Source organism: Aeromonas sp. ASNIH2 (assembly GCF_002934795.1).
GTDB lineage: Bacteria > Pseudomonadota > Gammaproteobacteria > Enterobacterales > Aeromonadaceae > Aeromonas > Aeromonas caviae.
On sequence record NZ_CP026406.1, the window covers coordinates 2,925,001 to 2,982,671 of the forward strand.

General features: G+C 63.5%; 42 protein-coding genes, 1 tRNA gene, 2 rRNA genes, 1 pseudogene and 1 riboswitch (2 of these 47 only partly in view). Of the genes and pseudogenes, 32 read left to right on the forward strand and 14 right to left on the reverse strand.

The window, feature by feature from the left end; translation table 11 throughout:
• The 9 genes from C3F36_RS13950 to cbl all read left to right on the forward strand — a co-directional run.
• A 23S ribosomal RNA gene (locus C3F36_RS13950) occupies window positions 1-1,941 on the forward strand; it begins 948 nt to the left of the window's first position.
• A gap of 121 nt (window positions 1,942-2,062) precedes the next feature.
• Window positions 2,063-2,177, forward strand: a 5S ribosomal RNA gene (gene rrf, locus C3F36_RS13955).
• A 96-nt stretch (window positions 2,178-2,273) separates the two neighbouring features.
• Window positions 2,274-2,350, forward strand: a tRNA-Asp gene (locus C3F36_RS13960).
• A gap of 405 nt (window positions 2,351-2,755) precedes the next feature.
• Window positions 2,756-3,757 (forward strand): sulfate ABC transporter substrate-binding protein, encoded by a 1,002-nt coding sequence (locus tag C3F36_RS13965; protein WP_104455255.1) that lies wholly within the window; start codon window positions 2,756-2,758, stop codon window positions 3,755-3,757.
• A 39-nt stretch (window positions 3,758-3,796) separates the two neighbouring features.
• On the forward strand, window positions 3,797-4,372 hold the full coding sequence (locus C3F36_RS13970) for an RBBP9/YdeN family alpha/beta hydrolase (protein WP_104455256.1): 576 nt from the start codon (window positions 3,797-3,799) through the stop codon (window positions 4,370-4,372).
• A 268-nt stretch (window positions 4,373-4,640) separates the two neighbouring features.
• A complete protein-coding gene (gene cysT, locus C3F36_RS13975; RefSeq protein ID WP_039039454.1) occupies window positions 4,641-5,480 on the forward strand; it encodes a sulfate ABC transporter permease subunit CysT in 840 nt (279 codons plus the stop codon).
• The gene (gene cysW, locus C3F36_RS13980) at window positions 5,477-6,370 is read left to right on the forward strand and encodes a sulfate ABC transporter permease subunit CysW (protein WP_010672826.1); all 894 of its coding nucleotides are present in this window, start codon (window positions 5,477-5,479) and stop codon (window positions 6,368-6,370) included. Before cysT ends, cysW begins: the two co-directional genes overlap by 4 nt.
• Before the next feature lie 31 nt (window positions 6,371-6,401).
• A complete protein-coding gene (locus C3F36_RS13985) occupies window positions 6,402-7,469 on the forward strand; it encodes a sulfate/molybdate ABC transporter ATP-binding protein (RefSeq protein ID WP_010672827.1) in 1,068 nt (355 codons plus the stop codon).
• A 116-nt stretch (window positions 7,470-7,585) separates the two neighbouring features.
• Entirely contained in the window at window positions 7,586-8,533 is a 948-nt protein-coding gene (gene cbl, locus C3F36_RS13990; RefSeq protein WP_104455257.1) for an HTH-type transcriptional regulator Cbl, read from the forward strand.
• 111 nt (window positions 8,534-8,644) lie between these two features.
• Here cbl and gbpA read toward each other — a convergent pair whose 3' ends face one another.
• On the reverse strand, window positions 8,645-10,066 hold the full coding sequence (gbpA, locus tag C3F36_RS13995; protein ID WP_104455258.1) for an N-acetylglucosamine-binding protein GbpA: 1,422 nt from the start codon (window positions 10,064-10,066) through the stop codon (window positions 8,645-8,647).
• Window positions 10,067-10,126: 60 nt separating this feature from the next.
• A riboswitch (cyclic di-GMP riboswitch) is annotated at window positions 10,127-10,212 on the reverse strand.
• Window positions 10,213-10,441: 229 nt separating this feature from the next.
• Entirely contained in the window at window positions 10,442-12,121 is a 1,680-nt protein-coding gene (locus C3F36_RS14000; protein WP_069652429.1) for a methyl-accepting chemotaxis protein, read from the reverse strand.
• Between the two features lie 295 nt (window positions 12,122-12,416).
• Here C3F36_RS14000 and C3F36_RS14005 point away from each other — a divergent pair, with 295 nt between their 5' ends.
• The 7 genes from C3F36_RS14005 to C3F36_RS14035 all read left to right on the forward strand — a co-directional run bounded on the left by C3F36_RS14005 (window position 12,417) and on the right by C3F36_RS14035 (window position 19,291).
• Complete coding sequence (locus tag C3F36_RS14005; protein ID WP_104455259.1) at window positions 12,417-14,267, forward strand: M3 family metallopeptidase; 1,851 nt, start codon at window positions 12,417-12,419, stop codon at window positions 14,265-14,267.
• A 398-nt stretch (window positions 14,268-14,665) separates the two neighbouring features.
• Window positions 14,666-15,142 (forward strand): L,D-transpeptidase family protein, encoded by a 477-nt coding sequence (locus C3F36_RS14010; RefSeq protein ID WP_029313677.1) that lies wholly within the window; start codon window positions 14,666-14,668, stop codon window positions 15,140-15,142.
• A 121-nt stretch (window positions 15,143-15,263) separates the two neighbouring features.
• Window positions 15,264-15,977, forward strand: coding sequence for an AzlC family ABC transporter permease (locus tag C3F36_RS14015; protein WP_043156141.1), 714 nt, complete (start codon window positions 15,264-15,266; stop codon window positions 15,975-15,977).
• A 2-nt stretch (window positions 15,978-15,979) separates the two neighbouring features.
• Window positions 15,980-16,315, forward strand: coding sequence for an AzlD domain-containing protein (locus tag C3F36_RS14020; protein ID WP_049635961.1), 336 nt, complete (start codon window positions 15,980-15,982; stop codon window positions 16,313-16,315).
• Window positions 16,316-16,437: 122 nt separating this feature from the next.
• The gene (locus C3F36_RS14025) at window positions 16,438-17,964 is read left to right on the forward strand and encodes a YjjI family glycine radical enzyme (RefSeq protein ID WP_104455260.1); all 1,527 of its coding nucleotides are present in this window, start codon (window positions 16,438-16,440) and stop codon (window positions 17,962-17,964) included.
• 37 nt (window positions 17,965-18,001) lie between these two features.
• Entirely contained in the window at window positions 18,002-18,850 is an 849-nt protein-coding gene (locus C3F36_RS14030) for a YjjW family glycine radical enzyme activase (protein ID WP_104456056.1), read from the forward strand.
• A gap of 117 nt (window positions 18,851-18,967) precedes the next feature.
• The gene (locus tag C3F36_RS14035; RefSeq protein ID WP_039039461.1) at window positions 18,968-19,291 is read left to right on the forward strand and encodes a DUF1820 family protein; all 324 of its coding nucleotides are present in this window, start codon (window positions 18,968-18,970) and stop codon (window positions 19,289-19,291) included.
• A 16-nt stretch (window positions 19,292-19,307) separates the two neighbouring features.
• Here C3F36_RS14035 and C3F36_RS14040 read toward each other — a convergent pair whose 3' ends face one another.
• Both C3F36_RS14040 and C3F36_RS14045 read right to left on the reverse strand, forming a co-directional pair.
• On the reverse strand, window positions 19,308-20,243 hold the full coding sequence (locus tag C3F36_RS14040; protein ID WP_104455261.1) for a LysR family transcriptional regulator: 936 nt from the start codon (window positions 20,241-20,243) through the stop codon (window positions 19,308-19,310).
• 55 nt (window positions 20,244-20,298) lie between these two features.
• On the reverse strand, window positions 20,299-21,495 hold the full coding sequence (locus C3F36_RS14045; protein ID WP_104455262.1) for an amino acid aminotransferase: 1,197 nt from the start codon (window positions 21,493-21,495) through the stop codon (window positions 20,299-20,301).
• A 443-nt stretch (window positions 21,496-21,938) separates the two neighbouring features.
• Between C3F36_RS14045 and bcsG the strand changes: the two genes are divergently transcribed.
• Genes bcsG through bcsC form a run of 6 tightly spaced genes read left to right on the forward strand, consistent with a single transcriptional unit; the run spans window position 21,939 to window position 33,754 of the window.
• Window positions 21,939-23,534, forward strand: coding sequence for a cellulose biosynthesis protein BcsG (bcsG, locus tag C3F36_RS14050; protein WP_412674209.1), 1,596 nt, complete (start codon window positions 21,939-21,941; stop codon window positions 23,532-23,534).
• A gap of 14 nt (window positions 23,535-23,548) precedes the next feature.
• Window positions 23,549-23,773, forward strand: a complete 225-nt coding sequence (gene bcsR / locus C3F36_RS14055; protein WP_104456057.1) for a cellulose biosynthesis protein BcsR — start codon at window positions 23,549-23,551, stop codon at window positions 23,771-23,773.
• The gene (gene bcsQ / locus C3F36_RS14060; RefSeq protein ID WP_104455264.1) at window positions 23,770-24,432 is read left to right on the forward strand and encodes a cellulose biosynthesis protein BcsQ; all 663 of its coding nucleotides are present in this window, start codon (window positions 23,770-23,772) and stop codon (window positions 24,430-24,432) included. The genes bcsR and bcsQ overlap by 4 nt, the downstream gene beginning before the upstream one ends.
• The gene (gene bcsA / locus C3F36_RS23850; RefSeq protein ID WP_233759656.1) at window positions 24,429-29,216 is read left to right on the forward strand and encodes a UDP-forming cellulose synthase catalytic subunit; all 4,788 of its coding nucleotides are present in this window, start codon (window positions 24,429-24,431) and stop codon (window positions 29,214-29,216) included. The genes bcsQ and bcsA overlap by 4 nt, the downstream gene beginning before the upstream one ends.
• A 3-nt stretch (window positions 29,217-29,219) precedes the next feature.
• Window positions 29,220-30,329 carry a cellulose synthase complex periplasmic endoglucanase BcsZ gene (gene bcsZ / locus C3F36_RS14075; RefSeq protein ID WP_233759657.1) on the forward strand — a complete coding sequence of 370 codons (1,110 nt, stop codon included), beginning with the start codon at window positions 29,220-29,222 and terminating at the stop codon, window positions 30,327-30,329.
• Window positions 30,314-33,754 carry a cellulose synthase complex outer membrane protein BcsC gene (gene bcsC, locus C3F36_RS14080; protein WP_104455266.1) on the forward strand — a complete coding sequence of 1,147 codons (3,441 nt, stop codon included), beginning with the start codon at window positions 30,314-30,316 and terminating at the stop codon, window positions 33,752-33,754. Before bcsZ ends, bcsC begins: the two co-directional genes overlap by 16 nt.
• A gap of 28 nt (window positions 33,755-33,782) precedes the next feature.
• On the opposite strand, the gene C3F36_RS14085 is transcribed toward bcsC, so the two are convergent.
• Window positions 33,783-34,058 carry a metal/formaldehyde-sensitive transcriptional repressor gene (locus tag C3F36_RS14085; RefSeq protein WP_041214512.1) on the reverse strand — a complete coding sequence of 92 codons (276 nt, stop codon included), beginning with the start codon at window positions 34,056-34,058 and terminating at the stop codon, window positions 33,783-33,785.
• A 71-nt stretch (window positions 34,059-34,129) separates the two neighbouring features.
• Here C3F36_RS14085 and dmeF point away from each other — a divergent pair, with 71 nt between their 5' ends.
• On the forward strand, window positions 34,130-35,071 hold the full coding sequence (dmeF, locus tag C3F36_RS14090) for a CDF family Co(II)/Ni(II) efflux transporter DmeF (RefSeq protein WP_104455267.1): 942 nt from the start codon (window positions 34,130-34,132) through the stop codon (window positions 35,069-35,071).
• 15 nt (window positions 35,072-35,086) lie between these two features.
• On the opposite strand, the gene C3F36_RS14095 is transcribed toward dmeF, so the two are convergent.
• A complete protein-coding gene (locus C3F36_RS14095; protein ID WP_041211001.1) occupies window positions 35,087-35,488 on the reverse strand; it encodes a hypothetical protein in 402 nt (133 codons plus the stop codon).
• Window positions 35,489-35,749: 261 nt separating this feature from the next.
• Here C3F36_RS14095 and pulA point away from each other — a divergent pair, with 261 nt between their 5' ends.
• Window positions 35,750-39,802, forward strand: coding sequence for a pullulanase-type alpha-1,6-glucosidase (pulA, locus tag C3F36_RS14100; protein WP_104455268.1), 4,053 nt, complete (start codon window positions 35,750-35,752; stop codon window positions 39,800-39,802).
• A gap of 195 nt (window positions 39,803-39,997) precedes the next feature.
• On the opposite strand, the gene C3F36_RS14105 is transcribed toward pulA, so the two are convergent.
• Window positions 39,998-42,415: a zinc/cadmium/mercury/lead-transporting ATPase gene (locus tag C3F36_RS14105; RefSeq protein WP_104455269.1), complete on the reverse strand. Its 2,418-nt coding sequence runs from the start codon at window positions 42,413-42,415 to the stop codon at window positions 39,998-40,000.
• 254 nt (window positions 42,416-42,669) lie between these two features.
• Here C3F36_RS14105 and tpx point away from each other — a divergent pair, with 254 nt between their 5' ends.
• Window positions 42,670-43,170, forward strand: a complete 501-nt coding sequence (gene tpx, locus C3F36_RS14110) for a thiol peroxidase (RefSeq protein WP_010672853.1) — start codon at window positions 42,670-42,672, stop codon at window positions 43,168-43,170.
• A gap of 146 nt (window positions 43,171-43,316) precedes the next feature.
• Complete coding sequence (locus C3F36_RS14115; RefSeq protein ID WP_104456059.1) at window positions 43,317-44,537, forward strand: DEAD/DEAH box helicase; 1,221 nt, start codon at window positions 43,317-43,319, stop codon at window positions 44,535-44,537.
• 105 nt (window positions 44,538-44,642) lie between these two features.
• Here the strand turns inward: C3F36_RS14115 and C3F36_RS14120 are convergent.
• The 3 genes and pseudogenes from C3F36_RS14120 to C3F36_RS14130 form a co-directional block, all read right to left on the reverse strand.
• Window positions 44,643-46,193: pseudogene (locus tag C3F36_RS14120) on the reverse strand (methyl-accepting chemotaxis protein); the annotation flags it as partial.
• 152 nt (window positions 46,194-46,345) lie between these two features.
• Window positions 46,346-46,645 (reverse strand): hypothetical protein, encoded by a 300-nt coding sequence (locus tag C3F36_RS14125; protein ID WP_010672856.1) that lies wholly within the window; start codon window positions 46,643-46,645, stop codon window positions 46,346-46,348.
• 110 nt (window positions 46,646-46,755) lie between these two features.
• Window positions 46,756-48,360: a peptide ABC transporter substrate-binding protein gene (locus C3F36_RS14130; RefSeq protein WP_104455270.1), complete on the reverse strand. Its 1,605-nt coding sequence runs from the start codon at window positions 48,358-48,360 to the stop codon at window positions 46,756-46,758.
• Between the two features lie 174 nt (window positions 48,361-48,534).
• On the opposite strand from C3F36_RS14130, the gene C3F36_RS14135 reads away from it, so the two are divergent.
• Together C3F36_RS14135 and C3F36_RS14140 are read left to right on the forward strand one after the other, a co-directional pair.
• Complete coding sequence (locus C3F36_RS14135) at window positions 48,535-49,242, forward strand: ParB-like protein (RefSeq protein WP_052814963.1); 708 nt, start codon at window positions 48,535-48,537, stop codon at window positions 49,240-49,242.
• 85 nt (window positions 49,243-49,327) lie between these two features.
• Window positions 49,328-49,756, forward strand: a complete 429-nt coding sequence (locus tag C3F36_RS14140) for a DUF2753 family protein (protein WP_010672859.1) — start codon at window positions 49,328-49,330, stop codon at window positions 49,754-49,756.
• 2 nt (window positions 49,757-49,758) lie between these two features.
• On the opposite strand, the gene C3F36_RS14145 is transcribed toward C3F36_RS14140, so the two are convergent.
• Window positions 49,759-50,508, reverse strand: coding sequence for an enoyl-CoA hydratase-related protein (locus C3F36_RS14145; RefSeq protein ID WP_199769599.1), 750 nt, complete (start codon window positions 50,506-50,508; stop codon window positions 49,759-49,761).
• Between the two features lie 89 nt (window positions 50,509-50,597).
• On the opposite strand from C3F36_RS14145, the gene C3F36_RS14150 reads away from it, so the two are divergent.
• The 3 genes from C3F36_RS14150 to C3F36_RS14160 all read left to right on the forward strand — a co-directional run bounded on the left by C3F36_RS14150 (window position 50,598) and on the right by C3F36_RS14160 (window position 52,459).
• A complete protein-coding gene (locus tag C3F36_RS14150; RefSeq protein ID WP_039039478.1) occupies window positions 50,598-51,038 on the forward strand; it encodes a copper chaperone PCu(A)C in 441 nt (146 codons plus the stop codon).
• Window positions 51,039-51,130: 92 nt separating this feature from the next.
• Window positions 51,131-51,760, forward strand: a complete 630-nt coding sequence (locus C3F36_RS14155) for a TIGR04219 family outer membrane beta-barrel protein (RefSeq protein WP_043155850.1) — start codon at window positions 51,131-51,133, stop codon at window positions 51,758-51,760.
• 18 nt (window positions 51,761-51,778) lie between these two features.
• Window positions 51,779-52,459: an SDR family oxidoreductase gene (locus C3F36_RS14160; protein WP_104455272.1), complete on the forward strand. Its 681-nt coding sequence runs from the start codon at window positions 51,779-51,781 to the stop codon at window positions 52,457-52,459.
• Between the two features lie 195 nt (window positions 52,460-52,654).
• On the opposite strand, the gene C3F36_RS14165 is transcribed toward C3F36_RS14160, so the two are convergent.
• From C3F36_RS14165 to C3F36_RS14175, 3 genes are all read right to left on the reverse strand, one after another.
• Complete coding sequence (locus C3F36_RS14165) at window positions 52,655-53,284, reverse strand: 3'-5' exonuclease (protein WP_039039479.1); 630 nt, start codon at window positions 53,282-53,284, stop codon at window positions 52,655-52,657.
• 195 nt (window positions 53,285-53,479) lie between these two features.
• Window positions 53,480-55,204 carry a proline--tRNA ligase gene (locus C3F36_RS14170; protein ID WP_039039480.1) on the reverse strand — a complete coding sequence of 575 codons (1,725 nt, stop codon included), beginning with the start codon at window positions 55,202-55,204 and terminating at the stop codon, window positions 53,480-53,482.
• Window positions 55,205-55,341: 137 nt separating this feature from the next.
• Window positions 55,342-57,351: a methyl-accepting chemotaxis protein gene (locus tag C3F36_RS14175; protein ID WP_104455273.1), complete on the reverse strand. Its 2,010-nt coding sequence runs from the start codon at window positions 57,349-57,351 to the stop codon at window positions 55,342-55,344.
• 232 nt (window positions 57,352-57,583) lie between these two features.
• On the opposite strand from C3F36_RS14175, the gene ruvA reads away from it, so the two are divergent.
• Window positions 57,584-57,671, forward strand: partial view of a Holliday junction branch migration protein RuvA gene (gene ruvA, locus C3F36_RS14180; protein ID WP_010672867.1) — the beginning only. 527 nt of this gene lie beyond the right edge of the window; the window shows 88 of its 615 coding nt (coding positions 1-88); the start codon lies at window positions 57,584-57,586; the stop codon falls past the right edge of the window.

Sequence of the window (57,671 nt, forward strand, 5' to 3'; positions counted from 1 at the left end):
CGTCCGTCGTGAAGAGGGAAACAACCCAGACCGCCGGCTAAGGTCCCAAAGTTCTGGTTAAGTGGGAAACGATGTGGGAAGGCTCAGACAGCTAGGATGTTGGCTTAGAAGCAGCCATCATTTAAAGAAAGCGTAATAGCTCACTAGTCGAGTCGGCCTGCGCGGAAGATGTAACGGGGCTCAAACCAGGCACCGAAGCCGCGGATTCACGCTAAGCGTGAGTGGTAGGGGAGCGTTCTGTAAGTCTGCGAAGGTGTATCGAGAGGTATGCTGGAGATATCAGAAGTGCGAATGCTGACGTAAGTAACGATAAAGGGGGTGAAAAGCCTCCTCGCCGGAAGACCAAGGGTTCCTGTCCAACGTTAATCGGGGCAGGGTGAGTCGACCCCTAAGGTGAGGCCGAAAGGCGTAATCGATGGGAAGCAGGTTAATATTCCTGCACGACTTGTAATTGCGATGGGGGGACGGAGAAGGCTAGGTGGGCCAGGCGACGGTTGTCCTGGTGAAAGTGCGTAGGTGGTGTTTCTAGGCAAATCCGGAGACACAACACTGAGACACGAGACGAACGCACCACGGTGCGGAAGCCATTGATGCCCTGCTTCCAGGAAAAGCCTCTAAGCTTCAGATTACAAGTCATCGTACCCCAAACCGACACAGGTGGTCGGGTAGAGAATACCAAGGCGCTTGAGAGAACTCGGGTGAAGGAACTAGGCAAAATAGAACCGTAACTTCGGGAGAAGGTTCGCTCTTGATGGTGAAGTCCCTTGCGGATGGAGCTGTCGGGAGTCGCAGTGACCAGATGGCTGGGACTGTTTATCAAAAACACAGCACTCTGCAAACACGAAAGTGGACGTATAGGGTGTGACACCTGCCCGGTGCCGGAAGGTTAATTGATGGGGTTAGCGCAAGCGAAGCTCTTGATCGAAGCCCCGGTAAACGGCGGCCGTAACTATAACGGTCCTAAGGTAGCGAAATTCCTTGTCGGGTAAGTTCCGACCTGCACGAATGGTGTAACCATGGCCATGCTGTCTCCACCCGAGACTCAGTGAAATCGAATTCGCCGTGAAGATGCGGTGTACCCGCGGCTAGACGGAAAGACCCCGTGAACCTTTACTACAGCTTGGCACTGAACATTGAACCTACATGTGTAGGATAGGTGGGAGGCTTTGAAGGCGTGACGCCAGTTGCGCTGGAGCCGTCCTTGAAATACCACCCTTGTATGTTTGATGTTCTAACGCAGGGCCCTGAATCGGGCTCGCGGACAGTGCCTGGTGGGTAGTTTGACTGGGGCGGTCTCCTCCCAAAGAGTAACGGAGGAGCACGAAGGTTGGCTAATCCTGGTCGGACATCAGGAGGTTAGTGCAATGGCATAAGCCAGCTTAACTGCGAGACGGACAGGTCGAGCAGGTACGAAAGTAGGTCATAGTGATCCGGTGGTTCTGAATGGAAGGGCCATCGCTCAACGGATAAAAGGTACTCCGGGGATAACAGGCTGATACCGCCCAAGAGTTCATATCGACGGCGGTGTTTGGCACCTCGATGTCGGCTCATCACATCCTGGGGCTGAAGTCGGTCCCAAGGGTATGGCTGTTCGCCATTTAAAGTGGTACGCGAGCTGGGTTCAGAACGTCGTGAGACAGTTCGGTCCCTATCTGCCGTGGGCGTTGGATGATTGAAGGGAGTTGCTCCTAGTACGAGAGGACCGGAGTGAACGAACCTCTGGTGTTCGGGTTGTCACGCCAGTGGCACTGCCCGGTAGCTAAGTTCGGAATCGATAACCGCTGAAAGCATCTAAGCGGGAAGCGAGCCCTGAGATGAGTCATCCCTGACCCCTTGAGGGTCCTAAAGGGCCGTTGGAGACCACAACGTTGATAGGTGGGGTGTGTAAGCGTAGCGATACGTTGAGCTAACCCATACTAATTACCCGTGAGGCTTAACCATACAACACCCAAGAAGTGTTTCTGGCCTTGTAGCGAATGAGTGAACTACTTACAAATTCAGTGATAATGACAAGCAACTAGCAAAGTCGTTATTCACGTCAGCTTTCTGGATTAAGATTTTGCCTGGCGGCAATAGCGCAGTGGAACCACCTGACCCCATGCCGAACTCAGAAGTGAAACGCTGTAGCGCCGATGGTAGTGTGGCATTCGCCATGCGAGAGTAGGACACTGCCAGGCACCCAATTAAACGGTGATGTGAAGAATCACATGGCTGGCTGCGAGGATGACACCTCATAGAAGCGGCAAATGATTTAGCGAAAGCTAACCGAATGCGGAGCGGTAGTTCAGTCGGTTAGAATACCGGCCTGTCACGCCGGGGGTCGCGGGTTCGAGTCCCGTCCGCTCCGCCACTAAATTGAAAGGCCTTCCCTATCGGGAAGGCCTTTTTGCTTTCTGGCGTCTGGATAAGAGCTCAGGGAACAAGAGGCAACCGACGGGTCTGCCGCCTGTTACTGACAACCCGCCTCTTCCCCCCTGTGGTGCTTGCGTGTCTGGCATTGTCCCTTTACCCAGGGCTTACCCTTCGCTCTGGTTTGCCTTCGTTCCCCCATCTTTTCCCAACCCGGCCAATCGACCGGGCTTTGTCGAGTCTGGAGATGAGCATCGCAAGCACGCGAATACGCTCTGGCCGAGAGTGCCAGAGGACCATCGGGAGCTCATATGCGGATAAGAGATAAGCAAAGCGCTTTTTCTTTCTTCATGGAATATGCATAAGCGGGCATGCTGTACTCAACCCAACGATATGGAGTATCACCATGAAACTGCGAATGACCGCTCTCACCGTTCTCTCCCTGCTGGCTCTCGGTCAGGTCCAGGCCGCCGAGGTGCGGCTGCTGAATGTCTCCTATGACCCGACGCGGGAGCTGTTCCAGGAGTACAACAGTGCCTTTGCCAAGGAGTGGAAGGCCAAAACCGGCGACGATGTGGTGGTGAGCCAGTCACACGGTGGCTCAGGCAAACAGGCTCGTGCCGTGGTGGACGGACTGGAGGCTGACGTGGTCTCCCTGGCGCTGGCCTATGACGTCGATGCGGTGGTCAAGGCAGGTCTCACCGCCAGCGACTGGGAAGGGCGTTTGGCCAACAATGCCTCTCCCTATACCTCCACCATCGTCTTCCTGGTGCGCAAGGGGAATCCCAAGCAGATCAAGGATTGGGGCGACCTGGTGCGCAAGGATGTCGCCATCATCACCCCCAACCCCAAGACCTCCGGCGGTGCGCGCTGGAATTATCTGGCTGCCTGGGGCTATGCCCTGAAGAAAAGCGGCACTGAAGAGGGCGCCAAACAGTTTGTCAGCGATCTGTTCAAGAATGTGAGGGTGCTGGACTCCGGGGCTCGTGGCGCCACCACCAGCTTCATCGAACGCGGGCTCGGGGATGTGTTGCTGGCCTGGGAAAATGAAGCGTTGCTGGTGCTCAATCAGCCGGGCACCAGCGACAAATTCGAACTGGTGGTGCCCTCGGTCTCCATCCTGGCCGAGCCGCCGGTAGCCGTGGTGGACAAGGTAGCCAAGAAGCATGGTACCGAGGCCGTCTCCAAGGCTTACCTCGAGTATCTCTACTCTGACGAAGGGCAGCGCATTATCGCCAAATACCACTATCGTCCGAGCAATCCGGCGATCCTGAAGGAGACTGCGGCCCAGTTCCCCAACCTGACGCTCTTTACTGTCAAGGATCTGGAAGGAGATTGGGACAAGGCACAGAAGAAGCACTTCGCCCAGGGCGGATCGTTTGACCAGATTTACCAGCCGGGCCGCTAAGAGACGCAGGCCCCTGTGACAACAGATAGGAGTACCACGATGAACAAGATCCTTCTGGTTCCCGGTCTGCACAACAGTGGGCCGGATCACTGGCAGAGCCGCTGGCACCAGCAATTTCCCCAGTGGCAAAGAATGATGGGTCTGCCCTGGGACAAGCCGGATCTCACGGTCTGGAGCGCCAAGCTGGCGAGCAAGCTCAGGAGCCGGCGCAGCCGGGTCCACCTGGTCGCTCACTCCTTCGGCGCTCTGACGGCCATCGCTGCCGCCAGACTGCAACCGGACAAGGTCTCCTCCATCTTCATCGTTGCCCCTGCCGATCCTGCCCGTTTCGGTATCCCGGATGAGGTGTTGGCGGGGGCCATCAAGGTCTCTGCCCAGTTGATCGCCAGCCGCAATGACCCCTGGATGAGTTTCGAGCGGGCAGAGTTCTGGAGCCGGCAGTGGCAGGTGCCCTTGTTCGATGCGGGGGAGGTGGGCCATATCAATGCCCAGTCCGGCCATGGGGAGTGGCACCAGGGCCTCGCTTTGCTCGGCACCCTATACCGCCGTGCCGAAATGGTGGTGGAGCCTGCTCCTGCCGAGTGGGGCAAGCAGGCTGCACTCAGTTTTCGATGAGGGACCCTCGGATTGTCTCGGCACGATTTCCAGACAGGCTGGCAACTTGGCCAGCGTGACTGACTTTGCATGTTCCCGGTTTTACCGCTCCGTCATTTAGGTCTTTTATTTATATAAAAGACCTTTTTTATGCTTATCGCTCTAAAAGCCTTGTTCCACCATTGTTAGATAAAAAAGTGCTTAGCAAAGGCATTATTGGTGTTTGTTGTCCCTGGCCGCCGTGAGCAAAATCGTCACATCCAAAGTATTTATAACAAACGGATGTGTTATGCGATTAAGTTCTTATTCCGTCCTGCCAGGCTTGGGGCCAACGCTGGGCTTCAGTCTGCTCTATCTGGGCATACTGGTGCTGCTGCCGCTCTCGGCACTGGTGCTGTTTGCGGTGAACAACCTGAGCGCCGCCGAGTTCTGGCAGGTGATCGGCTCCCCCCGGGTGCTCGCCTCCTTTCGCCTGAGCTTTGGCGCCGCCTTCATTGCCGCCCTGCTCAACAGTCTGTTCGGTCTGATACTGGCCTGGGTACTGGTGCGCTATACCTTTCCCGGCCGCAGACTGGTGGATGCGCTGATCGACCTGCCCTTTGCCATGCCGACTGCCGTCTCCGGCATCGCCCTGTGCGCCATCTTTGCCCCCAACGGCTGGATTGGCCAATGGGTCGCTCCGCTGGGCATCGAGCTTGCCTACAACCCCATAGGGGTGGTCATTGCCCTGACCTTTATCGGGCTGCCCTTTGTGGTGCGTACCCTGCAGCCGGTGCTGCGGGAAGCGGAGAGCGAGCAAGAGGAGGCGGCCGCGAGCCTGGGTGCCAACCGCTGGCAGACCTTCATCCGGGTACTGTGGCCGACCCTGGTACCTGCGCTGCTCACCGGTTTTGCCCTGGCGTTTGCTCGCGGCGTGGGGGAGTACGGCTCTGTCATCTTCATTGCCGGCAACCTCCCCATGGTGTCCGAGATTGCCCCCCTGATGATCATGAGTCACCTGGAGGAGTATGACTACGCCGGTGCATCGGCCATTGCGTCCGTCATGCTGCTCATTTCCTTTGTGCTGCTGTTGCTCATCAACAAGTTGCAAGCCTGGAGCTGGGCTCGCATCGGAGGAAGCCGTATATGAACGCCTCTACTGCACATCTCGATCAGGCCCAGGAGTCCGCTCCGGCCACCCCGGCGCGTCATCCCCCGGTGACCCATGAACCGGTCTGGGTCAAATGGCTGCTGGTCACCGTCGGTCTGGGCTGGTTTGCCGCCTTGCTGCTGTTGCCGCTGGCCACCGTCTTCATCCAGGCGCTGAGCCCGGGTCTGGCCTTCTTCTGGCACGCCATCAGCGAGCCGGATGCCCTGAGCGCCCTGGGGCTGACCGCCCTAGTGACGCTCTGCTCGGTGCCCCTGAACCTGCTGTTCGGGCTGGCCGCCGCCTGGGCCATCGCCCGGTTCCGCTTTCCTGGCCGGCAACTGCTTATCACCCTCATCGATCTGCCGTTCTCGGTCTCGCCGGTCATCGCGGGCTTGATGTTCGTGCTGCTGTTCGGCAGTCGCGGCTGGTTCGGCGAGTGGCTCAGCGAGCACGACATCAAGATCATTTTCGCTACCCCGGGGATCATCCTGGCGACCACCTTCATCACTGTGCCCTTCGTGGTACGCGAGCTGCTGCCCCAGATGGAGGCGCGAGGCCCGGAGGAAGAGGAGGCCGCCATCATGCTGGGGGCGAGCGGGTTGCAGATGTTCTGGCGGGTGACCCTGCCCGGCATCCGCTGGAGTCTGATGTATGGCCTGCTGCTCTGTACCGCCCGGGCGGTGGGGGAGTTTGGCGCTGTCTCCGTGGTTTCCGGCCACATTCGCGGCCAGACCAACACGCTGCCGCTGCACATCGAGATCCTTTACAACGAGTACCAGACCGGTGCCGCCTTCGCGGTGGCAAGCCTGCTGGCGCTGTTCGGGATCTTCACCCTGCTGGGTGAGACCCTGCTGGCCAGGCTGCGCGGCCAACCGACCCAGTCCCATTGATCCCGAATTAACGGTTATAGGAGAGGCATTCATGAGCATTCAGGTTCAAGGGCTCAACAAGCATTTCAATCAGTACGCGGCGCTGGCCGACATCAACCTCGATTTTCACGACGGTGAGCTGGTCGCCCTGCTCGGCCCCTCCGGCTGCGGCAAGACCACCTTGCTGCGGATCATCGCCGGGCTGGAGCAGGCGGACAGTGGCAGCGTCATCATCCGCGGCGAGGATGCCTCGGATCTCCATGTGCGCGAGCGCAACGTTGGCTTCGTGTTCCAGCACTACGCCCTGTTTCGCCACATGACGGTGTTCGAGAACGTGGCCTTTGGCCTGAGGGTCAAGCCGCGCAGCGAACGCCCGGACGAGGCGGCCATCCGCACCCGGGTCAAGGAGCTGCTGGATCTGGTGCAGCTCAGCCATGTCGCGGCACGCTACCCGACCCAGCTCTCCGGTGGTCAGCGCCAGCGGGTCGCCCTGGCCCGGGCCCTGGCGGTGCAGCCCAAGGTGCTGCTGCTGGACGAGCCTTTCGGCGCCCTCGATGCCCAGGTGCGCAAGGAGCTGCGCCGTTGGCTGCGTGAGCTTCACGACGAGCTGCATGTCACCAGTCTGTTCGTGACCCACGATCAGGAAGAGGCCCTGGAGGTGGCGGATCGGGTGGTGCTGATGAACGCCGGCAAGGTAGAGCAGATTGGCACCCCTGCCGAAGTGTATGATCAGCCCGCCAGTGCCTTCGTGCACAGCTTCCTTGGCAGCGTGAACCTGTTTCGTGGCAGGGTGGCCGGGCAGGGGCTTGGCATCGGTGAGCAGCAACTGGGTGGCCCCATCCCCTCCCATCTGGCAGAAGGGAGTGCGGCCATCGCCTATGTGCGCCCCCACGAGCTGGAGATCCTGCCCTCGGATGCCCCCGGTGGCATTCGCGCCACCATTACCCGCCTGCTGCCCATGGGGCCGCGCATCCGGGTGGAACTGCGTGGCGATGGGGAGACGGGAGGTGCCCACTACGAGGCCGAACTGAGCAAGGAGGCCGCCCGGGCCTTTGCCCCCGGCCAGGGGGTGCGTCTGGTGGCCAGGCAGGCACAGCTCTATCCCGACTACCAGATCTGAGGTCAAGCCGCGAGGTGCGGCCCTCTTTCAGGCTTGCTGCCGGGCCATGATCCCGGCAATCCATAACAAGAGGACGGTGGCACGAGCCACCGCCACTCAGCGCAGGAGGCGATGAGGTGAACTTTCAGCAATTGCGAATCATTCGGGAGGCGGCACGGCGGGATTACAACCTGACCGACGTGGCCAATGCCCTCTTTACGTCCCAGTCCGGGGTCAGCCGCCACATTCGCGAGTTGGAGGAGGAGCTGGGGCTCGCCCTCTTCATTCGCTATGGCAAGCGTCTGCTCGGCATGACCGAGCCGGGCAAGGAGTTGCTGGTGATCGCCGAGCGTATCCTGGGGGATGCCGAAAACATCCGCAAACTGGCGAGCACCTTTGCCAATCGCGACTCGGGCCGGCTGCTCATCGCGACCACTCATACCCAGGCCCGTTATGCCCTGCCGAGGGTAGTGAAGGCGTTTCGGGAGCAATTTCCTCTGGTACAGCTGGAGCTGCGTCAGGGGAGCCCGGAGGAGATAGTGCGGCTGGTGCAGACCGGCGAGGTGGACATCGGCATCAGCAGCGAGCAGCTCGACAAGAGCGAAGGGGTGGTGGCCTTTCCCTACTACCGCTGGCACCACAATATCGTCGTGCCGGAGCAGCACCCCCTCACCGCCGAGCGGGAGCTGACCCTGGCCGCTCTGGCCCACTGGCCCATCGTCACCTATCAGGCCGGCCTCACCGGTCGGGCACGGGTGGATGATGCCTTTGCCGAGGCGGGCATAGTGCCGCAGATCCTGCTGACCGCCCAGGACTCAGACGTCATCAAGACCTATGTCGAGCTGGAGATGGGGGTGGGCATACTGGCGGACATGGCGTTCGATTCCCAGCGGGACAAGGGGCTGGTGCAACTGGACGGCAGTCGGTTGTTTGCGCCGCACACCGCCTGGATCGGCCTCAAGCAGGGGCAGTTCCAGCACAACTTTGCCTGGCAGTTCATCCAGCTCTGCAACCCCGAGCTGGCGCTGGCGGAGATCCAGGCCCGCGCCATGAGCAACGAGCCCCTGCTCGACTATCAGATCTGAACCGAGGGGTGGATGAAAAACGGGGAGCCATGGGCTCCCCGTTTGTTTGATGTTGACCTGATCTGGCACCGGAAGCGCCGAGCGGGTTTCCGTCAGATCGGAGACGTCCCATCATTGCGCTGTCCAGGCCTCCTGCCAGTGGGAGCCTACGCCCGGTTCATACTGGGTGGCCGTGCTCGCCCACTGGCTGCACCAGCCGCTGTAGGGGAAGGGTTTGCACTGATAGACCTTACCGTTTTTCGGCTGCAGCACCCGGGTTCCGGTGGTGTAGGACTTGAGGCCGTCCGGGAAGGTGAACTGGTAATCGCCCCCGCTTGCCGGATCCTTGAACATGAGGTCCAGGGTCTGCTGCACCGCGTCACCACCGGCCTTGGGTTTGCCCTCGATCACCAGCTGATGGTGGCCTGCACTCAAGCCGGTCAGTGCCATGGAGAAACTCTGGCTGCCGTCCTTGATGTCGGCACTGCTCTGTCCCCTGGCGACACCGCCGTGGTCATAGAGGGTGTTGGTGATGGCGAGATCCCCCTGGGCCGTGACGGTGAAAGTCAGGGTGAGCTTGCCGTTGTCGAGCGTGTAGTCGCTCGCCAGACCGCTCACGCTGATCCCGTTCTCAACCGGGGGCTGCTGTTGCTCAAGCTGGATCTCGACCCGTTGCAGGTTGCTGCCAGCCTTGAGGTAGACCGGGTTCTGGCCGTAGACGGGGTTGAACTGGCCGTCCGTACCTTGCTGGCCAGCACGGATCTGGCTCTGCTCGGCGTTGATCTTGCTCGCCAGGGCGTGGGCCCAGTTGTTCTTCTGGCCCTGTCCGGAGCTGGCGATGGTCAGCTCGGTCTGGAGATCGGTGCGCTCGCCATTGGCATCGAACACCCGGGTTCTGGCTTTGTCACCCGCCACCAGGTCGATGGAGGGGTAGATAGTCCCTCCCTGGCTCCAGGTCAGCGGTGGCTGGGTGCCATCCTTGAACCGGGCGTCGATCAGGTTGTAGAAGCTGTTGGCGGTATCTCCTACCTCCCACACCCCGAGAATGACCTGATAACCGGTACGCGGGGGCAGGGTGCACTGATGGGTCACCTGTTTGGGGGGCTGCACCATGTTGCCCTCGATGACGCAGAAGGGATTGAGATCGAACGCATCCCGGGTGAGGGGCTGGTTCGGGTTCCAGTCCTGCTTGGTGAGGTAGTAGCGCCAGTTGCGGGTCACGTGGTTGGCGGTGAAGGTCCAGCTGATGGCGAAGGGGCCGGCCTGCACTTCACGCTTGGTCCAGCGATCGAGGGTCTGGGTGTTGAGCTCGCCGAATTGGGGGTGACCGGCCGAGGCTATCTGGCCGTCGGCGGGGCCGCCATCGGGGAAGCCGGAGGGGGCTTCCAGGCTCTGGGGTTCCCACTGGATGGCGCCACACTGGCTGTTGCCCCCTGTCTTGCACAGGTAGTTGCGCCCTTCGGGCTGGCTGATGTAGCCGTGAGCGAGTACGCCGCCACTGGCCAGCAGCGCCAGCGCTGCCGCGAGATGGGTGAGTCGGATATTTGCTGCCATACATTCCTCTGTTCGGTGATGTGGGCAGTCACGTTGGCAGGGGAGTTCCCCGAAACACGGTGCTGCAACCCCGCTATCCTGGACAGCTTGTCTTTAGACCGGAGGCTTTGCGTCCTGGCCTTTCAACCAGTTTGCCAAATGACTACAGAAAGGATCATGGTGCCGCCTGTGGCGACCACTCATCATGACTATATTTTGTTAAAAAATTAAGTGTAAAAATTGACAGTGCCATCTCATCGGAGCAGCGCATCAGCGGCAGATCACTCCATCGGGATCTGCGCGCTGGTTCAGTGCGAGAGGGTTGCCCGGGAGAGGCTCCCGTGGCCATGACAGGAAAGGAGCCCCTGCAAGCCTGGCAGGGGCTCATGGGGCCACTCAGTGGCGGGGTTGCATGCCTGCTCGGGAAGAGGACGCCTGGGTCGGTCGCATCATCCTGCCCTGGGCTTGGGCGTTGTCCAGCTTGAACACCGCCAGTCGCTCGTCGAGGCTTCGAGAGAGACCGGCCAGCAGTTCGCTCTCCTGGGCCAACTGGGAGGCCGCCTGGGACATCTCGAGTGCCGAGTCGTTGATGCCGCTGACGTTGCGGTTCATGTCTTCCGCCACCATGCTCTGCTGCTCCGCCGCCGTGGCGATCTGGGTCGCCATGTCGCTCACGTGCTGGATGTGATTGACGATGAGGGAGAGATCCTGCCCCGCCTTCTCGGACTGGTTGACGCTGCTCTCCGCCAGCTTGCGGCTGGCGTCCATGGCGTTGGCGGCGGTGACAGCCCGTTGCTGCAACTGGGTGATGGTACTCTGGATCTCCTCGGTGGAGTGGCGGGTGCGACTGGCCAGCTGGCGCACCTCGTCGGCCACCACGGCGAAGCCACGGCCCTGCTCGCCGGCCCGGGCCGCCTCGATGGCGGCGTTGAGGGCCAGCAGGTTGGTCTGCTCCGAGATGGCGCTGATGACCGCCGTCACCTCGCTTATCTGCATCACTCCCTCCTTGAGCTGGTTGACCTGCGAGGTGGCCTGATCCACCTCGGTGGCCAGCGCCTGGATGCCGTGCACGCTGGCATGGACATCCTGGTTGCCGAGCCCGGCCTCGCTGGTGGCATCCTGGGTGTCACGGGCCGTGTTTTCGGCGTGACCCGCCACGTCGGCGATGGTGGCGCTCATCTCGTTCATGGCGGTGGCGAGCTGGGCGAGCTGATCCCGCTGACTGTTGACCGCCTGGTTGGTCTGTTCGGCGGAGGCGGCGATGCGCAGGGCGGCATCCGCCACGTTGCGGGCCCCCTGGCTCGCCTCCAGCAGGGCGCGGCGGATGGCATCCAGCCCCTGGTTGGTGGAGCTGGCGACGGCGCCGAGCTCATCCCTGCCCAGCACCGGGATGCTGACCACCAGATCGCCGGCCGCGACCCGGGCCATGGCCTTGTTGATCTCGGCCAGGGGATTGACGATGGAGCGGCTGATGGCGAGTCCCAGCAGCCCCATCAACAGGATCACCAGCAAGGTGGCGCCACCCATCCACTCATATTGCGACCACATGGTGGCCTCAATGTCCTGCAACAACACACCGGAGCCCAGGATCCAGCCCCAGGGCTGGTAGCCCGTCACCAGCGACATCTTCTGGGCCGCCTCGCCGGACGGGGAGACCCACTGATACTCCAGCCTGCCCTGGTGGCCGCCCTTGCCGAGATCCACCATGTGCTGCCAGTGGGACTCGGCAGGGTTGTTGCCCATCTGCTGGCCGACCAGCTCGGGTTTGGCGGGATGCACCACCACCCGACGATCTTCATCCAACACGAACAGGTAGTTGTCCCCGTCAAAGCGCATGCTGTCGAGCATGGCCTTGGCCTGTGCCTTGGCCTGCTCCGGGGGGAGGGTGGCGGCCAGGGCCTGGATCCGGCTCATGGCCAGATCCAGCACCGCCTGCAGCCTGGCTTCCCGTTCACTCATCAGATTGCGGTGCAGGGCACTGGCCGAGATGAGCAGCAGTGCGATGAAGCCGACCAGGGCCAGTGAGAGCAGCAGCATCAGCTTGCGACTCACGGCAATATCACCGAGCTTGAACATAGTCTTATCCTTACTTTCCCATGCGGGTCTGATTGTGGCCGAACTGCCGGCCGGACCTGATTGTTATTATTTTTAACATATCGTTAACTTTCAATGGGTTGCGGTGGAAAACAGCCAATTGAGCAGTTTGACAACCAGTATAGCCAGCAGACAGAAACCCTCGCTTTTGATAGCGTGATGGCGCGCATCCCGGCGCACAATTTGTCTGCTCCATTTGCAAGAAGTGTGAATGGGTTGGCATTTCACCAAAAAGGAGTGGGCGCCCCCGTGGTTGCCCCATAACAAGAGGGAAGTTATGAGTTCCATTGCCAGGAATTATCTCAACCAGCTCAATGCCGATTACCTGCAGGTGCACAGACGCAAGGAGGACCTGTTCTGGTCCACCTACATGGGCACCAGCGACGATCAGGCAGGCTTCACCGCGGCCGAACAGGCCTACAAGGCGTTCTGTGCCGATCCTGCCCGCCTGACCGTGCTGCGGGAGATGCATGCCCAGGCCGAAGAGGCGGATCTCAGGCGCGGCCTGGGGGGCTGGATCGCCTTCTTCGAGTGCAACGTCATCGAAGATCCCGGTGCCTCCGCCCTGATGGACGAGCTGGTGGCCGCCGAGGCGGATCTCTTCGCCCGTCGCAAGGGGTTGAAGCTGACCTTGCTGGACGAGCAGGGCCGCCAGGTGCCCGGCAGTCTGCCCGCCGCCAGCACGGCGCTGGCCGCAAGTCGCGACGAGGCGGTGCGCCAGAGCGCGCTCGCCATGTTCCACACCCTGGAGCAGTGGGTGGTCGACAACGGCTATCTGGCCATCGTCGCGCTGCGCAACCGCTTCGCCCGTGCCATGGGCTATCGCGACTACTTCGATTACAAGGTGCACAAGAACGAGCAGATGAGCCCGGCGCAGCTGTTTGCCATTCTTGACGACTTCATCGCCCGTACCGATGCCCGCTTGCACCAGAGTCTGGCGGAGCTGAAAGCGGCCAAGGGGGAAGCAGCCCTGCTGCCCCACAACCTGCGCTACAGCGTGAGTGGTGACGTGACCCGCCAGCTCGACCCTTACGTGCCCTTCTCCCGGGCGCTGAAGGATTGGGTCGAGAGCTTCCGCCGCCTCGGCATCCAGTATCGTGGTGCCACCCTCACCCTGGATCTGCTGACCCGGGAGGGAAAATACGAGAACGGCTTCTGTCACGGCCCGGTGCCGAGCTTCTGGCAGGAAGGGGAGTGGGTGCCAGCGGTGGTCAACTTCACCAGCCTGGCCAATCCGGCCCAGGTGGGCAGCGGCTGGAGCGGGCTCAACACCCTGTTCCACGAGGGCGGCCACGCGGCGCACTTTGCCAACGTCACCGGCAACGCCCCCTGCTTCTCCCAGGAGTTTCCGCCCACCTCCATGGCCTATGCCGAGACCCAGTCCATGTTCTGCGACAGCCTGCTGGACGATGCGGACTGGCTCAAGCGCTATGCCAGAAACGCGGCGGGAGAACCCATCCCCGATGCGCTTATCCAGGCAATGATTGAAGCGCGCCAGCCATTTCGCGCCTTCAACGAGCGCCAGATCGCGCTGGTGGCCTACTTCGAGCGGGATCTCTACGCCATGGCAGAGAGCGAGCGTACCCCGGCCGCCGTGCTGGCACTGGCCCGCAAGTGGGAGCGCAAGATCCTGGGGGTGGAGAGCCCGCGCCCGCTGCTGGCCATCCCGCACCTTCTGAACCAGGAGTCGGCCTGCGCCTATCACGGCTATCTGCTGGCGCTGATGGCGGTGGAGCAGACCCGCGCCTACTTCCTGAAACGCGACGGCTACCTCACCGACAACCCGCGCATCGGACCGGATCTGGCCGCCCACTACTGGGGACCGGGCAACGGCATGACCCATGACGAGACACTGCAGAGCCTCACCGGCGAGGGTTTCAGCGCGGTGCCGCTGGCAGAGGCGTGCAACCGGAGTGCCGCCGAGGCGTGGCAACAGGCACAGACGTGCATGGCGGCGGCGCGGCAGCGCCCACCGGCAGGGGAGGGGACGCCCCTCGACGCCCATATCCGGGTGGTACACGGGGCCGAGCTCATCGCCGACAACAGCGAGTCCGAGGCGCGCATGCTGACAGACTTCGAGGCCTGGATCCGGCGCCTCGAGACCGCCGAACCAGTGACCCTGGCCTGAGCCCAGTGTCGCACTATCAAAAGAGCCCCATCAGGGGCTCTTTTTTGTGGGTTGAGATGGCCTGACCCCATGGCGCCAGCCTTGGATTGGCTGGTGGACAGGCTCAAGTGTCCTTGACGGCGCTGCCCGCTGGTTTTTCTTCCTGCGCCATCTTCCTGGCCTTGACGATCAGCGCTGAGGCGCCCAGTTGCGGGCAATAGGCGACGCCCTGCCCTTGGCAGGGTGTCTGCATGGCGGGCTGACGGCCATTTCCCCCTGCTGGCCACAGATATGTTTCTCCCGATATATTGAGTATTCACGGCGATCCCATATCATGGCGCTCGCTCGCCACCAGAGGGTGGCGGCATTCAGATGATTTGCTAACAAGAGAGCCCAGAAGGCTCGCAGAGGGATGGATAGTGAGAGCCGTATTGCTGTGTTTGCTGGGGCTGTGGCCCGCGTTGAGTTTTGCCACTCTGTCCGCCGATATGGTGGTGGTGAAGAAGTCGAGTTACAGCCTGACCCTGATGAAGGATGGCAAGGAAGTGAAGCGCTACTGGATTGCCCTGGGCCCGGCTCCCAAGGGACACAAGCAGCGTGAAGGGGATCAGCGTACCCCGGAAGGTCGCTATACCCTGGACTACAAGAAGAGCAACTCCGGTTTCTACAAGGCCATTCACATCAACTACCCGAATCTGGACGACATCAAGCGCGCCAACGAGCTGGGTGTGAACCCGGGCGGCATGATCATGATCCACGGCCAGCGCAACAGCCTGGGGGATCGCAGGGTGCAGCCGTCCAACTGGACCAATGGCTGCATCGCGGTGCTGAACCACGAGATGGACGAGATCTGGAACGCCATCGAGCCCGGCACCCCCATCATCATCGAGCCCTGATCCCGCCTGCCAACGCCCGCTCTCATGCGGGCGTTGCATTTGTCGCAGACCATGACGTGACACTGCCTCCTGCGCCGTGCTAGTTTTTCCGGTTCGCATTGGCTGTGACAAGGATGATCCCATGATGTCGGAAACCCGCCCCCCTGTGCCCGAGCGCACGGGGGCGCTCTGGTGGCGTGCCACCTTGGATATGCTCCCGCTCTCCATTTCCGTCATCCCCTGGGGAATACTGTGTGGCGCCCTGGCGCTTCAGGCGGGTATGAGCCCGCTCCAGGCACAGCTGATGTCGCTGCTGGTCTATGCGGGGGCGGCCCAGCTCTCGGCCACCACCTTGTTCGGGGCGGGGACGCCGCTGCTGCCCATCATGGGCTCCACCATGGTGATCACCTCCCAGCATCTGCTCTATGGCTTCACCTTCCGGCGCGACGTGCTGCCGCTCTCCCTGCGCTGGCGGGCCAGTCTCGCCTTCTTCCTGACCGACGAGATGTTTGCGGTGGCGCTGAAAGACAGGGAGCGCAGCGGCGCCTTCAATCCCGCCTATGCGCTCATCGCGGGCTTTGTCTTCTATCTGTTCTGGAACATGGCGACCCTGCTCGGCATCGCCGCCGGCCAGTACATTGACGGGCTGGACAAGATGGGGCTCGACTTTGCCATCGCCGCCACCTTTATCGCCATGACGCTCCCCGCCATGAAGAACCTGCCCATGGTGGCGGCCACCCTGGTGAGCGGCGGGACGGCGCTCGTCACCAAGCCGCTGCTGGCGGAGATCCACATCATCGTCTCGGCCCTGGCCGGCATGGTGGTGGGCTATGTGCTGCACCGGATGAGGAGGTGATCATGGGCTGGCTGATGATAGGGCTGCTGGCCCTGATCACTTTCTTCAACCGTTTTGCCTTCTTCTCGCGGTTGACCCGCTATCAGCCGGGGGCCGAAATGGGGGCTTTCCTCAGCTTCTCGGCCCAGTCGGTGCTGACCGCCATCTGGCTGCCCATCGTCTTCAGCTATGAGCCCGGCCGCGGGCTGGACTGGGATCCGGACTACCTGGCCGCCACCCTGCTGGTGACGGTGTTGACCCTGCTGCGCCTGCCTACCCTGGTGGTGGTGGTCGTCGGCATGGGGGGCTTCTTCCTGCTGCGTTGGCTGGGGGGCGTGGCCCTGTTCTGGCCCTGGTGAAGGATGTGCCGTGATCCGGCATGGCGGATGTCTTGATGGGATATCCGCCCTGTTGGGAATGTCACTTCAAAAAAGACCTCCCAAGTGTGAAGATTTTGGTTCCACCCGCCACGGAGTGAACCATGTCCTTCACCGAAACCTGCCAGCGCATCGTGCGCGACCCTCTGCTCTCACCGGCCCAGAAGGGTCGGGCCCTGGCGCTCGCCGCCGAAAACGCGTTGCCTTACCCCGAGTTGCCTGCCGCCGTGCAGGATGCCATGGCACAAGGGGTGCTGTGCGACATGTTCGAGGGACACGCTCCCCACAAACCGCGCTACGTGCTGCCGGATTACGAGCGGTTTTTGCGACAGGGCTCGGCCTGGCTGGAGCTGGCGCCACCCCTGGACTTCGACGAGGCCCTCGATGCCCTGCGCATCCTCTACCATCACGTGCCCTCCGTCACCGGCATGCCGGTCTGGCTGGGGCGCCTCGATCACCTGCTGCTGCCCTTCGTCGGTGAGCTGGATGATGAAACGCTCCATCGCAAGCTGAAGGCCTTCTGGATCTATCTGGATCGGGTGCTGCCGGATGCCTTCATGCACGTCAACATCGGCCCCGACGACAACCGGATCTGCCGGCTGATCCTGCGCATCGACAGGGAACTCCAGCAGGTGGCGCCGAATCTCAGTCTGTTCCACGACCCGGTGCAGACCCCGGACAACCTGTTGCTGCAAGGGGTCGAGAACATCTCGGCCTGCAGCAAGCCCCACATCGTCAACTATCCGCTGCACAGGGACACCTTCGACGAACGCGGCTTTGGCATCGTCAGTTGCTACAATGCCCTGCCCCTGGGGGGCGGTGCCAATACCCTGGTGCGCCTTTCCCTCAAGGGCGTGGCCGGGCAGAGCGCAGGGGTTGAGGATTTCATGGCGCGCACACTGCCTCACTACTGCGAGCAGGCCTCGCGACTCATCGAGGTGCGCGCCGCCTTCCTGCACCGGGAGTCGGGTTTCTTCGACAGCTTCCTGGTGGAGGAGGGGCTGATCGAGGAGGCGCGCTTCGTCCCCATGTTCGGCATCTTTGGCATGGCGGAGGCGGTGAACCTGCTGATGGAAAAGGGAGGCTTGCCGTGGCGCTATGGCCATGACGATGAGGCCAACCAGCTTGGCTATCGCATCTCGGCCCGCCTCTCCGAGTGGGTGGCCAGGAGGGGCCAGACCCATGCCTGGGGCGGCCGTGCCCTGCTCCACGCCCAGGGGGGACTCAGCGTGGACAGGGGCGTGACCCCGGGGGTACGGATCCCCTATGGCGAGGAGCCGGATCCCGCCAGTCACCTGCTGGCCCTGGCGCCCCACCACGGCTTTTATCACTCCGGGATCAGCGAGATCCTGACCCTGGATCCCACCATACGCCAGAACCCGCAGGCGCTGCTGCAACTCTGCAAGGGGGCCTTCGCCCTTGGCATGCGCGAATTCAGTGCCAACGTGGCGGACAGCGATCTGGTGCGGGTGACCGGCTACATGATCCGCAAGCGCGATGTGGCCCGCTTCGCGGCAGAAGGCTCGCGGCTGCAGACCACCTGCCTCGGCGCCAAGGCGAGCGAGCTGACCGGGATCCGCCAGCGGGCACCGCGGGTGGTGGCTATCGAGACCCTCTTGAATGAGCACTGAGAACGGCAGGCAGAAGGGGGCCGAGCTCAGGGCGACGGTGAGCCGCTGGCTGCCCTTCTCCTGCGTGGACGGCCCCGGCAACCGGCTGGTGCTGTTTTTGCAGGGCTGCAACTTCCGCTGCCCCGGCTGCCACAACCCCCACACCATGGGGTTGTGCGATCACTGCGGTGACTGCGTGCCCGGTTGCCCGGGCGGAGCCCTGGCGATGCAGGAGGGGCGGGTGAGCTGGCAAGCCGAGCTTTGTACCCACTGCGACCGTTGCCTCAATGTCTGCCCTCGCCACGCCAGCCCCAAGACGCGCCAGATGTCGGTGGCCGAGGTGCTGGCCCTGCTGCGCCGCTATGGCCCGCTGCTCACCGGCGTCACCGTCTCCGGCGGGGAGGCGACCACCCAGTTGCCGTTCGTGATCGCCCTGTTCACGGCCATCAAGGCTGCGCCGGATCTGGCCCGTCTCACCTGCCTGCTCGACAGCAACGGATCCCTGGGTGAAACGGGTTGGCAGCGGCTGTTGCCGGTGCTGGACGGCGCCATGATAGACCTCAAGGGGTGGCGCGAGCCTGTGCATCTGGCCCTGACCGGGCGGGGCCGCGAGCGGGTGCTGGCATCGCTGCAACTGCTGGCGCAGGCGGGCAAGTTGGCGGAGGTGCGGCTGCTGCTGGTGCCGGGGCGGAGCGATTTTCTCGATGCCACCGGCGCGCTGGAGGAGGCGTTGACGGCCTTCTTGCTGTCGCTGGGGCCCGTGCCCATCCGCCTCAACGGCTTTCGCCACCACGGGGTGCGAGGGGAGGCGCTGTCATGGCCAGAAGCCGGGTCGGCTGACCTGACAGTGCTTGCCAACGCATTGAAGGCCAAGGGATTTGGGTCGGTGATGCTGCCTGCGATCTGAGCTCTGCGGCACGTCGGGATGCTGAGACCCGATATGACGCAACTGTGAACTCTGTCTATAGGGGCTGTCCGAGGGGACGGCTAGAATGGGCAAACCGTCCATCACCAACAGATACCCATGAGTGAATCCAACGCCCTTTATCGAGTGCAGTTCATTTGTCACAGCGAGCGTTACGAAGTCTATGTAAGAGAGGTGAATCAGGGCCAGCTGTTTGGCTTCATCGAGATCGCCCACTTCGTGTGGGACACCCACACGGCGCTCATCGTCGACCCCAGCCACGAGAAGCTGAAGAGCGAATTTGCCGACGTCACCCGCACCCTTATTCCCATGCACCACGTGCTGCGGGTCGATCAGGTGCGCAAGCAGGGGGCCGCCCGCATCACCGAACTGGGCAACAACGTCACCTCTTTCCCAGGCCCCATCTATACCAAGAAGCCCTGAGTCCTGCGGCCAGGCATCATTTTGGGGCGTCCAGCTCCCGGGCCAGTTGCAGGATGCGCTGACGGAACCAGCGCAGGGCGGGATCTTCCCCCAGGGGGCCATACCACACCAGGCTGTGGGTCACGGCGCCGTAATCGAAGGGAACGGGGCGGCTCACCAGCCCCTGGGTACAAGCCCGGGTAGCCCAGCCCTTCACGGCCGTGAGAATGAGATCGCTCTGGCGCAGCAGGGCGGCGGCGCTGCCAAAATCCGGCAGGGTGGCCCCCAGTCTGCGCCGTACCTGGCGCTGGGCCAGACTCTGCTCGAAGAAGGGATCGGCCAGCTCCTGATCGCGAATGGCGATGTGGCGCCAGCTCAGGTAGGCATCGAGATCCCAGGGGCGCGTCAACGCCGGATGATCCGCGCGCATCAGGCAGACCAGCTCGTCCTCCCGCAAGGTTTCCCAGACGAGGCCGGGCTGATTGACCCCGGGCTGGCTCTGATCGTGGGGCAGGATCACGAAGTCGAGCTTGCCCGCCGCCAGAGCAGCCAGTCCCTGCTCGTCCTTGTTACGCACGACGGGCATCAGCCCCGGCACCTCCTGCATCAACTGACCCAGTACGGCCCCCATGGGCCAGATCATGCTGCTCTCCCGCATCGCCAGATTCAGCTCCCCCTGCCAGTTGGCAGGAGCAAATCCTTCCTGGCTGGTGAGGCCGTTGAGCTCCCCCAGCAGGCGGCGCAGCGTCGGGCCGAGGCGTTCGGCAAACGGGGTCAGCAGCAACTGGTTGCCCTGGCGGTAGAGCAGTTGATCCCCCAGCAGTTCGCGCAACTGGTTGAGGGTCTTGCTGACGGTGGAGGGGGTGGTGCAGAGGCGCTCGGCGCTGCGGGTGACACTGCGGGTGTCGAGCAGCAGATGCAGGGTCACCAGGTGGCGACCGCCGAGGCGGGAGAGGGCAATGAGATCCGTCACGGTTCCACGGGCAAGGGGACAAATGAAAAGCCCCGCCTGAGCGGGGCTTGCGGGCTTAGCCCTTGAGCACGGCGGCCATGGCGTCGGCCACGTAGTCGACGTTGCGGCTGTTGAGGCCCGCCACGCACATGCGACCGGAGCGCACCAGGTAGACGGCGAACTCTTCCCGAAGACGGTCCACCTGCTCCGGCGTGAAGCCGGTGTAGCTGAACATGCCGCGCTGGTTGATGAAGTAGCTGAAGTCGCGGCCCGGCACCTTGGCACTCAGCACCTCGAACAGCTTCTGGCGCATGGCCTTGATGCGGGTGCGCATCTCGGTCACCTCACCGACCCACATGGCGTGCAGTTCGGGCAGGCTCATCACCGCCGCGGTGATCTGGCCGCCGTGGGTGGGGGGGCTGGAGTAGTTGCGGCGCACGGTGGCCTTCATCTGGCCCAGCACCCGGCTCGCCTCTTCGGCATCCTGGCAGATGACCGACAGGCCGCCGCAGCGCTCGCCGTAGAAGGAGAGGTTCTTGGAGAAGGAGTTGCTGACGAAGAAGCTGACGCCGGCGGCCACCATGGCACGAATGGTGTAGGCATCCTCTTCCAGCCCGTCACCGAAGCCCTGATAGGCGATGTCCATGAAGGGGATCAGGTTCTTCTCGACCACCAGGGCGATCACCTGGTCCCACTGGGCACGGGAGAGATCCACCCCGGTCGGGTTGTGGCAGCAGGGGTGCAGCAGCACGATGCTTTTCGCAGGCAGGCTGCTCAGGCAGTCGATCATGGCGTCGAACTGCACGCCGCCGGTGGCCGCATCGTAATAGGGGTAGTCGTGCACCTTGATGCCGGCCCCCTCGAACATCGCCTTGTGGTTGTCCCAGGTGGGATTGCTGACCCACACCTCGGAGGTCGGGAAGTAGCGCTTGAGCAGATCGGCGCCGATCTTCAGCGCGCCGGAGCCGCCGATGGTCTGGATGGTGGCGATGCGACCCGCCTTGACCGCTTCGTGGTCGGCACCGAACAGCAGGTGCTGCACCGCGGTACGGTAGTTGGCGGCGCCTTCCATCGGCTGGTAGGGGCGTGGGGCCGGGGCGGCGGCGCGCTGCGCTTCGGCCTGCTGCACTGACGGCAGCAGCGGAATGCGGCCCTGCTCGTCGTAATAGAGGCCAATCCCCAGGTTCACCTTCTGCTCGCGGGTATCTTTGTGGAAGGTCTCGACTAGCGTCAGTATGGGGTCGCCAGCATAGGCATCGACGTGTTCAAACATGGGGGGTCCTTGAAGTTGACTGTCCAATTCGGCCGGCCATCAGCCGGGCCGATATGATGGCGCAATCCAGAGGTGGCCTCAAGTTGTTCGAGATGGCGACAGGGCTGACAAAGTCTGTCGCAGTGGTAAGCGCGGGGCCCTTGCCAGGATCCTGCATCCCGTCTGCACGTTCCCCCCATTTTGTCAGAGAAGGCTGCCTTATCGGGATCGTTTGGACAATATATGGATACATACGGCCCCTCTCATTCCCCTTACACCCATCCGGGGGAGTCAGGTTCAGCGCCACCTGAGACAAATTAATAGTTGCATAATAGTCAGGCTATTCTTTTGACAACCATTGCAGTGTGCCCGGCCCCTTCGGGGGGCCCACGATAACAGGTGACTCATCGCGGATGACCTGACACGTTTCTGATGCCGATTCTCCCTGGCTGGACTGGCACGGCCTGGGTGGCTGGAATGTCTATTTTCTTGCCAAGTTCGCCCTGCTCTGGGGGGGATATCTCAACTTCCACCCCCTGATCAACCTGGTGTTTGCCGCCTTCCTGATCTTTCCCCTGCAAAGGGCCGGGTGGCGCCGTGCGCGGCACTGGCTGGCGTTGCCGGTGGGGGCGGGGATCTTCTATCACGATACCTGGTTGCCGGGGATAGAGAGCATTCGTGCCCAGGGCAGCCAGGTCTTCTCCTTCACCCTGGATTACTGGGCGGAGTTGCTCGGGCGTTTCATCAATTGGGAGATGGTCGGCGCGGGGTTCGTGCTGCTGACACTCTATCTGTTCATCGCCCAGTGGCTGCGCTTCACCCCCTGGATCCTGCTGGCGCTGCTCTGGCTCTGGGTCTCGCCCCAGGTGAGCAATCCCTTCGCGAGCAGCAAGGGGGCGAGCGAGCATGCCCTGAACACGTCCCGGGAGGAGACCCGCTCTTCAGTGCTGCCCATGGAGGAGCAGCTTGACCAGAGTGCCCCGCCGACCAACGAGAACCTCAACGCCTATCTCGATGACTTCTATCGGGAGGAGCAGGAGAGACTGGTGCACTTCCCGGAGAGCCTGCCAGCCCAGGCGACCCCCTTCGATGTGCTCATCATCAATGTCTGCTCCCTGGCCTGGCATGACGTGGAGGCGAGCGGCCTGAGCGGGCATCCGGTCTGGTCCCACTTCGACATTCGCTTCAACCGCTTCAACTCCGCCACCTCCTACAGCGGCCCGAGCTCCATTCGCCTGCTGCGGGCCAGTTGCGGGCAGACCAGCCACCAGGGGCTCTATGTGACGGCGCCGAAGCAGTGTCTGCTGTTCGAGAACCTTGCCCAGCTCGGCTTTGCCAAACAGGTGGCCATGGATCACTCGGGGGATTTTGGCAATTACCTGACCGGCCTGCAGCAGTATGCCGGGCTGGATGTGACCCCCATGGACAAGAAGGGACTGGCCCATGATCTCGCCTCCTTCGATGGCGAGCCCATCTATCGCGGGGATGCCCTGTTCGGCCGCTGGCTGAACGAGCGGACACAGAGTCAGGCGGCACGCAACGTCACCTTCTTCAACCTCATCGCCCTGCACGATGGCAACCGCTATGTGGCGAGCCGCCAGATAGCGCCCTACAAGGCGAGGCTCAAGACCCTGCTGGATCAGCTGGACGACTTCATGACGACGCTGGAGCAATCCGGCCGCAAGGTGGCCGTGGTGATGGTGCCTGAGCACGGCGCCGCTCTCACCGGCGACAAGATGCAGATGGCCGGGCTGCGGGACATTCCCAGCCCGAGCATCACCCTGGTGCCGGTGGGGGTTGCCCTGCTCGGTACCAAGGCGCCCCACGAGGCGACCCGCAACGTGGACACCCCCAGCAGCTTCCTGGCGGTATCAGAACTGGTCTCCAGGCTGGTGGGGAGGGATGTGTTCGGGAGCGAGACCATTGATTGGGATGCCCTGCTGGGCGATCTGCCGCAGACCCCGTCGGTGTCCGAGAACCAGGGCTCGGTGGTGATCGAATATCAGGGCAAGTACCACATCAAGCTGGGGCAGGGGGACTGGGTCCCCTATCCCCAATGAGACCGGAAGTGACGATGCGCAGCGAACGGCAATCAGACATGCAGACCCCCTTCGGCGTCCTGGTGGAGGGCACGGTGATCAATGACGTGGCCATGGTCCAGCAGGCCTTTGGTGTCAGCCTCTCCTATCAGGATATTGCCGCCAGGGAGCGGCTCGCCGCCTTGTGCGCACGCTTCCCCCTGCTGGCGGAGGTGGCAGTGAAAGGGCCCGAGGGGACTGGCGAGGGGAGGTCTGCATGAAGGTGATCGCCCTGCAGGGGATCCGGGGAGGTGTGGGGACCACCGCCATCGTGGCCGGACTGGCCCAGGCTGCCCATGAGCAGGGGGCAAGGGTGCTGGCGGTGGATCTCTGCCCGGACAATCAGCTTGGCATCCACCTTGGCCTGCCCCATGACGATCCGGGAGGCTGGAGCCGGCTGACCCAGCCGGCGCGGGAGTGGCGAGGTGCGCTTCACCGCCGGGAGGAGGGACTGGATCTGCTCTCCCATGGCGGGGAGGAGGGGGCGTCGGCCGAGTGGCTGGCGGGGATCGATGGCTATGATCTGGTGCTGCTGGATCTGCCCCTGGGCATGGCCCCCGTCATCCCCTGCAGGCGCTTGCTGGTGGTCAATGCGGATGCCAACTGCCATGTGCGGCTTCACCGCCACCCCTGGGCGGCCGATGAGCGTCTGCTGGTGACCCAGTTCTCCAGCCAGCGGGCCCTGCAGCAGGGGCTGCTGGATCTCTGGCTGGCAGGGGGGCTCCCTCTGCTCAATCTTCATCTGCACAGGGACGAAGCCATGGCGGAGGCCATGGCCGCCAAGCTGCCGGTCGGCCGCTATGCCCCCACCAGTCTGGTTGCCCACGAGCTGGCCGCCCTGGCGACCTGGTGTCTGGCAGAGGGGGAGGCCCCCCGATGAGAGTGCGGCTGCTGACGCCGGCTGCGGGCCTCTGGTGCTCGCAGCGCTATCGCGCACTGCGTGAGCGGGGGGCTTCCCGCCCGGGGGCGGCCGCATTGACCCTGGGCTGGCTGCTGGCCTGGGCTCTCTTCCCCCTCGAGCGTCATGGCTGGCAATGGGTGCTGGGCCATGCCCGGGGGCTCTATCCCCAGCTGACGCACCCCCGGGTGGGGGATCCCCTGCGCGTTCTGTTGCAGAGCCTCTGGATGATAGTGCGTCGCCCACAGCCCATCCCTCTGCGCTGGCCTGCCTCCTGGCAGCGGATCTGGCATAGGGGCACTCAGGCTCTCGGGGGCTTCCTGGCCCGCCAGGAGGAGAAAGGGCTGGCCGCCGCCAGGGCCACGCCCCGCGAGGCGCGCTGGAAGAGCGTGCTGCTCTGCGTGGTGGCCGGGAGCCTCTCCCTGCTCTGCGTCACCCAGCCGTTCACCCTGCAGGCACAGCTGGTGTTCGTCCTCCTGCTGGCGGCCATGGCCTTTATCCTGCGGGCCGTGCCGGGCCGTTATCCCATGCTGATGATGATGGTGCTCTCCCTCACCATCTCCTGCCGCTACATCTGGTGGCGCTACACCTCGACCCTCGACTGGTTCGACCCCGTCAGCCTGGCCTGCGGCCTGCTGCTGGCCGCCGAGACCTATGCCTGGCTGGTGCTGCTGCTCGGCTACTGGCAGACCGCATGGCCCCTGCACCGCCCTCCGGCACAACTGCCGACGGATCCGGCCCAGTGGCCCAGCGTGGATCTGATGATCCCCACCTACAACGAGGATCTCGCCATCGTGAAGGGGACTGTTTACGCCGCCATGGGGCTCGACTGGCCCGCCGACAAGCTGACCATCTGGCTGCTTGACGACGGGGGGCGGGCGGCGTTTCGCGACTTCGCCGAGGAGGCCGGGATCCGCTATGTGGCCCGGTCGACCCATGAGCACGCCAAGGCGGGCAACATCAATCACGCCCTCAAGATGGCCACCGGGGATCTGGTCGCCATCTTCGACTGTGACCACCTGCCGACCCGCTCCTTCCTGCAGATGACGGTGGGCTGGTTCTACCGGGATCCCCGTCTGGGCGTGGTCCAGACCCCCCACCACTTCTTCTCCGCCGATCCGTTCGAACACAACCTGCAACGGTTTCGCAAGATGCCGAACGAGGGGGCTCTCTTCTACGGCCTGGTGCAGGATGGCAACGACATGTGGGATGCCAGCTTCTTCTGCGGCTCTTGTGCCGTCATCAAGCGCACTGCCCTTGACGAGATCGGCGGCATCGCGGTGGAGACGGTCACCGAGGATGCCCACACCTCCCTGCGGCTGCACCGCCTCGGCTACACCTCGGCCTATATCCGGATCCCGCTGGCGGCGGGGCTGGCCACCGAGAGCCTCTCTGCCCACATCGGTCAGCGCATCCGATGGGCGCGCGGCATGGTGCAGATCCTGCGTCTGGACAACCCCCTCTTCGGCAAGGGGCTCAAGCTGGGGCAGCGGCTGTGCTACTTCAATGCCATGCTGCATTTCCTCTCGGGCATACCGAGGCTCATCTTCCTGACGGCACCGCTCGCCTTCCTGATCCTGCACGCCTACATCATCTATGCCCCTGCGGCGGCCATCGCCCTCTACATGTTGCCGCACATCTTCCACAGCGCCCTGACCAACTCCCGGTTGCAGGGCAAGGTGCGCCACTCCTTCTGGGGCGAGGTCTATGAGACGGTGCTGGCCTGGTACATCGCCAGGCCGACCACGGTGGCGCTCTTTGCACCTCACAAGGGGACGTTCAACGTGACTGCCAAGGGGGGGATGACGGAGGAGGTGTTCCTCGATCTGTCGGTCTCCCGCCCCTATCTGCTGCTGATCCTGCTCAATCTGTGCGGGCTGGGGTTCGGCCTCTGGCGCATCGGCACCGGCCCTGCCGACGAGGTGCCGACCCTGATCCTCAGCATGATCTGGACCCTCTACAACATGACCATACTGGGCGGCGCCCTGGCGGTGGCCTTCGAGTCGCGCCAGGTCCGTGCCAATCCCAGGGTGGAGATGGTGATGCCGGCGGCCATCAGGCTGGCGAACGGTCACCTTTACCCCTGTACCGTCAGGGATTACTCCAACGGGGGGGTCGGGGTGCTGCTCGAGGCGCCCCTGCCCCTGGCCGACAAGGAGAGGGTCTGGTTGCTGCTGCGCCATGACCAGCGGGAGCAGGCGTTCGCCGCCAAGGTGCAGCGGGTGTTCGGCTGCAAGCTGGGACTGGAGCTGGAGCCCATGGCGCAGGCACAGCATGTCGAGTTCATCCAGTGCACCTTCGCCCGGGCCGATACCTGGTCCCTGTGGCAGCAGCGTCTGGGCAAGGATCGCCCCCCTCCACAGCCTGATCGACATTACCCTGCTCGGCTGGGGGGCTTACTGGCGTCTGGCCCGTACCTCACCCATCGGCTTTGTTTGTATCCTCCTCGAGAAGCTGGCTCGCTGGCTCCTCTCCTTCGTTCCCCGTCGCGTCTCCCCAGATTTCCGGGCCGGGACTCCGACCTCACAGACAGTGAAAGGATGATGAAACCACAACGCTACCTTATTCCTCTCCTGCTGATGGCGCAGGGTGCGACCGCCGCCGAGGCCGTCGGCCCCCTGCCGCCCGTTCCCGCTCCGGTGCGCACCCAGGGGATGAGCTTCGAACAGATGGCATCATCGCCAGGCACCCTCTCCCTGCGCGGCAATGCGCCAGACGGACTGGCCGACTTCACCGTGCGGCGGGACGAGGTGGTGACCCGGGCCACCCTGGATCTGAACTTCACGCCATCGCCCTCCCTGCTGCCGCTCATCTCCCAGGTCAAGGTCTATCTCAATGACGAGCTGATGGGGGTGACGGCCCTCAACCAGGATCAGATGGGGACGATGACCCATGCCAGCATCGAGCTGGATCCCCGCTATGCCAAGGATTTCAACCGCCTCAAGGTGAGCTTCGTCGGCCACTATCAGAAAGTGTGCGAGAACCCGGCGAGCGACACCCTCTGGCTCAACGTCAACCGGGACAGCAAGCTGACCCTGCAGTTGCAGACCCTGCCGGTGCGCAACGAGCTCTCCTTCTTTCCCATGCCGTTCCTCGACGTGCGGGACAATGGCAAGCTGACTCTGCCCATGGTGTTCACGGGCTCAGTGCCCCCGGAGCAGCAGCAGGCGGCGGCGGTGCTGGCCTCCTGGTTCGGCACCAAGGCCCAGTGGCGGGGCCAGCATTTCCCTGTGCTCATCAACCAGTTGCCGGATCGCAACGCCGTGATCTTTGCCACCAATGACGCGCGCCCCGATTTCCTGGTGGACTATCCCGAGGTGAAGGGGCCCACCATCGACATGATCAGCTCCCCCGACAACCCCTATGTGAAGCTGCTGCTGATCCTGGGGCGGGATCAGCAGGACCTGCTGACGGCGGTGCAGGGGCTGGCGCGAGGCGATGTCATGCTGCGTGGCCAGAGCGTCATGGTGGACGAGGTGAAGCCGCTCTCCCCGCGTCAGCCCTACGATGCCCCGAACTGGGTGCGACTGGATCGCAAGATGCGCTTTGATGAACTGACGGAGTACCCGGGCCAGTTGCAGGCAACGGGGCGCACGCTGTGGCCCATGAGCCTGACGCTGCGCCTGCCGCCGGATCTCTATCTGCTGGGGGAGAACGGCATCAGGACGGAGCTGAAGTATCACCACACCTCGCCCACCCTGCGCGACGGTTTCCGGCTGGATGTGGGAGTCAACGGCCAGCTCATGAAGTCGTTCACGCTCGAGCCCGGCGAAGTCAAGAGTGAGCGGTTGCTGACCCTGCCGCTCTGGTTTGCCGACGACGGCGACACCATGGCGCTGCGCATGCCCGGGTTCAAGACCACCCAGGCCAACAGCCTTAGCTTCTCGTTCGAGTATGCCCAGCAATACATGGGAGGGACGGAGGATGGCCGTTGCGACCTGGTGATGCCGCCTGCCCATCAGGTGCGCATCGACGAGGGCTCCACCATCGACTTCACCGGCTATCGCCACTTCATCGAGATGCCCGACCTCAAGGCGTTCGCCTATGCCGGCTTCCCGTTCAGCCGGATGGCGGATCTCGCCGACACCCAGATTGTCATGCCGGCCAGACCCCATCCCGGGCAGATCACCACCTTGCTCGATGCCGTCGGTGCCATCGGGGCCGAGACCGGGTATCCGGCGCTCTCCCTGCAGGTTCTGGACGACTGGGAGCGGGCGCGCACTGCGGATCGGGATACCCTGCTCATTGGCACCCTGCCGGAGGAGTTTCGAGGGGATCTGGCTCCCGACGCCCTGCTGCAATCCACGCGCAGCTGGGTCAACGAGCCAACCCGCCAGCACAAGGGGGATCTGCTGCACACCATGGCCGATCGCCAGCCCCAGGCCCGGGTGGGCATGACGGGCAACCGGGCCATCGCCGTCATCCTGGGGCTGCAATCGCCGACCCATGATCAGCGCAGCCTGGTCGCACTGCTGGCGGATGGACCGGCGGGGGTCACATTGCTCAATGAGGCCCTGCAGACTCGGCCCCTGCGCGATCAGGTGGCGGGCTCGGTGGCCATCATCCGGGAATCCGGGGTGAAGAGCCTGGTGGTGGGGGATCGCTACGAGGTGGGTTACCTGCCGTGGTGGGAGCGTCTCTGGCAACTGTTTGCCCGTTATCCGGTGCGTCTTGCCGGGCTGACCCTGCTCTGCATGCTGGTACTGGGCTGGGGCCTGCGGGTGCTGCTTGCCAGTGCCAGCCGCCGCCGTCTGAAGGAAGATTAAGAGATGACTCAGATGAAAAATGTCTGTGGTGCCCTGCTCCTCTGGGCCCTTTGTTCCCTCCCGGCGCAGGCCGTCTGCCACTGGCCGGAGTGGGATCACTTTCGCCAGCACTACATCAGCGAAGAGGGCAGGGTCATCGACCCTGCCGAGGGGCGCCGCATCACCACCTCGGAAGGCCAGAGCTATGCCCTCTTCTTCGCCCTGGTCAACGATGACAGGGAGACCTTTGCCCGCCTGCTCGACTGGACGGAGCGGCAGCTCGCCCGAGGGGATCTGACCGGCTTCCTGCCATCCTGGCTCTGGGGCAGGCAGCAGGACGGCAACTGGGGCGTGCTGGACGCGAACAGCGCGTCCGATTCGGATCTCTGGATAGCCTACAGCCTGCTGGAGGCAGGTCGCCTGTGGGACAACCACAGCTACTCTGCCCTCGGCACCCTGTTGCTGCGGCGTATCGCCCGGGAGGAGGTCGCCACGCTGCCGGGTCTCGGCCCCGTGTTGCTGCCAGGGGCGAAAGGCTATGAGGGGGAGGGACGCTGGACCCTCAACCCCAGCTATCTGCCTCCACAACTGCTGGCCAGATTCGCCTCCTTCAAGGGGCCCTGGGGGGAAATGCGGGCCCTCTTGCCCAAATTGTTGCAGGAGAGTGCGCCCCGTGGCTTTGCCCCGGACTGGGTGGACTGGCAGGCCGACAAGGGATGGCAGGTGACGGCGGACAAGGGCGACACCGGTGGCTATGACGCCATCCGCGTCTATCTCTGGCTCGGCATGTTGAGCGAAGAGGATCCCGCCAGGGCTTCCCTGGTGGCCCACTTTGCCCCCATGCTGGCGCAGCTGACCGAATCGGGTCATCTGCCCGAGCGGGTCTCCAGCCAAAGTGGTCAGGTTCAGGGCAAGGGGCCGAGCGGCTTTGCCGCCGCCCTCCTGCCCCTGTCACGGGGCTTGCCGGCGCAGGTCACCTTGCGCAAGCAGGTCTCCGATCACGGGCTGGATGCGGATGCCTACTACGGCAGCGTGCTGACCCTGTTCGGCGCAGGCTGGGATCAGGGGCGTTATCGCTTTGCCGCCGACGGTACCCTGCAGCCGGATTGGAGCGAGTCATGTCAGGCAGAGTAACCCTTGGGTGCCTGCTCGCCTGCCTGATGAGCGGAGCCCTGGCGCAAGGGACGGTACAGCCGGTGGCCTGGTTGCTGGAGCAGGTCAGGATTGGCGAGGCCCGTGGGCGGGAAGATCTCGTCAGCAACAGCCTCTATTCCCTCTCCCTGGTGGAGCCCGATCATCCGGAGCTGCTGGCAGCCCAGGCCCGTCAGGCCCTGCGCCAAGGCAAGGTCAAGGAGGCCGGGACACTGCTGGCCCGCCTTGGCAAGCAAGACCCCGACTCTGCGCTCTATCGTCAGGGCATGGCCAACCTGGCCCTGAACGAACCGGCCAGGCGCCAGCAACTGCAACAAGCCAGGCTGCTGACCAGCGCCGGCAGGCTGGAGGAGGCCGAGCGTCTCTATCGCTCCCTGTTCTCCGGTGATTTGCCCCCCAATCTCGACGTGGCGGTGGATTATGCCCTGTTGCAGACACGGATCCCGGCCATGAAGGCAAAGGGGCTGGCGGCCCTGGAGGCACTCAACCGGCAATATCCGGGTGAGCCCAGAGTGCGGGGCGGGCTGGCTCGCCTCTATCTGGCGGAGGGTCGGCGCCAGGGGGCGCAGAACCTGTTGCGCGAGATGGCGCGAGACCCCTATCAGCGGGACGAGGCCGCCGAGATCTGGCTCGCGGACATCGAATCCCTGCCCATCGGTCCCGGGAGCATCGCTGCCTTGCAGGAGTACATGGTGCTCTTTGGCGAAGGGGATACCACCAAGGCGGAACAGCTGCTCGCGACCCAGGAGGAGAAGTGGGCCTCGCCTGCCTATCGCGCACGCCAGTCGGCGCTCGCAAGCACGGCGGGAGGTGGTGCCTCCATCTCCCGCTTGCAGCGTGCCCTGGCTGCCAACCCGGGGGATCCCGAACTCATGGGGGCCCTCGGGCAGGCCTACTCCCGCAACGATCAGCGAGCGCTGGCCATCGCCCAGTTTGAACGGGTGCTGGCACACCCCGAGGTGACCGACAAGGACAAATGGCGCAGCCTGCTGGCCACCAACCGCTACTGGCTGCTGGTGAGCCAGGGGCGCAGCGCCCTGGAACGGGAGCAGTGGGATGAGGCGGCGACCCTGTATCGCCGTGCCATCGCCCAGGATGGGCGTGAGCCCGAAGCCTGGCTGGGGCTCGGAGACAGCGAGCGTGGCCGCCATCGCGATGCCGACGCGGGGTCCGCCTACCGCAAGGCGCTCGCCATGGGGAGCGCGCGGGAGCGGGCCCTGGCCCGCCTGTTCGATCTCTACAAGGAGCAGGATCCGGCGCGTGCCCTGGCCCTGCTGGAGCAGCAGGGCACCCCCGGGATGCAGGCCGAAGGGCGGCGGCTGCGGGCCGGGCTGTTGCAGGAGGAGGCCGATCAGCTCGATCGGGCCGGCAAGGTGGCGGCGGCGCTGCGCCTTCGCGAGCAGGCACTTGCGCTGACCCCGGAAGAGGTGTGGCTGGCCTATCGAGTGGCCGATACCCGGGCCCGCCTCGGGGAAGCCGGTAGCGGGGAGCGGCTCTTGCGGGAACGGCTGGCGGCGCACCCGCAGGATGCCACCCTGCGCTACGCCACCGCCCTCTATCTCTCGGGGCAGGACAAGATGATGGAGGCGAGAGGGGTGCTGGCCGCCATCCCTAGGTCCGGCTGGACACAGGACATGGATGCGCTGGATCAGCGCCTCGCCCGCGGCGAGGTGCTCGTCAGGGCGAGGGCGCGTCACGAGGCCGGGGATGATGAGGGGGCCGAACGCCTGCTTCAGCTGTTGCAGCCGGATGAAGAGGCGAGCCTGATGCTGGCGGAGTGGGCCACGGATCGGGGGGCCTATGCACTGGCGGAGCAGCGCTATCAGGAGGTGCTTGCCCGCACGCCGCAACAGCCCGAGGCCAGGCTTGGCATGGCCGAACTGGCCAGGGCCAGGGGCGATCTGGCAAAGGCCCGTCACTGGCTGCCCGCCTGGCCGGTCAGCCCGCTGCCCCCGGAGGGGGCCAACTACTACCGCCGGGTAGCCAATTTCTATCAGGCGCTGGGAGAGGGCGAGACAGCCCGCGCCATCTTCACCGACTACGAACCCCTGGTGGCGATGCAACCGGCCTCCCAGCAGACGGCGCTGTTCTGGCGCGATACCGCCCGCCAGCGCGTTGCCGAGCATGATGTGGAAGGGGCTCTGGTGCGGGATCGCAAGGGGCTGGTGGCCGCAGGTCTGGCCCCCCGCGAGGATCTGGAGGGGGGCGAGCTGACCCGGCTGGCACGCAGTCAGGATGGGGAGGGGTGGCTGGCATCCGGCCTGCGCAGCGATCTCGACAGGCACTACCGGCAGAGCCAGACCACCTTCTCCCTGGACAGCGATTACTGGGGCTCCAGCGGCACCGGGGGCTACTCGGATCTGCGGGCGCTGACCCAGATGGCGCAACTGGATACGCCGCTGGCCGGTGGTACCGCCTTCGGCCGCCTTGAGCTGGTCGACATGGATGCCGGAGATCTGCCGGACTCCCCTTACCGGGCGCAGTTCGGTACCTGTGCGGCCAGGGACTGCCGCGGGGCCGCGCACCAGCAGAGCCGGGGGACCACCCTGGCGGCAGGCTGGCAGCGGGGGGCCTGGGCGTTCGATTTGGGGACCACGCCCCTCGGTTTCGAGGTGGTGGACTGGGTTGGTGGTGCCACCTTGACCGGTGACTGGCACACGCTGGGGTGGGGGATGACCCTCTCGCGTCGGCCCGTCAGCAGCTCGCTGCTCTCCTATGGGGGAACGGTGGATCCGGGCACGGGCATCAGCTGGGGCGGGGTGCGGGCGAACGGGGTCCGCCTCGATCTCAGCCGGGATCTGGGAGGGGCCGTCGGGTTCTGGGGCAGCGCCCAGCAGCATCTGCTGACCGGCAAGAACGTGCCCGACAACTGGCGCACCCAGCTCATGGGAGGGGGCTATTACAAGTTCGTCAACGAGACCCATCGCCGTGCCAGCGTGGGGCTCAGCACCATGCTGTGGCACTACCAGCAGGATCTGGGGGGCTATACCCTGGGACAAGGGGGTTATTACAGCCCGCAGGGGTACTTCTCGCTCTCGGTGCCGGTCAGCTACCGGCAGCGTACCCCGGACTGGTCATGGGAGCTGGGAGGATCGGGATCCTGGTCCTACGCCCGCACCGACGACAGCCGTCGCTACCCGCTGGAAGGCCTGTTGCCAAGCGGTTTGCCAGACAGAAATGCGCCTGTGAAAGGGGGCAGCAGCAGTGGATTCGGCTACACCCTGAATGGCGTGGTGGAACACAGGCTGACGGAGCACTGGCGCATCGGTGGCCGGGTGGACATCCAGCAGGCGGATGACTATGCCCCCAGCCATGTCACCCTGTTCCTGCGCTACACCTTCAAGCCCTGGCAAGGGGATCTCGATATGCCGCCAAGGCCTCTCACTCCCTACGCGGACTTCGACTGACAGGGGCGCCCGTCATCACCGGGCGCCCTTATTTCAGATAGGAACGCAGTACCCTCACCACCTGATCCAGATCCTCCAGCCGCTCGGCATGGGTCGCCTCCTCGGCGCCAAGATGCTCGCGCATGTGTCCCTCCAGCACCTCCAGCATCAGGCCGTTGACGGCGCCGCGGATGGCGGCAATCTGCTGCAGGATGGCGGCGCAGTCTGTTTCCTGTTCCAGAGCGCTCTCCAGGGCACCGGTCTGCCCCTTGATGCGCCTGACCCGTGCCAGCAGCTTCTTCTTGTCGTGAACCGTGTGTGACATGCAGGATCCTCTCGATCAATAAAACTATACTGGGGTATAGTATATGGCATCCTTGTTTTCAGGAGAAATCCATGCCATCCCTCGCCTCATCCCACTGCCACCACCCCGTCGTCCACGAAGGGAATCCCCTGGCCGAACAGAAGACCCGCTGGGCCGTGCTGCTCACCGTCGTCATGATGGTGGCGGAGATCGGTGGCGGCTGGTTCTACAACTCCATGGCGCTGCTGGCCGACGGCTGGCACATGAGCTCCCATGCCCTGGCCCTCGGCCTCTCGGTGCTGGCCTATCGCGCTGCCCGCCACTTCGCGCGGGATCACAGGTTCAGCTTCGGTACCTGGAAGATAGAGGTGCTGGGGGGCTTCAGCAGCGCCCTGCTGCTGGTGGGGGTGGCGGGATTGATGCTATTCGAGTCGGTGGCCAGGTTGCTGGACCCCAGCCCCATCCATTATCAGCAGGCGATCGGCATTGCCCTGCTGGGCCTGCTGGTGAATCTGGCCTGTGCCTGGCTGCTCAGGGACGATCACGGCCATCACCATGGTCACGACCACCATCACGGTCATCACGACCACTCGCACGATCACCACCACGGCCATCAGGATCTCAACCTGCGCGCCGCCTACCTCCACGTGCTGGCGGACGCGGCCACCTCGGTGCTGGCGATTCTGGCGCTGGTGGGAGGCATGTTGTGGGGGGCGGACTGGCTGGATCCCCTGATGGGCATCGCCGGGGCCGTGCTGGTGGCGGTGTGGGCCAGGGGGCTGCTGCGTGATACCGGGCGCGTCTTGCTGGATGCGGAGATGGATGCGCCCCTGGTGGACGAGATCCGCGAGGTGATTGCCGAGCTGCCTGGCATCGAGATCCGCGATCTGCACGTCTGGCGGGTGGGGCAGATGCAGTATGCCGCCGCGATGTCGTTGCAGATGGCGACCCCGGTCCCGGCACAGGCGATCCGCGAGCGCCTTGCCATCCACGAGGAGCTGGTGCACCTGACCATCGAAGTGTCTGCCGACTGACGCCCCTGGCGGGGGTCAGCGGGGAGGCTCGCTCCCCTGATCCTGCCAGAGGGAGCCCAGCATCAGCCTCAGCAGCAGTCCCGGCGGGTCGTCGAGCAGGCGGCCCGGCTCCAGCAGCAGGTGGCCGTCGGCATGAAAGCCCAGGCTGGCGTGAACCTTGCCTTCCTCGCCACACACCTGGAGGAGGCCGTTCAGGGAACCCCCCTCGCCGGGTTGACAGCGCAGCCGCAGCTCCCGTGGTTCCCCCAGCAGGGTGAAGGCGCGGGCGAGGGGCGGGCTCTCTTCATAATCCGGCCAGTTGAAGAAGTGATAGCGTTCGGCGAGTACGCCGGCCTGCTGGCAGAACTGATCGAACAACTGGGCAATGCCCTGATACTCCTGGTCCAGCCGCCTGGCCTGCTCCTCAATCCGTTTCATCACCCAGCCCCCTCTATCCATTTGATTGGACATTGATTTCGTCACTCGCTCCCCTCTTTCCGCTGGTATGGGCCGAAAGCGGTGCCAGGTCTGTGAGCGCGATCGAGTTTTCGTTATGAAAACGTTATCTTGTTGATGCGGATTGGTTTTTTTTGCCCATCTGCTCACATTTACGGCAATTCCCGCTGATTAATATGACACCGCTCGGCAATGACCGGGTACTCGGATATCGAGACTAACTACAGCGGGAATTATAAAAAAATGGATATGAAAAAGACCAAAGTGGCGCTGGTAACAGCCTCACTGCTCGCGCTTTTGTCAGGCTGTAACGACAACAGTTCTTCTGCTCCTGCCCCTCAGGATGAGCCCGTCGCTCGTCTTCCCAACGTCCAGCCCCCGGCCGAACTGCTGACGGCCGGCCCCGACGAAGCGGTCATCGCCCTGGTGGATACCCAGACCAGCGCGGCGCGCGGTGTCACCGGCCCGTTCGCCAGCCACAACCTGCACCTGTGGAACAACGACGCCTGCAACTCGACCTCGGAGGGCGGCCTCAACACCGGTTGGGATGACAAGAGCAAGACGCCGTCCGCGGCGGACAGTTTTGGTCCGGCCTGGGTCGTGCCGCTCTCCAAGATGGAAGGCTGCATCAACTTCATCGCCCGCAACGGCGATCTCGCGAACCTGACCGGCAGCGACATGAAGGTGGTCTTCAGTGATCACCCGGATCGCACCGTGGCCATCGTCGCCGGCAAGAACGAGATCTTCGGCAGCCGGGCGGAAGCCTTCACCGCCGCCTTCGGCGTGGCGGGGGCCAGTGCCCATCTCATCGACGACAACACCCTGATTTGGCAAGGGGGCAAGGACAAGCCCTATGTGCGCCTCTACTACACAGAGTCAGGCACCATCACCGCAAACAGCGAGGGTGTATTCGATTTTCCCTACCTCAAGCTGACCCCGACCAGCCTGACCGAAGAGCAGCAGGCCAAATACCCGCACCTCAAGGATGCCGCCGCCTTCGCCCTGCCTGCGGGGAAAGATCTCAAGCCCCTGCTCAAGGGTGAGCTGGTCGCCATCGGGACCGATGCGGACGGCATCCTGCAGGGGGCGACCCTGGTGCAGAGTGCCGGTGCCCTCGATGCCCTTTACAGCGAAGCGGCCACCAAGCTGGCCTACGGCGCCGTGGTGGAGGGAGGCAATGTCACCTTCCGGCTCTGGGCGCCGACCGCCAAGTCAGTCAAGCTGGCGCTGTTCGACGAGCAGCACAAGTCGCTTGGCGAGCGCGCCATGACCCTGGACGAGGCCAGCGGCAGCTGGAGCGTACAGGGGGGCAGCGATCTTGTCGGCAAATACTACCGCTACGATATCCAGGTCTATCACCCGGTCAGCCGCAAGCTGGAATCCTATCAGGTGACCGACCCCTACTCCCTGAGCCTGGCGATGAACTCCGAGTTCAGCCAGGTGGTGGATCTCGACGATCCGGCCCTCAAGCCGGAAGGCTGGGACAGCCTCAAGGCCCCCCACAGCCAGAAGAACCCCGCCGACATCACCATCTATGAGGCCCACGTCCGGGATCTGACCGGCAACGACGAGTCGACGCCGGTGGATCACCGCGGCAAGTTCCTCGGGCTGACCGACAGCGACAGCGTGCCCGTCACCCACCTGAAATCCCTGGCCAAGAGCGGCGTTAGCCACCTGCACCTGCTGCCGGTGTTCGACATCGCCACCGTCAACGAGGATCCGGCCAAGGTGGCCAACATCGGTGATGACTTCAGCAAGCTGTGCGAGGTCAATCCCGAGGTCAAGAACTCCAGGTTTGCCAGCCACTGTGGTGGCGGCGAGACCATCGAAGCCGTGCTCGGTGATCTGCAAGCCAGCGACAGCAAGGAAAACCCCGTGGTGCAGGAGCTGTACGGCTACCTGCGTGGGGTTGACTCCTTCAACTGGGGCTATGACCCCTACCACTACACCACCCCGGAAGGCTCCTACGCCACCAATGCGGAGGGGACGACCCGGATCAAGGAGTTCCGCGAGATGGTGCAGGCCATCAAGCAGAACATCGGCATGAACGTGGTGATGGACGTGGTCTACAACCACACCAACGAAGCGGGTCTCGGTTCCAAATCCGTGCTCGACAAGATTGTGCCCTGGTACTACCAGCGCCTCAATCCGGAGACCGGTTCGGTGGAAAACTCCACCTGCTGCTCCAACACGGCGCCGGAACACGCCATGTTCGCCAAGCTGATGGATGACTCTTTGGTCACCTGGGCACGGGACTACAAGATCGATGCCTTCCGCTTCGACCTCATGGGCCATCACCCGAAAGATCAGATGGTGCAGGCCCTGGCCGAGGTGAAGAAGGTCAATCCGGACATGTACTTCTACGGCGAGGGGTGGAACTTCGGCGAGGTGCAGGATGACAAGCGCTTCGTGCAGGCGACCCAGAAGCACCTGGCCGGTACCGGCATCGGATCCTTCTCCGACCGGCTGCGTGATGCGGTGCGCGGCGGCAGCCCGTTCGACGGCGGCGAAGCCATTCGCAAGACCCAGGGCTTTGGCAACGGCGCCCTGGTGGATGCCAACGAGCTGGACGGCGTCGATCTCGCCACTGCCCTGCATCAGTCCGATCTGGTGCGCCTCGGCATGGCGGGCAATCTCAAGGAGTTCGTGCTGACCGACAAGGACGGCATTCCGAAGAAAGGCTCCGACATCGACTACAACGGTCAACCGGCGGGCTATGCCCAGGATCCGACCGAAATCCAGAACTATGTCGACAAGCACGACAACCAGACCCTGTTCGACAACCTGGTGTACAAGGCACCCGCCGGGGCCGACCTGGTGCGGATGCAGGGGGTCTCTCTGGCGACCGCCATGCTGGGTCAGGGCATTCCCTTCACCCACGCGGGTGTCGAGCTGCTGCGTTCCAAGTCCATGGAGCGGGACAGCTACGACTCCGGTGACTGGTACAACCGGGTCGACTACGGCTTAAGTGACAATAATTTTGACAAAGGGCTGCCGCGCAAGGACAAGGACGAGGCCAACTACGAGCTGATCGAGCAGGTGCTCGGCCAGCACGCCAAGCCGGGTTCGGCCGAGATGCATCAGATGGTGAACTTCTACCAGGAGCTCTCCGAACTGCGTCAATCCTCTCGTCTGCTGCGTCTTGGCAGCGGCGCCGAGGTGATCAAGCGGGTCGACTTCCGCAACACCGGCCCTGAGCAGATCCCGGGTCTCATCGTGATGAGCGTGGATGACGGGGTGGGCGCCGGTGCGGATCTGGATCCGGCCATCGACGGCCTGGTGGTGATGATCAACGCCACCAATCAGCCCCAGAGCATCGGCGATTTCCGTGACGGCAAGGATCAGCCCATCGATCTGACCGGCATGGTCCTGAGCGGTGCCCACCGTGACTCCGACAGCATCGCCAGCGGTGCGGCCAATGACAGCGGTCAGCTGACCCTTGGCGCCTGGTCGGCGGCGGTGTTCGTCAAGCCGCAGAGCGGTGCCCAGGGCGCGGGGCTGCCGGTGAGCAAGAAGACGGATCTGAGCACCTTGCCTCCCTTCGGTGACACCGAGGTGTTCGTGCGCGGTTTCCTGAATCAGTGGGATCCGGTCAACAAGATGAACTTCAGTGGCAATTTCACCTATGAGTTCACCACCGAGGTGACGGCGGATCAGCTGGGGTCGACCCAGGTGAAGATCGCTGGCAACGAGTGGAGCGGCCCCGTCAATTACGGCAAGTGCAGCGATACCGACCAGCTTGCGACCGGCCAGGTCAATACGCTCTGTGCCAATGGCGGGGATCTGCCGTTCAACGTGGAGAAGGCTGGTACCTACAAGTTTGTCTTCACCGCCATGAACAAGGACAAGCCCACCCTGAGTGTCAGCTACACCGAACCGGCGCAGAGCTGCAAGGTGCTGGATACCGTCGCGGGCAATCCGCTCGGCTTCCCGCTCTATGTGCGCGGCAGTCTGAGCGACTGGAACGCCCAGCCGGCCTACCAGCTGAGCTACAAGGGGATGGAAGGTAACCTCGCCATCTATCAGGCCGCCTTCAACTACGCGGGCAGCTTTGACTTCAAGTTTGCCAACGACGATGGCAACTGGAGCAAGCAGTTCTTCGTGAAGGATGCCGGTGGCACCCTGATCGCACTGGAGCCCGAGCAGGTTTACCCGCTCCAGCACGGCGACGGTGGCATGGGCAACAACAGCATCACGCTGGAACAGGGTCTGTGGAGCTTCCTGGTGAAGGTTGACCCGACCCAGACTTCCGGCGAGGTGGGCAGCGTCATCATCCAGGAGTGCAGCGCCAAGTAAGTCTTTCCCATCGAGCCCGGGGCTGGCTCGGCAGCCCCCGGGTTGAATTCCGCCTCGCCAAGGGCGGGATAACACCGAGAGAGTAAGCAAAGCGCGACTGCCGACCGGCAGCCGCGCTTTTTCTTTGCTCGTGGGCGAGGCAATAAAAAAGCCGCCCCGTTGGAGCGGCTGTTGGTTGTTCAGTTTACGGCCGGCCTAGCGTTTTCGCAGCAGGCGCAGGGCGTTGGCGGTGACCAGGGCGGTGGCGCCGGTGTCGGCCAGCACCGCAATCCACAGGCCGGTGATGCCGAGCAGGCTGGTGACCAGGAAGATGGCCTTGAGCCCCAGCGCCAGCGCGATGTTCTGGTGGATGTTGGCCAGTGCCGCGCGGGAGAGCCGGATCATGGCGGCGACCCCGCCGAGCTGGTTGTAGGTCAGCGCCGCATCGGCGGTCTCCAGCGCCACGTCGGTGCCGCCTCCCATGGCGATGCCGATGCTGGCCCGCTTCATGGCCGGTGCATCGTTGATGCCGTCGCCGATCATCGCGACCTTCTGGCTGAGGCCGAGCTTGGCGATTTCATCGACCTTGCCCTCCGGCAGCAGGCCGGCGCGCCAGCCCATGCCGAGCTCGCCGGCGATCGCCTCGGCGGCGCGGGGGTTGTCCCCGGTCAGCATGATGCTCTGCAGGCCGAGCTGGTTGAGCTCCTGCAGCGCCGCAGCCGCCTCGGGGCGGATCTGGTCGCGCAGGGCCAGCAGGGCGGCCGGGGCGGCGTTGGGCTGACCGAGCACCACCACTGTCTTGCCTTGCTGCTCCAGGGTGGCGACCCGGGCCAGCATCGCCGCATCCAGGGTGGCGACCCGGCTCGGTGCCAGCAGCTGCCAGAGGACTCCGTCGATGCGACCCTCTACCCCCATGCCGGGCAGGGCGCGCAGCTCCTGGGCCGCCGCCAGGGCAAGACCCCGCTTCCCTGCCGCCGTCACCACGGCGCGGGCCAGCGGGTGGTGGGAGCCCTGCTCGATGGCCGCCGCCAGCGCCAGCAGGTCGGCCTCCGGCTGGCCATCGAGGCTCACCAGTTCGGTCAGCTGCGGCTTGCCCAGGGTCAGGGTGCCGGTCTTGTCAAAGGCCAGGGTATCGATGTGGGCGAGGCGCTCCAGCGCGGCGCCCCCCTTGATGAGGGCACCCTGCCGGGTGGCTGCCGCCAGTGCCGAGGTGACCGCCGCCGGGGTGGAGATGACCAGGGCGCAGGGGCAACCGATCAGCAGCAGCGCCAGCCCGCGATAGACCCACTCGTCCCAGATCTGGCCGAAGGCGAGCGGCGGTACCAGCACCACCAGCAGGGCGACCAGCATCATGGCCGGGGTATACCAGCGACTGAAGCGATCGATGAAACGCTCGATGGGGGCGCGCTGGGTCTCGGCCTCCTCGATGAGGTGCAGGATGCGGTCGATGGCGTTGTTGCCGGGCTCTGATACCACCTCAAGGCGCAGCACCCGATCCGCCGCCAGACTGCCGGCGGGGACCTTGTCACCCCGGCGGCGCTCCACCGGGATGGATTCGCCGGTCAGGGCGCTCTCGTCAAAGGCGCCGAGGGGGTCGAGCAGGCGGGCATCGGCGGCCAGGCGGGCACCCGGGGCGATTTCGATGATGTCACCGGGGCGCAGCTGGTCGGCAGCGACTTCTTCCCGTACCTCGCCCTCGGCAGTGGTGCGGATGCGCAGCGCCTTGTCGGGCACCAGCGCCATCAGGGCGGTGACCCCGGCGCGGGCGCGGCCGGCGGCGTAGGCTTCCAGATGTTCCCCCAGCATGAACAGCAGCAGCACCATGGCCGCTTCGGCGGTTTCGCCGAGGAACAGGGCCCCCACGGCGGCGACCGTCATCAGGGTCTCGATGGCGAAGGGAGAGCCGCTTCTGGTCAGTGCCCACGCCTTGCGGGCGACGGGCCACAGTCCCCAGAGGGTGGCCAGGGTAAAGAGCGGCTGACCTAGCTGGGCCGGCAACAGGGCCGCCACCCCCATCAATCCGGCGAGCGACAGGGGCTGCCAGTATTTGCCGAGCAGGTTACTGACCCTCTGCATCAGCGGGCTGCGGCCCGGTTCGCTGCGAGCCGTGTTCTGAACGCCCCCTTTGAGCTGGAAGCCGGCGGCCAGCACGGCGGCGGTAACGGGGTCGGGGGAGAGGCCGGGGGCCAGATCCACCACCAGCTTCTCGGTGGCAAACAGCACCCGAGCCTGCTGTACGCCCTCCACCCGGCTGACGGCGGTCTCTATCTTGCGTGCACAGCTGGGACAATCCATGCCCAGCACCTGCCAGCTATGGCGGCGGCTGTTTTGCTCGGGGGTAGCCAGCGGCGGCTCGGTCGCGGCGGTCGTGTGGGCGTGCCCCTGCTCATGATGATCGTGGTCGTGGGCTGTGTCGGTGGCGCAAGTGCCTCTGGGGGGCTCTTCATCACTCGAGCCGTCTGCGCCACTTTGCCCCTGATGATCGTGGCGGATCGGGTTGGCGACACCACTGGCCTGTGCCGCGTTGTCGCAGCAGTGGCTGGTGTGGCTGTGCCCGGCCTGTGGGGTGGCGGCCTTGCTGACGGCCTTGATGGAGGCGGCGGCGTGTTGATGGCTGCAGCAGGATTTGCTCATGATGCGTTCCTCTTGAGGGATCCCGCCCCTGCGGGATCCTGGATGACTGAGCCGAGTGTAAACCTTGGTGTAAAGTCCAAGGTCAAGCCCTCTTCTCCTCTTTGTCCGGGGCCATGTCAGTGGCCGCTGAGCTGCCTCTGGAGCAGGGGGGATGCAAAGGGATGCCAAATCCCTTTCATTAGCGGGTGTTTGTCATCCCGTGGCGGGCCTATACTGGGGACCCTGGATCCCACATCAATCATCAAGGACCTAACATGAGCAATACCGTCACCCTGCAAGGCAACCCCGTCTCCGTCTCCGGCCACTTCCCCGTTGCCGGTGAGCAGGCCAAGCCCTTCTCCCTGGTTGCTGGCGATCTGTCCGATGCGACCCTGGCGACCTTCGCCGGCAAGCGCAAGATCCTGAACATCTTCCCGAGCGTCGACACCCCGACCTGCGCCACTTCCGTACGCAAGTTCAACGAGCAGGCAAGCGCCCTGAACAACACCGTCGTGCTGTGCATCTCCGCCGACCTGCCGTTCGCCCAGGCCCGTTTCTGCGGCGCCGAGGGTCTGGACAAGGTGGTGAACCTCTCCACCCTGCGTGGCGTCTCCTTCCTGCAGGACTACGGCGTGGCCTTCTCCTCCGGTCCGCTGGTGGGTCTGGCTGCCCGTGCCATCGTGGTACTGGATGAGCATGACAAGGTGCTGCACAGCGAGCTGGTGGCCGAAGTCGCCGACGAGCCGAACTACGCCGCCGCCCTGGCCGTTCTGTAAGTCGCGCCACAGGCTGATTGCCTGACGGCCTGCCCCGTTCACACGGGGCAGGCCGTTTTTATTGCGCTCCCGAACCTTTTACTTATGGGGTGGGTCTGGCTAGACTTCGCCTCCACATCCTCGTTCAGCTTGTATCTGCGATCCCCATGACGTTTGACGAACTCGCCCTTGACCCCGCCCTGTTGCCCCTGCTGCCCGCAGCGCTGGAAAAACCGACCCCCATTCAGCAGCTAGCCATTCCTGCTGCCTTGTCAGGACGGGATCTGCTTGCCCTGGCCAGGACCGGCAGTGGCAAGACCCTGGCATTCGGCCTGCCGCTGCTGCAGAGGCTGGACGCAGCCAGTGACCGGGTACAGGGATTGGTACTGGTCCCCACCCGGGAGCTGGCAAGCCAGGTGAGCGCCGCCCTGCAGGAGATTGCCGACGGGTTGGGGGTGCGCCTTCTGACCCTGTGTGGCGGGGTGGCCCAGGAGTGGCAGGAGCAGGAACTGGCTCTCGGCCCCCAACTGCTGGTGGCGACCCCCGGACGGTTGCGGGACTTGCTGGCCCAGCAGACGCTGGGGCTGGGTGCCCTGCGCATGCTGGTGCTAGATGAAGCGGATCGCCTGCTGGAGATGGGGTTCTGGCCCGATATCCAGTGGCTGATGAAGGCAATGCCGGAGGCGCGGCAGCAGATGCTCTTCTCCGCCACCTTGCCGGTCGAGCTGGAGAGCCTGGCCTCGGGCCTGCTGCAGGATCCGGTGCGCATCGAGGCCGAGCCGCTCAACAGCCTGGTGAACGACATCGAGGAGCGGCTCTATCTGGTCAACAGGAGCAGCAAGGTGCCTGCGCTGATCGCCCTGCTGGAGGCCGGAGAGTGGCCCCAGGTGCTGGTCTTCATCAGTGCTAGGGACGGCGCGGACGGGGTGGCCAAGAAACTCGCCAGGGCTGGCATGACGGTGGCAGCCCTGCACGGAAACAAGGATCAGGCCACGCGGGAGCAGGCGCTGGCGGATTTCAAGGAGGGCAGGGTGCGGGTGCTGGTGGCCACGGATCTGATGGCGCGCGGCATCCACGTGGAGGCATTGCCGGTGGTGATCAATCTGGATCTGCCGGAGCATGCGCCCGTCTACGTGCATCGTATCGGTCGTACCGCCCGTGCCGGGCAGAGCGGTCTGGCCATCTCCCTTACCTGCCACGGGGATGGGGAGGCGCTCGAGGGGATCCGGGCCCTGACCGGTCGGCCCCTGCCCCTGGCGGCGCTGGCAGGTTTCCCGGTGACCGACAAACCCGCCAGCGGGGAGAGCAAACGGGCGCCAAGAGACAAGCAGGCGAACCGTCGCACCCAGGGCAAGCGCAGCATCAAGCAGTTCAAGGGCAAATCCTGAGACGGACTTCTTGCCCCCGGCGGGAGCCTGTCGTCGTGAAGGAGAGGAGAGATCGGCAGCGCGCCCGGGGGCGCGCCAAACTACACGGCAAGGGGGGCAGTCGTGGAACTGGTTGATCAGGCGGGAGAGGTTTTGCAACCGCTCCACCAGCAGGGTGATGCCATCGAGGGCCTGACGGCTGTTGTCCGCGGTATGGCTCGCCAGTTGGTGGATCTGGTGGATCCCCTGATCCAGGGTGCTGGTGACATCCGCCTGCTGGCTCACCGCCTGGGCTATCTCGTCGCTGGTGTGGGTCACCCGGGCCAGCATCCGGTTGATCTGGTCGAGCACCTCGGCGGTGGCCCCCATGTGCTGCTGGCAGAGCACTGATGTCTGGGCCCCCTGCTCCATGCCATCGGACAGTTGCCGGGTGCTCTGTTGCAGCGCCCCTATCATGTCGCTTATCTCGCCGGTGGAGCTGCGGGTCTTCTGGGCCAGGGCCCGAATCTCGTCGGCCACCACCGCAAAGCCGCGCCCCTGTTCACCGGCCCGTGCCGCCTCGATGGCCGCATTGAGGGAGAGCAGGTTGGTCTGATCCGCAATCTGCCCGATCACCTCCAGAATGCCGTTGATCTTCTGGCTGTCCTGGGTCAGGCGCGCCAGCACGCCCTGGCTGGCGTCCAGCTCCTGATGAAGCCTGTCGACCGAATCCCGGGTGGTGGCCAGCGCCTGCTGGCCACTGGCGGAAACCTGCTGGACCTCGCCCACCAGCGCATTGGCCTGGTGGGCATTGTCAGCCACATCGCGGATGGACTGGCTCATCTGGGTGATGGCCGCCGCCAGTTGCTCGCTCTGGGCCCGCTGCTGTTGCAGGTGAGTGTCTATGGTCTGGATATGCCCCCTGTCATCCTCCGCCGCCTGCAGGATCTGCTGGTTGGTGTCCGCGCTGCGACCCACCACGGCGCGCAGCTCCGCCTTCTTCATGCGCAGCAGCAGTTCAAGGGCGGCCAGGCTGTCCTGACGCCTGGCATAGAGTACCTGGCAAAGGGCGCTGCCCTGCTCCTCGCCCGCCATGGCCAGCAGCCTGGTCAGCCGCCGTTGCAGATGCCAGCCATGCCCCATCTGGGCCAGCAAGCAGAGCAGGGTGATGACGCCCCACCCCGGCTGGCCGGTGACCAGACTGGCCCCCATGCCGAGCAGGGCGGTGCCAGAGAGCAGCAGACACAGCTGCCCCGGCTCCAGGGTCAGCCGGGTCAGCCAGGGCAGTGCCTTGCCGTCACGGATCCGGGCATAGAGCTGCTCTGCCCAGGCGATGTCGTGATCCTGGGGACGGGTGCGGACAGACTGGTATTCGATGATCTGCTGCTGATCGTTGAGAATCGGCGTGACGTAGGCGTTGACCCAGTAGAACTGACCACTCTTGGCGCGGTTCTTTACCAGCCCCATCCAGCTCTTGCCTTGTTGCAGGCGGCGCCACATGTCGGCGAACGCGGCCTTGGGCATGTCGGGGTCGCGGACCAGATTGTGGGGCTCCCCTTCCATTTCGGTCGCGCTGTAGCCCGCCACATCGCAAAAGTGCTGGTTGGCATAGGTGATGTGACTGGCGGGATCCGTGGTCGAGATCAGTGATATGTGATCGGGGAAACGGATCTCCCCTTCGTGCCGGGTTGTGGTCATGTGCCCATCCTGAATGAGCCAAGTAACTGATAAAGTTATTTTTTATTTTTGTGATTGTTACGGCGTCATTGTAGATGCGGACTGTTACACCACCTTGGCTTGGGTCAATAAATCAACACGGGAAAGGCTGAAAAAAGTCGTAGATGGCGGGCTCAGCCGCGGGGAGTGAAGTCGTGGATCTCCCCCGTCCTCGGTTTGAAGCGGGGGTCATTGTCTTCTGCGCTGGCGACCCAGGCCATGGCCTGGCAGAAACTCTCCTGCTTGGCGAAGGCATCCCGGGCCTGATCGATGGCTCGTTCGGCATTGCGCCGCTCCATCTTGCTGGCCTTGCGGTCGCTGAACTGCTTCTGCTGGCTCAACATCCATTCGAGGAAGGCCTGACGGCATTCGGTTTCATCGGCGGCCTTGGCGGGAAGGGCAACAAACAGGGCAATCAGGAGCAGAGCACGCATGGCAGGATCGGATCACGGGGTTGATGAATGAAAAGAGGCGGCATTATATGCCGGGAACTTGAACAGGAACAGTGCCAGGAGGGGTCAGGTGTCCCGACCCCTCCCCGGACTCAGTGTTTGACGAGGTAGAGCTGACGGCTGTAGGCCACGTCTTCCGGGTTGTTGATGGGATACCCCTTGAGCCAGGGCTTGATGAGCCGGGCATTGGTGTACTGGTAGATGGGGGCGATGGGGGCCTCCTTCTGCAAGATGGCCTCGGCCTCATCAAACAGGCGAGCCCGCTCTGCGGGATCCTGACTGTTGGCCGCCTGCGCCAGCAGCTTGTCGTAAGCCGGGTTGGCGAACCGGGCCATGTTGCCGCTGTGGCCCGATCCCCAGAGCCCGAGGAAGGCGGAGGGGTCGTTGTAATCGGCGACCCAGGAGGAGCGGATCACCTCGAACTGGCCGCTTTGACGGCTGTCGAGATAGGTTTTCCACTCCTGGTTGGTGAGCTCGACCCGGGCCCCCAGCTTCTGTTTCCACTGGTTGGCGATGGCCAGTGCCATCTTCTTGTGAATTTCCGCCGTGTTGTAGAGCAGGGTCAGCTTGAGGGGATTGCTTGGGCCGTAGCCCGCTTCTTTCAGCAGGGCTCTGGCACGCTCGTCCAGCGACTGCTGACTGCTGGTGGAGAGCAGATTGGGCTTGGGGTCGAAGTCGGCGGTCACGTCCGGGGTGAAGTGGTAGGCCGGTTTCTCCCCGGTTCCCAGCACCTTGTCGGCAATCAGGCCCCTGTCGATGGTGTAGGAGAGCGCCTGGCGCACCCGCACATCATTGAGGGGCGGGCGTTGGGTGTTGAAGGCGTAGTAGTAGGTGCCGAGCTGTTCCGGGGTATAGACCTCCCCCGGGATCTGGGCCATCAGGCTCTGGTACTGCTCCTTGGGGAAGGATTCGGTGATGTGCAGATCCCCGGCCAGATAGCGGTGGGTGGCCGCGCTCTCCTGGTTGATGGGCACGAAGGTGACGCGGGTCAGCACCGTGTGGGCGCGATCCCAGTAGTAGGGATTGGGCGTCAGCTCCAGTTTCTCGTTCACCACCCGGTGACTCAGCACGAAGGCGCCGTTGCCCACCAGCTTGCCGGGCTGGGTCCACTGGTTGCCATATTGTTCCATGCTGGCCCGGTGCAGGGGCGACAGGCTGGGATGGGTCAGCAGGCTCAGGAAATAGGGCACCGGCTGGGAGAGGGTCACCTTCAGGGTATGGTCATCGACGGCCTCCACCCCGAGCGCATCGGGGGCCAGCTTGCCTGCCACTATGTCGTCCACCTTGTCGAAGCGGGCAAGCTGGGCAAACCAGGCGAAAGTGGCGGCTTCCCTGGGGTCAACCAGCTTGCGCCAGCCATAGACGAAGTCGGCGGCCTGCACGGGATCGCCGTTGGACCAGCGGGCGTCCGGTCGCAGATGGAAGGTGAAGCGCTGGTTGCCCTGGTTGTCCCAGCTGGCGGCCACCCCGGGCTGCACCTTGCCGTCCGGCCCCTGGGTCAGCAGCCCCTCGTAAAGGTCTCTGAGGACCTGCAGCTCCGGCAGTCCCACCAGCTTGAGAGGGCTCAGGCTCGCCGGTTCATCCTTGAGATGACGGACGACAGCCTGTTCGGCGGCGAGTGGGGTGCCGGGTGGCACATCGGCAGCCTGGACGCAGGCACAGCCCAGCAGGGCCAACAGGGGGCTCCATCCTTTCATGGTGAATCCTTCAAAATGTGTGAAGCGGGGAGAAAACTCGGCGAGAATGCATCGCCGGCAGATGGGAAATCATGATATCCCCTTTGCTGGTCAGACCGCCAGCATGAGTCCCATTGATATCCGATGCGGCTGTCAACGAAGGGGCGCCGTGAGCGCCGGGAAAAGGAGAGAATGATGAGAGCATGGATCTTGTTGGTCTGCGTGCTGAGCCAGGGCGCCTGGGCGTTGGCCCCGTGCGAGAAGAGCAGCCCGGTGGGAAGCTGGTGCGAGGTGAACATCGAGGCGCTGCACCCCACCCAGGGCGGTGTGGGGCAGTTGCAGGTGGATACCACTGCCCGGGAGCTGGCGGACAAGAGCGAGAAGCAGCTCGACAAACTGATGAAAAAGAAAGAGATCCCCATCGTCATCGCGCCGGATGGGGGTTACTGGCTGGTGGACAGGCACCACCTGACCAAGGCGCTGTGGCAGCAAGGGGTGAAGCAGGTCAGGGTAAAGGTGATTGCACGGTTGCAGGACAGGGCCAATTTCTGGAGCCAGATGCAGAACAACCACTGGGCCTGGCTCAAGGATGAACGGGGTCAACCCCTGACTCCCGAGCAGTTGCCCGGCCATATCGGTGAGTTGCCGGATTATCCCTACCGCACCCTGGCGGGGCTGTTGCAGGATGCGGGCTACTTCAGCAAGAAGGATCAGGTCTACTTCGTCGAGTTTGCCTGGGCCAGCTGGCTCGGCCAGCAGATGGCCTGGCAGCCGATCGATGAGGTCAACCTCGCGGATCGCCTCGCCGAAGCCAAACGGCTGGCGTGCAGCAGCAAGGCGGCGGATCTGCCTGGTTACCCCGGCAAGCAGTGTCGCGTCAATCAGCCCAGAACGGCGGGTTAAGGGATCCTGCACAAAGGGTCTGGTTGATATTTGTTCTCGATTGGCCATGATACAGACTCCACTCGTGTCGGCAAAGGAGAGGAACATGGAACATCAGAACTGGCAACGTTACATGCTGGAGGCGGAGAATGCCCTTGGCATGGGGGCTCTGGGCACGGCGATCTGCCTCTATCAGCAGGCTCTGGGGGAAGTGTATGAGCTGGCCTCCGGGGATCTGGACGAACTGGCCAGCATGCGGGTCGCCACCTGTCACCGCATGGCCGATTTCTGGCGTGCCATGGAAGAGCCCGCCTATGAACTGCGCTACCTCAAGCTCGCCTCCGAACTGGTCACCGCCCTGGTGCCCCAGTGCCCCAACCGGGAGTGCGAATCTCTCATCAGCGAGCTGGGCTGCTGCCGCGCCGCCCTGCTCTCCTTCTTGAAGCGCCACCCCAATCCGGAGATCGCCCGGCTTATCCAGGTGCAGGACAGGGTGCAGGGCTGCGAGCTGATAGGCCGGTTCCGTCTCAACTGAGTTCAGCGCCGTTTTTGCAGCTTGCTGGCGATGCGGCTTTGCGCCTCTTCCCCTTGGAGGGCCAGGGCGAAGGCGCGCGCTTCCAGGTCGATGACGAAATGCACCGCCTGTTTGAGCTCCTGCTTGAGCAGCGCCTTGCTCTTCTGGAGCGCCATCGGCGGCTTGGCCGCCAGTTTCAGTCCCTGCTCCCGAGCGAAGGGGAGCAGGTCCGCCGGGGCCAGCACCCGGTTGGCGAGCCCGAGACGCAGCGCCTCTTCTCCATCGATGGGCTCTGCCAGCAGCAACAGCTCCGCCGCCTTGAGGTGACCGACGGTGCGTGGCAGCAGCAGGCTGGCGGCAAACTCCGGCACCAGTCCCAGCTCGACGAAAGGCAGCTGCAGCCGGGCGTTGTCACCCAGATAGACCAGGTCGCAGTGCAGCAGCAGTGTGGTGCCGATGCCGACTGCCGGGCCGCCCACGGCGGCGATCACCGGTTTGGGGAAGTCGGCCAGGGTGTGCAGAAATTGCAGGATGGGATCGTCCGGCTCAAGGGCGTGCTTGTCAACAAAGTCGGCCAGATCGTTGCCGGCGGTGAAGCACTCCGCCTGGCCTTGCAACAGCAGCACATGGACCTCTTCGTCCCGGGCGGCCTGGCGCAGTGCGTCGGTCAGCGTCAGATACGTCTCCGTGTTGAGGGCATTGCGCTTTTCCGGGCGATTGAAGGTCAGGGTGAGCAAGCCGTCCTGCTGTTCGGCCAGAATTGTGAGGGCCATGTCTGAATCCTTGTTGTCGGGGGCTGTCAAAAGCTTGCCACAGGGGTAAGCTTTGTCTCGTTTAACAACATCATAAAAGGATTTCAACCATGTTTAAACGTGCGTTTTATTCCACCATGGCACTGCTTCTGGCCGCCCCGGCCCTGGCCAAGGTCGACGCAGTCGATGGTTATGTGCGTCTGCTGCCCCCTGGCTCGCCGAACACGGCGGCGTTCATGGTGCTCAGGAACGATGGGGACAAACCGGTGAAACTGGTGGCGGGAGCGTCCCCTGAGGCGGGCCGTGTCGAGCTGCACACCCATTTGCACGAGAACGGCGTCATGAAGATGCGCCAGGTGGAGAGCATCGAGATCCCGGCCAAGGGGGAGGCCGTGCTCAAGCCCGGCAGCCTGCACATCATGTTGTTCGACATCCATACCCTGGCCCAGGGCACGCCCTTCCCGCTGACCCTGACCCTGGACGATGGCCAGACGCTGTCACTGAGTCTGCCCGTGAAGCCGGTCGAACCCATGAAAGGGATGAAGCACTGACATTTATGGACGCTTGTTCAGCTTTTTACTCTAGGTATTCCTTGCCCAGCGGGTAAAATGATGGCCTTTCCAGTCCAAAATGGAGCGAAGTGATGAAGAAGACCCTGATTGCCGGCACTGTGATGGCTCTGCTCAGCCATGGGGCCATGGCCGCCAATGACTGGCGTTTTGCGGCGGGTGCCGATCTGTGGAATGCCCAGGGAAGTGGCCAGGTCAGCAGCGTGGGTGCCGATGGCAGCTACGACGAGAACTACAACTGGAGCGGCTACCTGCAACTGGAGCACGGCATCCTGCTGCTGCCCAACGCCAAGTTCGAAATGTCCGACTTCAGCAGCAGCGGCGGCAGCTTCAACAACGATCTGCTGGCTTACGACCTGAGCCTCTACTATCGCCTGTTCAACAACGACCTGTTCCAGATCGACCTGGGTCTGACCGGTCGTCGCTACGACGGTGATTTCAACACCCAGCACTACTCCTATGACAAGGATGTGCTGATGGCCTACACCGGCGCCGAAGTGCGCATCCCGGGGACCGGCTTTGCCGCCTTCGGCGATGCCCGCGTGCAGGATGCCGACAACTACGACTACCGTCTGGGCGGCTCCTACAAGTTCTCTTCCGTGCCGCTCAAGATCCGCGCCGGCTGGCGTGAGGCCGAGATGGACTTCGATCGCGTCGATCAGACCATCGACGGCTGGTTCATCGGTGGTGAATTCACCTTCTGATCTCCCTGAGGAGCACACATGGGCCACATCATAGTGACTGGCGCGGGGTCCGGACTGGGCCGCGCCCTGACCATAGGGCTGGTTGAACGCGGCCATCAGGTTTCCATGATGGGTCGCCGTTACCAGAAACTGCAGGAGCAGGAAGAGCTGCTCGGCAAGGCGGTGATCGGCATTGCCGCCGATCTCGCACACCACGAAGAGGTGGATGTCGCCTTTGCCGCTGCGGTGGAGTGGGGCGGCCTGCCCGACATGGTGATCCACTGTGCCGGTGTCGGCGAGTTCGGCCCGGTGGGTGTCTACACCGCCGAGCAGATCCGCCGGGTGGTGGAGAGCAATCTCATCTCTACCATACTGGTGGCCCAGCAGACGGTGCGTCTCATCGGCGACCAGGGCGGCGTGCTGGCCAATGTGCTCTCCTCCGCTGCCCAGACCGGCAAGGCCAACGAGAGCCTCTATTGCGCCTCCAAATGGGGCATGCGCGGCTTTCTCGAATCCTTGCGGGCCGAGCTGAAGAGTGCTCCCCTGCGACTGGTGAACCTCTATCCGAGCGGGATCCGCAGCGAGTTCTGGGAGAATTCGGATCACGTGGATTCGAGTGGCTTCATGACGCCGGAGGACGCGGCAGCCTACATGCTGGATGCGCTGGCCGCGAGAAGCAGCTGCCATGTGACCGATCTCTTTATCGGTCGCAATAGTTGAGATAGTGGGCTCCGGCCCTTGCCGCCCAGAAGAGCAGAAACAAAAGGCGCGCCATTTGGCGCGCTTTTTCATTGATGTGCAGTGCTAAATTATCTGCTTGCCTGCCTCTCTTTACGCCGGGCCATCATGGATGTGAAGGCGGGTAAATTCAGTGCCGACATGGCATGGATGATTGATGATGCATGTCGGCACTTATTATTTCCGAGTCGCATATTCCCGCAGGAAGGATGGAATCACCTGTTTTGGCTTCTTGCCAAGGGTCAGCAGCAATTCAAAGTCCGGGTCGATAATGCCATGTCGGCACGCCAGCTCTTCCAACAAGGCAAGCCAGAGGTGGGCCGTCACCTCTGCATCCGCCAGGGCACGGTGAAACACCCCGTCATTGGGCAGGCTCCGGTATTGCACCAGGGTACCCAGCTTGTGATCCGGGGCATCGGGAAACAGGCGCCTCGATAGCAGCAGGGAACAGGCGAACTGGCCGCGGTATTGCGCCGGCAATCGCTCTATTTCCGCATCCAGAAAGCGCTTGTCGAAGGAGGCGTTGTGGGCGACCAGATTGTCATCACCGATAAAGTCGACGAAATCCGCCATCACCTCGTTACAGGGGGGAGCCTGTTTCAGCATGGCATTGCTGATCCCGGTATATTGCTCGATGAAGCTGCTCACGTTGAAGCCCGGATTCATCAATGCCGAGAAACGCTCACTGATATGGCCATCCTTGATTCTGACGGCACCGATCTCGATGGCTCTATCCCCTTGTCCGGGTGAAAGCCCTGTGGTCTCGAAGTCGAGCACGACAACGGTATTGGCTGAGGCGATGGACATAACTTCTCGGGCAAGCTGGGTAAAGAGCGCCAGTCTAGGAAATCAGCCGTGCCGTGTACAGGGCAATGCAGTTATCTCATTGGTTCACGCTGGAGACGCATTTTTGTGCATCATGGCTGAGAGCCATATAAAAAGCCCCGAGTGCCGTGGCACTCGGGGCTTTCCTATGAAAAGCGAAAGGCGGTGTCGGCGTTATCAGCGACCCAGCTTGGCCTTGAGCAGGGCAACGATCTCTTTGATCGCCACTTCCTGCTTCTCGCCGGAGCGGCGGCACTTGTACTCAACCACGCCGTTGTCCAGACCACGGTCACCGATGACGATGGCGTGGGGCACACCGATCAGCTCCATGTCGGCGAACATCACACCCGGGCGCTCCTTGCGGTCGTCAAACAGCACGTCCACACCGGCGGCTTTGAGCTCGGCGTAGAACTGCTGCGCCTGCTCGGCCACGCGCTCGGATTTGTGCATGTTCATCGGCACGATGGCCACTTCGAACGGGGCGATGGCATCCGGCCAGATGATGCCGTACTGGTCGTTGTTCTGCTCGATGGCCGCAGCCACCAGACGGGAAACCCCGATACCGTAGCAACCCATCTCCATGGTGACGGACTTGCCGCCTTCGTTCAGCACGCTCGCCTTCATCGCTTCGGAGTACTTGGTGCCCAACTGGAAGATGTGGCCCACTTCGATACCGCGCTTGAGCAGCAGCTTGCCCTGGCCGCACGGGCTCGGATCACCTTCCACCACGTTGCGCAGGTCGGCCACTTCGTAAGAGGCGATGTCGCGATCCCAGTTTGCACCGGTCAGGTGGAAACCGGTCTCGTTGGCGCCGCAAACAAAATCGCTCAGATGGGCGGCGCTGCGATCGACGATGATGCGACCGGCAAAGCCGACCGGGCCGATGGAGCCTGCGTCGCAACCGGCGGCAGCCTTGATCTGCTCGTCATTGGCGAAGGTCAGCGGGTTAGCCACGCCAGAAAGCTTCTCGGCCTTGATTTCGTTCAGCTCGTGGTCGCCACGCAGTACCAGGGCGATGACGGCCTGTTTTCCGTGCTCGTCTTCCTCGGCCAGTACCAGCAGGGTCTTGGCGATGGCGGTCGGCGCCACGTTCAGGAAAGCGGCCACTTCGTCGATGGTGTGGACGGCCGGGGTGGCCACCTTGGTCAGGGCTTTGGTTGCGGCAGCGCGCTCGCCAGCCGGTGCCAGGGCTTCGGCCATCTCGATGTTGGCGGCGTAATCGGATGTATCGGAGAAGGCGATCAAGTCTTCACCGCTCTCGGCCAGCACCTGGAATTCGTGGGAGCCGGTGCCCCCGATGGAGCCGGTATCGGCCTGCACTGGGCGGAAGTTCAGACCCATGCGAGTGAAGGCGGTGCAGTAGGCCGCATGCATCTTCTCGTAGGTATCGACCAGGGAGGCCTTGTCGATGTGGAAGGAGTAGGCATCCTTCATCAGGAATTCGCGGCCGCGCATCACGCCGAAACGGGGGCGCACTTCATCGCGGAACTTGGTCTGGATCTGGTACAGATTCAGCGGCAGTTGCTTGTAGCTGTTCACTTCGTAACGGACCAGCGCGGTGATCACCTCTTCGTGGGTCGGACCCAGCACGAAGGGGCGGTTGTGACGGTCGGTCAGGCGGCACAGCTCGGGGCCGTAGTCATCCCAGCGGCCGGACTCCTGCCACAGCTCGGCGGGCTGTACCACCGGCATGGACACTTCGACGGCACCCGCATTGTTCATCTCTTCGCGGACGATGTTTTCAATCTTCTTCAGGACCCGCAGGCCGGTCGGCAGCCAGGCGTACATGCCGGAAGCGAGTTTGCGGATCATCCCGGCGCGCAGCATCAGCTGGTGGCTGACAACTTCAGCGTCGGAGGGGGTTTCCTTGAGAGTGGAAAGCAGATATTGGCTGGTACGCATCGCGGTAGACCTTCGCTAGTTCGGGCGGCTTGGCCCTGGAAAATTTCAAGTGCGGAATTTTAACAGGCGAAGCCCCCCGGCCCAAGGGCTAAATTCAGCGGCGCTGGGGGGAGGGCGGGGGCCTTGCCTCGCCCGCACTAGACCCGAAATTGCGACAGCAACTGCTGTTGCTGCTGGCTGGCCTGATGGAGGGAGGAGGCCAGTTGCAGGCACTCCTGGGCTTCCTGTTCGCCCGTCTGGGCCTGCAGGCTGATATCCGAAACCTTGCCCGTGGTGTGCCCCAGGGTGTGGGAGAGCTGGCTGGTCGCCTCTGCCACCTGTTGCACCATGTCGGCGAGCTGATCGATGGCCTCTTCTACCTTGAACAGGATCTGTTTGGTGTTGTCGGAGTCCGCCATACCCGATTCCACGGTTTTCAGGTTGCGTTGCATCATCAGATAGGCCTGCTCTGTCTGCTGCTGGATGCTGTTGATCACATCCGTTATCTCGGCGCTGGAGGTGGCGGTGCGATTGGCCAGGGTGCGCACCTCGTCGGCCACCACGGCAAAACCGCGCCCCATCTCGCCCGCCCGGGCGGCTTCGATGGCGGCATTGAGTGCCAGCAGGTTGGTCTGCTCCGAGATATTGCTGATGGTGGAGATGATCTGGCCAATCTGCCCTGCCTGCTCCTTGAGGGCATTGATGGCAGTGGCACATTCACTCACCTCCATGACCACCCGCTGCATGCCGGCGGTGGCGGAAGAGACATACTGGCTGCTTTGCGTGGTGAGCTGGCGCACCTCGTTGGCGTTGTGTGCCGCCAGGTTGCAGTTGTCCGAGATGGTGGTGGCCACCTGCACCATCTGCTCGCTGTCGTGGTGCAGCGCCTGGGCATGCGCAGCGGTCTGGCGGCTGCTCTGGCTGATGGCCTGGACCCGGTTGACCGAGGTGTGCACGTGCTGGTTGATGTGCTGGTTGTTGTCCATGGTGGCGCTGATCATCTTCTGCAGCTTCTCGATGAAGCGATCTACGCTGCCGGCCAGGGAGCCAATCTCGTCGTCGCGTGAGAGGTTGATGCGGGCATTGAGATCTCCTTCCCCGGCGGCGATGTCCTGCATGCGCTTGTCGACCTGGAGTAGCGGGCGAACAATGGTGCGCACCAGCCAGAAGCCGCAGCAGGTGACGATCAGCAGGCTGAGCAGCAAGCCCCCCAGGATGAGTCCCCTGGTGTAGTCGATGATGGCGTTGAGCTGGTGAACCTGATCCTCGACGGTGGCGTCCCCCTGGGCCTCGACCTCGACCAGAGCCAGCCTGAGCTGGTCGGCACTGTGTTCGTAACGGGCCAGCTGGTTCTGATAAGCGCTCAGGGCTGTGGTCCATTCACGGATCAGGCGGGCATTGTCGGCTTGCAGGGCACGATACTGGGTGGAGAGCATTTGGCCTGCAAACTCCCCGTCGCCGGGCACATCGAACTGGCCGGTTGCCAGCATGCCGTCAACCGCGTCCTGATAGAAGCGGGTGGCTTGTGCCAGCTCGGCCTGGATGGCAGGAGTGAGGCCTTCGCTCTGCATCTTCTCCAGCGCATAGAGCTGGCGCAGGAATCCGATGTTGGCCTCCATGCCGCCATCGGCCGCCTGCCAGCGGGTTGCAAGGCCGCCGTTCCAGCTGATGGCCTGATCCGGTGAGCGGGTGAGGCTCTCGACGGCCTCGTCACCGATCACCTCCAGCCTGGTCGAGAGGCGTGACATGCGTTCAGAACTGGCGCGCAACGCCTCATCGGCGCTCGTGAAGGTGCGATAGAGGGTCAGCAGCTGTGCCTGCTCTTGCTGATAGGTCTGCTCATGCTGCTTCAGCGTGGTGATGGCTGCCGCATCGATGAGCCCGCCTTGCTCCACCCGGCGCAAAGCGTCGCTGGCCGCCTCTTTTGCCCGTTGCAGCTCCGGTGCGTCGAGGGGGATCCCCGAGAGCATCTTCTGGATATAGAGCGACTGGTTGCCGAGTTCGATGGAGCCCTCCATGGCACCATCTGCCGTCTGCCAGGCGGCACCCAGGACGTAGGAGAGCAGATCAGCCAGCCGCTGGCTGCCATACCAGCCGATCGCCCCCATGCCCAGGGTGCAGCCGAGCAGAATGGTGAGTCCGAGGTTGGATGTGGTGACAATTTTCATGATTCAAGCCATCCCTGGTGCCGAACAAGACCATTTCAGTGTTCAATCAATGACGAAGATGTGCCATCCCCGATGGAAAATAAAGTGACAGACAGTGTTCTCAACGAGGGAAATGGACGGGTATGAAGAGCGGGTCATCCCATGATCTGCATGGGCCTATGCTGGATACTTATCCAGTTATTCTTTATGCTATGACCCAATTTGCGAGAGTCTGCGTGGCGAGGAAAAGAACATGATCGGTCGCTTGAGAGGCGTCATCATCGAGAAGCAACCCCCCGAGGTGTTGCTGGAAGTCGGAGGGGTGGGATATGAGGTTCATA

What these genes read in the sequence shown, in the direction of transcription:
- C3F36_RS14135 (WP_052814963.1), top strand. Translation starts at nt 48,535, where the DNA reads ATGAGAGCATGGATCTTGTTGGTCTGCGTGCTGAGCCAGGGCGCCTGG.
- C3F36_RS14085 (WP_041214512.1), bottom strand. Translation starts at nt 34,058, where the DNA reads ATGTCACACACGGTTCACGACAAGAAGAAGCTGCTGGCACGGGTCAGG.
- C3F36_RS14175 (WP_104455273.1), bottom strand. Translation starts at nt 57,351, where the DNA reads ATGAAAATTGTCACCACATCCAACCTCGGACTCACCATTCTGCTCGGC.
- C3F36_RS14045 (WP_104455262.1), bottom strand. Translation starts at nt 21,495, where the DNA reads ATGTTTGAACACGTCGATGCCTATGCTGGCGACCCCATACTGACGCTA.
- C3F36_RS14095 (WP_041211001.1), bottom strand. Translation starts at nt 35,488, where the DNA reads ATGAAACGGATTGAGGAGCAGGCCAGGCGGCTGGACCAGGAGTATCAG.
- C3F36_RS14005 (WP_104455259.1), top strand. Translation starts at nt 12,417, where the DNA reads ATGAGTTCCATTGCCAGGAATTATCTCAACCAGCTCAATGCCGATTAC.
- bcsZ (WP_233759657.1), top strand. Translation starts at nt 29,220, where the DNA reads ATGACTCAGATGAAAAATGTCTGTGGTGCCCTGCTCCTCTGGGCCCTT.
- C3F36_RS14025 (WP_104455260.1), top strand. Translation starts at nt 16,438, where the DNA reads ATGTCCTTCACCGAAACCTGCCAGCGCATCGTGCGCGACCCTCTGCTC.
- C3F36_RS14015 (WP_043156141.1), top strand. Translation starts at nt 15,264, where the DNA reads ATGATGTCGGAAACCCGCCCCCCTGTGCCCGAGCGCACGGGGGCGCTC.
- C3F36_RS14130 (WP_104455270.1), bottom strand. Translation starts at nt 48,360, where the DNA reads ATGAAAGGATGGAGCCCCCTGTTGGCCCTGCTGGGCTGTGCCTGCGTC.
- C3F36_RS14160 (WP_104455272.1), top strand. Translation starts at nt 51,779, where the DNA reads ATGGGCCACATCATAGTGACTGGCGCGGGGTCCGGACTGGGCCGCGCC.
- bcsA (WP_233759656.1), top strand. Translation starts at nt 24,429, where the DNA reads ATGAGAGTGCGGCTGCTGACGCCGGCTGCGGGCCTCTGGTGCTCGCAG.
- C3F36_RS14035 (WP_039039461.1), top strand. Translation starts at nt 18,968, where the DNA reads ATGAGTGAATCCAACGCCCTTTATCGAGTGCAGTTCATTTGTCACAGC.
- pulA (WP_104455268.1), top strand. Translation starts at nt 35,750, where the DNA reads ATGGATATGAAAAAGACCAAAGTGGCGCTGGTAACAGCCTCACTGCTC.
- C3F36_RS14145 (WP_199769599.1), bottom strand. Translation starts at nt 50,508, where the DNA reads ATGGCCCTCACAATTCTGGCCGAACAGCAGGACGGCTTGCTCACCCTG.
- C3F36_RS14150 (WP_039039478.1), top strand. Translation starts at nt 50,598, where the DNA reads ATGTTTAAACGTGCGTTTTATTCCACCATGGCACTGCTTCTGGCCGCC.
- gbpA (WP_104455258.1), bottom strand. Translation starts at nt 10,066, where the DNA reads ATGGCAGCAAATATCCGACTCACCCATCTCGCGGCAGCGCTGGCGCTG.
- dmeF (WP_104455267.1), top strand. Translation starts at nt 34,130, where the DNA reads ATGCCATCCCTCGCCTCATCCCACTGCCACCACCCCGTCGTCCACGAA.
- C3F36_RS13970 (WP_104455256.1), top strand. Translation starts at nt 3,797, where the DNA reads ATGAACAAGATCCTTCTGGTTCCCGGTCTGCACAACAGTGGGCCGGAT.
- C3F36_RS14000 (WP_069652429.1), bottom strand. Translation starts at nt 12,121, where the DNA reads ATGTTCAAGCTCGGTGATATTGCCGTGAGTCGCAAGCTGATGCTGCTG.
- C3F36_RS14170 (WP_039039480.1), bottom strand. Translation starts at nt 55,204, where the DNA reads ATGCGTACCAGCCAATATCTGCTTTCCACTCTCAAGGAAACCCCCTCC.
- cysT (WP_039039454.1), top strand. Translation starts at nt 4,641, where the DNA reads ATGCGATTAAGTTCTTATTCCGTCCTGCCAGGCTTGGGGCCAACGCTG.
- cysW (WP_010672826.1), top strand. Translation starts at nt 5,477, where the DNA reads ATGAACGCCTCTACTGCACATCTCGATCAGGCCCAGGAGTCCGCTCCG.
- C3F36_RS14020 (WP_049635961.1), top strand. Translation starts at nt 15,980, where the DNA reads ATGGGCTGGCTGATGATAGGGCTGCTGGCCCTGATCACTTTCTTCAAC.
- C3F36_RS13985 (WP_010672827.1), top strand. Translation starts at nt 6,402, where the DNA reads ATGAGCATTCAGGTTCAAGGGCTCAACAAGCATTTCAATCAGTACGCG.
- C3F36_RS14125 (WP_010672856.1), bottom strand. Translation starts at nt 46,645, where the DNA reads ATGCGTGCTCTGCTCCTGATTGCCCTGTTTGTTGCCCTTCCCGCCAAG.
- bcsC (WP_104455266.1), top strand. Translation starts at nt 30,314, where the DNA reads ATGTCAGGCAGAGTAACCCTTGGGTGCCTGCTCGCCTGCCTGATGAGC.
- C3F36_RS14115 (WP_104456059.1), top strand. Translation starts at nt 43,317, where the DNA reads ATGACGTTTGACGAACTCGCCCTTGACCCCGCCCTGTTGCCCCTGCTG.
- C3F36_RS14155 (WP_043155850.1), top strand. Translation starts at nt 51,131, where the DNA reads ATGAAGAAGACCCTGATTGCCGGCACTGTGATGGCTCTGCTCAGCCAT.
- C3F36_RS13965 (WP_104455255.1), top strand. Translation starts at nt 2,756, where the DNA reads ATGAAACTGCGAATGACCGCTCTCACCGTTCTCTCCCTGCTGGCTCTC.
- bcsQ (WP_104455264.1), top strand. Translation starts at nt 23,770, where the DNA reads ATGAAGGTGATCGCCCTGCAGGGGATCCGGGGAGGTGTGGGGACCACC.
- C3F36_RS14165 (WP_039039479.1), bottom strand. Translation starts at nt 53,284, where the DNA reads ATGTCCATCGCCTCAGCCAATACCGTTGTCGTGCTCGACTTCGAGACC.
- C3F36_RS14140 (WP_010672859.1), top strand. Translation starts at nt 49,328, where the DNA reads ATGGAACATCAGAACTGGCAACGTTACATGCTGGAGGCGGAGAATGCC.
- C3F36_RS14105 (WP_104455269.1), bottom strand. Translation starts at nt 42,415, where the DNA reads ATGAGCAAATCCTGCTGCAGCCATCAACACGCCGCCGCCTCCATCAAG.
- tpx (WP_010672853.1), top strand. Translation starts at nt 42,670, where the DNA reads ATGAGCAATACCGTCACCCTGCAAGGCAACCCCGTCTCCGTCTCCGGC.
- bcsR (WP_104456057.1), top strand. Translation starts at nt 23,549, where the DNA reads ATGCGCAGCGAACGGCAATCAGACATGCAGACCCCCTTCGGCGTCCTG.